This is a genomic window from Microbacterium jejuense, from assembly GCF_019511665.1.
Classification (GTDB): domain Bacteria; phylum Actinomycetota; class Actinomycetes; order Actinomycetales; family Microbacteriaceae; genus Microbacterium; species Microbacterium jejuense_A.
Window position 1 is genome coordinate 1 of the sequence record NZ_JAEUAW010000020.1, and the last position, 57,671, is coordinate 57,671.

Genomic DNA, 57,671 nt, shown 5'->3' on the forward strand with positions numbered 1-57,671 from the left:
CGCCCGCCAGAAGCCGATCGGGCCGCCGGTGCCCGCGTCCTGCAGCTGCACGTGCACGAGGCGCTGGCCGATCGAGCCGCGTCCGGCCTGCATCGCGGTGTAGACGAGCGCCCACGCGAACAGCACCAGGGCGATCACCGCGTACGCGAGCAGCGCGACGACCGCCAGCGCGGTGGGCGACATGCCCTGGCCGGCCCCGACGACGACACCGACGGCGATGCCGATCAGCACGGCCCCGATCGCATACGCGACCGCCGTGTCGATGGCGTACGCGGCGACGCGGCGCCCGGGCGACGCCGCGGTCTGGACGCCTGACGGGCTGTTGGTCATTCGTTCTCCTGTGCTGGGGGGTCGGTGCGCTCAGGCGTGCGCAGGGCTCCGCTCGCGTGGCGCGGCGGCAACGCGAATCGAGTGCCCTCGAGAAGGGTGCGGATGCTCAGGCGCGCGCGCAGACGGCGCCAGAACGAGCGGCTGCGGCCCATCCCCCCGACGAGCGCATCCACCTCCGACCAGAAAGCGTCGATGTCGGCGGGTGTCGGCTCGGTCGGCCCGAACACCTCGACGTCGGCTCGGTGTGCAAGCACGGCCACGCGGGGCTCGGCGAACGCGGCGGTCAGCACGCCGGCATCCTCCTGACGCGTCGCACCCGGACGCACCGGCGCCCCGAGATCCGACGCGCGGTCGACGAGCTCGTCCCACCCGCCGCTGATGCGGTCGGACGCGCGCTCGGCCTGGCGGCGCTTGCGCCGACGCGCCGCCTTGAGCACGCCGATCACGATGAACGGGGCCAGCAGCACTGCGAGCACGGTCAGCGCACCGGTGCCGATCGACAGGATCATCCACAGCAGCGCGGCGTCGAAGCCGTCCTCGTCCTCGGACCCGCGGTCGTCGGCCGCGGTCGGCGGCAGGTCGACCGGCTCCTGCGGGGGCGGCGGGGGCTGCAGCACCTGCGGCTTGGGGTCGGCCCTGGGCTTCGTGGTCTGATCGCTCGGGACCTGGTCCTCGGGCGGAGTGGGGTCGAAGGGCACCCATCCGGCCTTGTCGAACGCGACCTCGACCCACGCGTGCAGGTTGTCGCCGTTGGCCTCGAAGGCGCCGGCGCCCGCCTGGTCCTCGTCCGGATAGAAGCCCATGACCACGCGCGCCGGGATGCCGAGCTCGCGGGCCATCAGCGCCATGGCAGTCGCGTACTGCTCGTCGTCGCCCACCATCTGCTCCGACCCGAGCAGGGTCGAGATGCGCTCGGCGCCGTGGCCCGCACGGGACAGCGGCTGGCCTTCGAGGCCGTGGCTGAAGAACCCGTCCTGCGACAGGAACTGCTGCAGCGCCCGCACCTGCTCGATCGGCGTCGAGGCCTCGGCCACCGTGGTCGACGCGAGGTCGGCGAGGTCCTTCGGCACGCCCTGCTGCTTGGGCAGCGACACCGGCGCGAACTTCTGCTTCGCGAGCTGCTCGTCGCTGGGCACCTCGGGGATCACGCTGTCGAGCGTGTACGCGTCGCCCTTGCTGAGCCCGGCGGTCACCACTCCGGTGTCGGTCGACTCGTTGTAGTGGGCCGTGCGACGCAGGTCGTCGGCGTTGTCGCCGTCGAACGTGATGCTGCGGACGGCGCCGGCGTCCGGCATCCACACGCCCTCGAGGTCGCCGATCTCGACGCGCACCGTCGCCTCGACGCCCTTCGCGTCGGCCGACATGTTCGTGCGCGCCTGCGAGAACGCGCCCGACGAGCCAGCGCCCTTGTCGGACACGTTGTAGACCATGCCGTTGTACTCGTCCATGGTCGCCAGGCGCACGCGCGCGTCCTTGGGCAGACCGCTGACGGTGAACAGGGCGTCGTCGGAGTGGTCGCGCACGTACGCGCGGTAGGACTGCAGCGGGCTGGCGTACTCGCGGATGTCGAACGGCGGGATCACCACGTCGCGCAGCACGTAGCGGGGCGACTGCGGCGCGGCGAACGCGCTCGTCGCGACGCCCACGACGCCGGCGAGCGCGACGACTCCGGCTCCCATCAGCACGCGCCGCACGGCGGCGCCGCGGGACGGCGCGGCCTCGCCGACCGAGACGGCGGCGGCCTGCGGCTGCCACGCCTGGCGCAGCGCGAGCCACACGATCGAGACGAGGCCGAAGACGACGCCCTGGACGACGGGCGCGAACGGCTGCGAGGTGCCGAGGGCGATCTCGGCCGCGAGGAACGCCCCCGCGGGGATCAGCGCCCACCCCGCGCTGCGCAGCCGCAGCGCGAGCGACGTCGTGAGGACGGCGGCCACCAGGGCGAGCAGGAACGGCACGACCATGTGGCCGTCGTCGGCCGCGACCGGAGCGATGGTCGTCAGCAGCTGCTTGAACGACATGACCGAGCCGAGCGCCAGCAGGCCGAGGGTCTGCACGGTGGGAACGACGCCGGCGACCGTCGTCGCCGGCAGGGCGAGTGCGCCCCCGAAAAGGAAGTAGGCCGCGATCGTCCCGGCAGCCAGGACGAGGACGCCCCAGCGGAACACCCTCCCCAGCACCGCGATCCCCATGCCCAGCGCGAGTCCGCCGAGGCCCGCGACCAGGTAGCGCGGCCCGTCGAACGTCGGCCAGAACCCCACGATCGGGATCAGCAGCAGCACCGCGACGGCCGCGAGGTCGAGCACCCAGCGCCGCAGCGACAGCGGCTCGGGAGCGGGACGCGGGCTCCTGGGCTCTCGAGCGGAGCGAGGGGATGCTTCGTCTCGTCCCTCGCTCAGCACAGGTGCCGGCGGCTGCGGTGCGGGGGCGGTCATGCGAGCACCTTCCGCAGGGCGAGGGGCAGCTGTTCGAGCGCGCCGACGGTGATGACGTCCGCGTCGCCGATGCGACGCAGCGCCGGCGCCGTTCCGGCCGGGGCCACGACGACCGCCAGCACGCGGGCGCCGAACGGGAGCCGACTGCACGCGGTGCGCAGGTCGTTCGCGTCGACCTTGCTGCCGCACACCAGCACGACGACGCTCGCGAGGGCGAGCGTCGCGGCGACGGAGCCGGCGAGCTCGACGATGCCGCCGGCGCGCGCACGGGAGTGCTCCAGGCCCGACAGCGCGTCGAGGAACTGCTTGCCCGTGGCCGCGGGCAGCGCACGCTCCTGCACGCGCACCTCGACGCGCTGCGAGTCCCGCAGCGCGCGCAGGCCGAGCGATCCCGCCACCGAGATGCCGAGCTCGAACTCCTCGTCGTCACGGTAGTCGGCGGGGCTCGTCGACAGGCCGATCACGAAGTGCGAGCGCCGCGTCTCTTCGTACTGGCGCACCATGATGTGCCCGGTGCGGGCGGTGGACTTCCAGTGCACGTGACGCAGATCGTCGCCCGCCTGGTACTCGCGCAGCGCGTGGAACGACACGTCGTCGGGCGACAGGTCGGTCGCCGGAAGACCCTCGAGGTCGCGGAGGAACCCGAGCGACTGCCCGTCGAACAGCACGGTGCGCGGGTGCACGAACAGGTCGACCGGCTCGTCGCGGCGGTGCACGCGCTCGAAGAGGCCGAGCGGATCGCCGCGCACGACGCTCACCGGGCCGACCTTCACGACGGCCCGCCGCGACGTCGGGATGGCGAACAGCTCCTCGGCCTCTTCGCCGGGCGCCAGACGGTGCACGTCGAAGACGCCGCGCCCGTGGCCGACGGGCAGCACGACGCGCGAGGGCAGGATGGCGCGGGTGCCGGTGTTCGACAGGGTCAGCGCGCCGACGGCCCGCTCCCCCACGACCACGCGCGTGCGGTTGAGGTCGAGCGACACGTCGTACGCCGTGCGTCCGATGAGGAACAGCAGGCACAGCAGCAGCGCGGCGCCGATGACGACGGCCGTGACGGTGAGCTCCCACCAGCCGAGCGACTGCCCGGCGATCCACAGCGCGATCGTGGCGACGATGAGCACCCAGGCGACGGGGCGCACGACCCCGAACACGCGGCCGAGCACGCGACCGCCCGCGCGCAGCACCGACAGCGCGAGCTGTCCGTACCCCGCGCTGCGATCGGTCGCCGCGACCTGCGACCCGAGTGCCTCCGTCGCCATCAGGCCGCGGACCTCGCCTGTGGCGCCGCCACCGACTCGAGCACGCGGGCGATGACCGTCTCTGCGGAGGTGCCGCCGAACTCGGCCTCGGGGTCGAGCACGATGCGGTGGGTCCACACCGGGCCGGCCAGCGCCTTGACGTCGTCCGGCAGCACGAAGTGGCGGCCCTGTGCGGCGGCGAACACCTTGGCGATGCGGATCATCGCGAGCGAGCCGCGCACCGAGACGCCCAGGCGCGTCGCCTTGTCGTCACGCGTCGCCTCGGCCAGCTGCGCCGTGTAGCGCAGCACGGCGGGGTCGACGTGCACGGTTCCGGCGAGGTCGGCCATGTCGGCCACCGCGCCCGTGGTGATGATCGCCGGCAGGTGCGCCGACGGGTTGCGGTCGGCCGCGCCCGCCAGGATGCGCTCGGCGACGGCGAGGTCGGGGTAGCCGATCGACGTCTTCACGAGGAAGCGGTCGAGCTGCGCCTCGGGCAGCTTGTACGTGCCGGCCTGCTCGATGGGGTTCTGCGTCGCGATCACGAGGAACGGGCGGCCCACCTCGTGCGCCACGCCGTCGACGGTGACCCGCGACTCCTCCATGACCTCCAGCAGCGCCGACTGCGTCTTCGGCGACGCGCGGTTGATCTCATCGGCCAGCACGATCGACGCGAACACGGGGCCGCGGTGGAACTCGAACCGGCGCGACGTCTGGTCGTAGATCGTGACGCCCGTCACGTCCGACGGCAGCAGGTCGGGGGTGAACTGGATGCGCGTGCTCGTTCCCTGCACCGTGGCCGCGAGAGCCTTCGCGAGGCTCGTCTTGCCGGTGCCCGGCGCGTCCTCCAGCAGCACATGCCCCTCGGCGAGCATCGCCGACAGCACCAGCCCGACGACGTCGCGCTTGCCCATCAGCGCCTGGTCGACGTTGTCGACAAGTCGCGCGAAGGTGCCCTGGAACCAGGCCGCCTGTTCAGGGGTCATCGTCATGTGAGTCTCGTTCTCTCGTTGCGTCGTGTCGTGTTCGTGAAGAGTGGATGCCGCACAGCTACCACGTGATGCTCTTGGCGTTGCCCCAGCCGTCGATGCTGACCCACGCCGTCTCGCCCGGATCGCCGAAGTAGCACCCCAGCTGCACATAGCCGCTGCCGTTGGAAGAGACGTTCAGCGTCTTCGAACCCCAGGTGCCGCCGTTCGATCCCGTGGCGTTGCAGTGGACCGTGTAGCTGCCGGGCGAGAAGTTGTCGACCGAGACCGTCATGTAGGCGCACGAGTAGTTCGAGCAGTTCGGCTGGCCCTGCGCGTTGCCCGCCTTGCCGGTCTGCGCGCTCGGCTGCGGCTTCGCGACGGTGGTCGCGGAGTCCTTCGCGATCGCCGACCACTGCCCCTCGGTGTCCATCGCCTTCACCTGGATCGTCCCGGTGTGCGAGTAGCCGTAGTTGACCGTCCGGCTGCCACTGCGGCCGACGTTCTCCCACCCGTTGCCGATGTTGATCTGCATCACCTGGATGCTGCGGCCGTTGTCGGCCGGCGCCGACCATTCGTAGACGATGCTCTGGCCGCTTGCCGTGGCCTTCGCGCCGGGTGTGTTGACCGGCCCGTACGGCCTGACCGTGTTGGACGCGGCCGACTCCGCACCCGTTTCGCTCGCCCCGCCGACGGTGGCGATGGCACGCACGCGCACGTTGTAGTCCGTGCCGTTCGTCAGGCCGGTGATCACCCGGTTGCCGGGCATCGCCCTCCAGGTACCCGAGCTGTTCAACGAGTACTGGTAGCTGAGCTCGGTCGAGCTTGCACCATTGCCGTCGGCCGCGCCGTACGACACGGTCAGCGAGCGGTCCCCGACGGTGGCGGTCACGTTCGTGGGGGCCCCTGGGGCGCCGAACGCGCGTTCGGCGGACGACGCGGCGCTCCAGTTGCCCCAGCCCGCCTTGTTCTGTGCTCGCACCTTGAACGAATAGTCCGCTGTCGAGTTCGGCACGTTGATGGCTTGGCGAGTCGTGCTCCCGCTGACGTCGAGGGTGTTGGTCACCGCACCACCTCGAATCACCTGAACCTGGTACGCCGAGATCGCCGCCCCGTTGGTTGCCGGAGGAGTCCACAGGACTTCGAGCTGGGACTGGGTGCCCACCGAGTCCAGCCGGTTCGTCGTCGGCGCCGCCGGCGGCTCAGGCGCCTTCGCCGGCACCTCGCCGAGCGACCAGGGGCTCCAGCTCGACGGCTCGGGCGCCAGGTTCACCGCCTGCACCTGCACCTGATACGAGACGCCGTTCTCCAGTCCGGTCCACACCGTGGAGTTGCCCGTCACGCCCTTCTTGAGCGCCACGCCTGACGGCGGAGCCGGCGAGATCTGGAGGTTGAACGACTCGACGGGCGAGCCCGGGGTCGGCGGCGTGACCCACGAGACAGTGAGGCTCGCGTCGCCGAACGCCAGGGTCGGCGCCTGCGGCGTGTCGGGACGCGCGTCGGGGCGCGCCTCGGCCGAGGGGGCCGACGGGTCGGAGTCGCCCACGCGGTTGGTCGCGACCACGGTGAAGTTGTACTTCACGTTGTTCGTCAGGCCGTCGAGCGTGCACGTGGTCGACGTGCACTTCTTCGTGTAGGCCGCCGTGGTCGAGGTCACGGTGTAGCCCGTGATCTCGGCGCCGTTGTCGGCGGGCGGCGTCCACGACAGCACGACGGTGCGGTCCTGCACGCTCGACACGATCGGCGTGCCCGGCGTCGACGGACGCCCCTGCACGGTCAGGCGGATGCGACCCTCGACCTCACGGTCGACGTCGGTGGTGGCATCCTGAATCCGGTACCGGACCACCATCGTCCCGAAGAAGTCCTTGTCGGGCCGGACCTCGACCTTGTCGCCCACGACATCGGCGACACCGCTTCCGGTGTCGACGAGCGCAGCGGTCACCTTGAGCGGCTTGCCCTCCTGCTGGAAGGGGTTGAAGTCGTTGTCGAGCACGGCGACGGACTGCGTCTTGCCCTGGTGCGCCTCGTCGATCACGTCGTCGTTGGCGGTGGCCAGGGGGCGAGTGGATGCCGTCACGTTGACGGTCACCGAGCCCTCGATGGGCGCGGTCACGCCGTCGGTGATCTTCAGCTTGATCGTCGCGGCTGTGCCCTTCTTGGTGTCGGCCGCGGCGCTCACGCGCAGCTCGCCCCGCTCGATCGACGCTGACATCCCCGCCGGCGATCCGCCGACGATCTCGTACTTCATTCCCTCCAGGTCGTCCTTGTCGGGGTCGGTCGTGAGGGACTTCAGGTCGAGGGCCGTCGGCTCCTCGCCCGGCGCCACGTCCATCGCGCCGTTCGCGAACGACGGCTGCTGGTTGTCGGGCGGCAGTACCAGGATGGGCAGGGTCAGCGTCGCCTTGCGGCCCTCGGGGTCGTCAGGACCGGTGCCGTCCGTGACCTCGAACGTGATCGCGTCGTCGCCGAAGTAGCCCTGCGCCGAGGTGTAGACCAGCGTCTTCGCGTCCTTGATGAGGCTCGAGCCGTCGTTGTGGACGGCCGCGACCTTCGCCGCCTCGGTGATGATGACCGCGCTGCCGTCCGCCGCGCGGACGTGGTCGGCCAGCGGGATCTCGATCGTCTCGCCGCTCTTCACCTCGATCGGCTTGACCGTCGTCAGCACGGGAGGAAGGCTCGACAGGCCAGGCACGTGGATGAAGGCGGAGGCCGTGTTGCCGTCCTCGTCGGTCAGCGTGTACTGGATCAGCTGCGGCCCGTCGGTCAGTGTGACGCGGACCTTGCCGTCCGTCACCACGCGGGCCGAGGCATCCTTCACCGCCACGGTGAGCGCCTCGACGGTGCCGTCGGGATCCTCATCGTTCGCGAGCACCTCGACGTCGGTCACGCCCTCTTCGACGTCCGTGGCGCGCACGAAGTCGTCGCGGGCGATCGGCGGCTGCAGCGGCACGTCGTCGGCCACGGTGATCTGCAGCACGGCCGTCGCCTTGGCTCCGCGGGCGTCCTTGATCGAGTACTGCAGCGAGGTCTCGACGGGCTTGCCGGGCGCCGTGACCACGACGCGGTCGCCCTGCACCTTGGCCTTCAGGCCCACGCCGTCGGGCAGCACCAGGGCGTTCGAGACGAGGCCGAAGCGGTCGCCGTCCGGGTCGGAGTCGTTCGCGAGCACCGGCACCGCGACGGTGCGGCCGGGTCGCATGACGATGGTGTCCTTCACGGCGTACGGCGCCTGGTTCGCGGCCTCCGGCGGCGCGATGCCGACGCTGATCGTCGCGGTCGCCTCGGCACCCAGCCGGTCGCGCACACGATAGGTGAAGCCGTCGACGCCGGACGTGTCGCCGAACGCCTCGTACACGAGGTAGTCCGACCCGGTCTCGACGATGCGGCCCTTCTTGGGCGGCGAGTCGATGCCGACCAGCTCGACGGAGTCGCCGTCGGCGTCGATCCCGTCCAGCGGCACCGCGATGCGCACGCGGCTGCCCGTGAGCACACGCGACGTCAGGTCCTTCGGGCGCGGCGCGGCGTTGGTCTCGGGGTTCACCGGCACGACCTGGATCGTGATGTACCCGGCATCCTTCTGTCCGGTGCTGTCGACGACCTCGTACGTGACGTATGCGGTTCCCGGCTCGTCCGACGCGCGGAAGCGCACGGCGTCCTGCGAGACGAAGGCCTCGCCGCGCTCGGGGTCGGGCAGGGGCTCGACGAGGTCGGGAGCGACGTGGATCGTGTCGCCGTTCGGGTGGTAGTCGTTGTCGAGCACCGGGATCGTCACGACGTCGCCGGCGCGCACGACCGCCTGGTCGTCGTTGGCGACGGGCGGGCGCAGCTGCGCGGGTGCCGGCACCGGGATCACGATGACGTCGGCCTCGGCCTGCTTCGAGCCGTTCGAGATGCGGTACGAGATGCGCACCTGCTCCGACAGCGCGGCCTGGTCGGTGATGCGAAGGGTCTCGTGGTTGAGCACGGCGACGCCGATGCCCGCGTTGGACTCGACCGTCACCGACTGCACGACGAGGATGCCGCCGTTCGGGTCGCTGTCGTTCTGCAGCACGTCCACGAGCACCTCGCCGCCGGCCGGGAGCAGGGCGATGTCGCGCACGGCCACCGGCGGAAGGTCGGTCTCGGTCTCGTCGATGACGTCCACGCGCACGAGGCCGGGCACGGGCTCGACACCCGCTGCCACCAGGTACTGGACGTAGTACGTGCCGGGAGTGTTCGAGCTGAACGTGAAGGTCTTGTTGGGGTAGTCCGGGTTGATGGTCGCACCCGCGACCTCGTCGACGCGGGCCAGGCGCAGCGGCTCGCGCGTCGAGCTCACGTCGTTCTGCAGCGGCGACACCGTGGCCGTCTTGCCGACCCGTACGACGACGTAGTCGGCGTTCGTCACCGGAATGGTCGAGCCGACCGGCTTGACGTCGAAGCGAACGGCGCCCGCGCCGTCGTCGTTGCCGTCCGACACGACGACCGGCACCTCCTTGCGGCCCTGCGTGCCGCCCACCGCCCGGAAGGTGACGCGGCCGTCCGACGTGAAGTCCGACTCGTCGCCGTCGGACGCGTACGCGGACTTCAGGAACACGTCGTCGCCGTCGGGGTCGTACCAGTCCGGCAGCAGGTTGTACGTGACGGTGCCGCCCGCCTCGACCGCGACCGTCGTCGTGCGCTTGGCCTTGGGCGCCTCATTGACGTCCCAGCCGTGCACCGAGAGGCTGACGGTCGCGGAGTCGGTGCCGCCGCGGCCGTCGGTGATCTCGTACGTGAAGCTCGTGGAGCCCGTCGCGTCCTCGGGCACGGCGATCTGCAGCGCGCGGCCGTTGTCGACCTGCTGGATCTCGCCGAACGAGGGGCCGTCGCCGGTCACGCGCGCGGTGAGGATGTCGCCGTCGGGGTCGCTGTCGTTGTCGAGCACCGCCAGCATCGTGGTGCGGCCCGGACGCACGCCGAAGTCGTCATCGGTCGCCGTCGGCGGCGTGTTGATCTCGGACCGCTTGGGGAGCGTCGTCTCGGTCGTGTCTTCGGTCGTCTGCTCGTCGTCCTCCGAGTCGCCCTCGGGCGGGGTGATCTCGTCCCAGTTGTCGACGCGCTGCAGGTCGTCGACCGCCATCCACGTGGCGCCGCTGACGACGTCGTTCAGCACGATGACGTCCCGGTTCACCCGGAAGGTCAACACGGACGTCGGCTCCAGCCCCTTGACGTCGCTCTTCAGGTCGTCGGCGTCGCCCACGCAGTCGCGCACGAACCGGCCAGAGCCGCTCCACGCCGCGTAGGTGCACCCGTCGAGGTAGACGGGTGCCGCCGGGGCTCCCTCGCGCCCGGCATCCGTGGTCTTCGGCTTCGAGCCGTCGAAGGGCACGCGCACGAGCCCGCTGCTGGTCGACACGGCCACCGCGTCGGAGGCTGCGGAGGGCTGCTGCAGCTCGGTCGCCTCGGACACCTTCACCTGCGAGCCGTTCACGTACACGGTGCCGCTGTCGGAGTCGAGCACGACCGGCTGGTCGCCGACCACCGTGATCGAGGCCTTCGCGTCGTCCTTCAGCCCGTCGAGCGTGCGCGACTCGGGGTCGCCGGGCTCGCCCTCGGCGTCCGTGCGCACGACGACGATCTCGCCCTTCTCGGGCGACACGGCGTACACCGTCCCGTCGAGGCCGACCGCGACGTCCGCGCCCTTTCCGAGCTCGACGAGTGGGTCGGCGCCCTTAACCTTCAGCGTGCCGCCGGCCGGGGCGACCCACAGGCCGCCCTTCGCGGGATCGAGCACCGCGACCGTCTGGCCGCCGAGTGCGACGACGGCGGCGCCCGGCAGGTCCGCCGGCTCGGCGAGGGCGACGTTGGCGGGGTCGACGGTCGAGATCGTCGAGTTCTCGGCGTCGACCATCAGCACGGTCGCACCGGACTGCAGGATGTCGTAGTCCTGGCTCGGCGTGCGCAGCGCGCCGTCGAGCACCTCGGACTCGTGGTTGAAGTGGCCGACGAGGAGGCTCGACTGCTTCGTCACCCAGACGCCGCCGTCGTGGAGGTCGACCTCGGTCGTGGGCAGGCCGTCGTAGACGAACGCGAGGGTGGTGATGGCGACGGCGGCCGCACTGACCACGCCGGCGGACGCCAGCGTGCGCGGGCGCGCGCGCAACCACGCGAAGGACCTCATGGAACGTCAGCCTCCTGGGGACGGCGGCATCGTCGTCCGTGCGGCGAAGACCGGCGTGGGGCACCGGAATCGCACACCGAAGACGGGGATCCGGTACAGAATAGCCGGTCCACCTGGGAACCTCTGAGTCAGCTGATGGGGAGAATCACCCATCCGCCGACGAGCCGGTCACGCCCCTACGTACTCCCGCAGATGCTTCGCAGTGAGGGTGTCGGCACCGGCGACGAGGTCGGCCGGAGGTCCCTGGAACACGATCGCACCGCCGTCGTGACCGGCCCCCGGACCGATGTCGATGATCCAGTCGGCGTGCGCCATGACGGCCTGGTGGTGCTCGATCACGATGACGCTGTTGCCCGCGTCGACGAGGCGGTCGAGCAGCGCGAGCAGGTTGTCGACGTCGGCGAGGTGCAGGCCCGTCGTCGGCTCGTCGAGCACGTAGATCGCCCCCTTCTTGGCCATCGAGATGGCGAGCTTGAGGCGCTGCCGCTCACCGCCCGACAGCGTGTTGAGCGCCTGCCCGAGCGTCAGATAGCCCAGCCCGACGTCGATCATGCGGGTGAGGGTCGTGTGCGCGGGACCCTTCGTGAAGAACGTGGATGCCTCGTCGGCCGACATCGCCAGCACCTGGGCGATGTTCTTGCCGTCCAGCGTGTACTCCAGCACCTCGTCGCTGAACCCCGTCCCCTCGCACAGCTCGCACAGGGTCTCGACGCTCTGCGTGAAGCCGAGGTTGGTGATGATGACGCCGAGGCCGCGGCAGGCGGGGCACGCGCCCTCGGAGTTGGCGCTGAACAGGGCCGGCTTGACGCCGTTGGCCTTCGCGAACGCCGAGCGGATGGTGTCGAGCATGCCCGTGTAGGTGGCGGGACTCGAGCGGCGGTTGCCCTTGATCGGCGACTGGTCGACCACCACGACGTCGTCGAACGCGGGCACGTTGCCGTGGATGAGCGAGGACTTGCCGGAGCCCGCGACGCCGGTGACGACCGTGAGGATGCCGAGCGGGATGTCGACGTCGACGTTCTTGAGGTTGTGCTGCGTGGCGCCGCGGATCTCGAGGGCGCCCTTCGCTGCGCGCGTCGCGTCCTTGAGCTTCGCGCGGTCGTCGAGGTGTCGGCCCGTCAGGGTGCCCGAGGCGCGCAGACCGGCGACGTCGCCCTCGTACTGGACCTCGCCGCCGGCCCGGCCTGCACCGGGGCCGAGATCGACGATGTGGTCGGCGATCTCGATCACCTCGGGCTTGTGCTCGACGACGAGCACCGTGTTGCCCTTGTCGCGCAGCTGCCGCAGCAGATCGTTCATCCGCTGGATGTCGTGCGGGTGCAGGCCCGCGGTGGGCTCGTCGAAGACGTAGGTGATGTCGGTCAGCGCCGAGCCGAGGTGGCGGATCATCTTGGTGCGCTGCGCCTCGCCGCCCGACAGCGTGCCCGACGCCCGGTCCAGCGACAGGTAGCCGAGGCCGACGTCGACGAACGAGGCGATCGTCTGCCGCAGGCCGACCATGAGCGGCGCGACCGCGGGGTCGTCCACCGTGTCGAGCCACTCCGCGAGGTCCGAGATCTGCATGCTGGCGGCATCCGCGATGCTGATCCCGTTGATCTTCGACGACCGGGCGCCCTCGTTCAGTCGCGTGCCGCCGCAGTCGGGGCACGGCATGAACTTCACCGCGCGCTCCACGAAGGCCCGCACGTGCGGCTGGAGCGCGTCGCGATCCTTCTGCAGCATCGACTTCGTGATCTTGGGGACGAGCCCCTCGTACGTCATGTTGATGTTCTGGATCTTGACCTTGGTCGGCTCCTTGTAGAGGAAGTCGGCCAGCTCCTGCTCGGTGTAGTCCTGGATGGGCTTGGCCGGGTCGACGAAGCCGGACTCGGTGAAGCCGCGCACCATCCAGCCGTCGGCGTTGTAGCCGGGCACCTGGATCGCGCCTTCGGCGAGGGACTTGGTCTTGTCGTACAGCTCGTCGAGGTCGATGTCGCTGACCTCGCCCAGCCCCTCGCAGCGCGAGCACATGCCGCCGGTGATCTCGAACGAGCGGCGCTCCTTGACCTTCTTGCCGCCCTTGTCGAGCGTCACGGCGCCCGCGCCCGACACCGACGGGATGTTGAACGAGAACGCCTGCGGCGAGCCCACGTGCGGTTGGCCGATGCGGCTGAACAGCAGCCGCAGCATGGCGTGCGCGTCCGTCGCGGTGCCGACCGTCGAGCGGGCGTTCGCGCCCATGCGCTCCTGGTCGACGATGATCGCCGGGCTCACGTTCTCGAGCGCGTCCACATCGGGACGGCTGAGCTGCCCCATGAACTGCTGCACGAACGTCGGGTAGGTCTCGTTGATGAGGCGCTGCGACTCGTTCGCGATCGTCGCGAACACGAGGGACGACTTGCCCGAGCCGCTCACCCCGGTGAACACCGTCAGCCGGCGCTTGGGGATCTCGACAGAGACGTCCTTGAGGTTGTTCTCTCGTGCGCCGACGACGCGGATGACCTCGTGGGAGTCGGCGATGTGGGGCGCGGCGCTGCTCTCCCCGCCCGGTTGATGAGCCTGTCGAATCATGCGCACCATCCTGCCTGGCGACCCGGACATCCCGCTTCCTCAATCCTGCTCGATGCGGTCGCGTCCCATCCCGGAGCCGGCCACCCGCCCGTTGAGCGAGCGCCGGCGAGACGAGACGCCGCACGCCGCACGTCGGACCCGGCCGGCCCCGCGACGGTTGCGGGGCGCGGCGTTCTCGAGAGCGGCCCACGACGTTTCGTCTCGCTCGCTCAACGGCCGGGAGAAGGATGCCGCGGCGCGAGGCGACCGGGAGCAGGGACGCCGGGGGTCAGACGGCGCCGGCAGCCGACGGCTCGACCGCGAAGTTGTCGCGGAACACCGAGTCCGGGTCGTACGTCGCCTTGACGGCGCGCAGGCGCTCCAGCGTCGCGGGCGGGAACGCCTCGGCGATGCGCTCGGGGCGCTCCGACGAGTCGAAGCTCAGGTACATGCCCCGCGTGTGCGCGGCGAGCGATCGCCACGCGGCATCCAGCCGGTCGGGGTTTCCGCCGAGCGCGGCCACCGAGAAGTTCGCCGACCGGTGCGCGTACGCGGTGGCATCCTCCGCGACGTCGGCGACGGCACCGCCGACCGCCCGCAGCTGGAAGAACGGGACGGCGCCGGTGCGCAGCATCCCGTCGACCGCCTCGGCGAACGCGGGCGTCACGTGCTCGACGAGCGCCGAGCGCGAATGCGGCTCGCCGGCGCCGTGCTGCGGGCCGAGGTCGGCGTTCGCCATCACCTGCGCGTACGTCGTGAGCTGCACCTGCTGCTGCACGAGCGGCGCGAGCTCGGCGAACGGCTGCAGGCGCGCGATGATCGTGTCGGGGTCGTCGGAGTCCACGATGCCGTAGAGCTGGACGATCTGCGGCTGGCCCGGGCGAGGCCCGCCGGTCAGCAGGAACATCGTCATGTCGCGCGGCGACGACTCGACGATGCGCCCGTAGCCCTCGAGGAACGCCGGCACGTCGTCGACCTGGAACGCCAGCTGCGCGTGACCGACCTGCCCGACCTCGTCGACCTCGAACTCGAACGCCGTGACGATGCCGACGTTCGCCCCCGCGCCGCGGATCGCCCAGAAGAGCTCCGGGTGCGACGACGCGTCCGCGCGCACGACCGAGCCGTCGGCGAGCACCACCTCGGCGGCCCGCAGGTGGTCGATGGTGAGCCCGTGCTCACGCGCGAGGAACCCGATGCCGCCGGCGGTCGCGAGTCCGCCGACCCCGACCCCGCCGTAGTCGCCGGACGACAGCGCCCAGCCGTGCTCGCCGAGCGCGGCGGCGACCTGCGCCCAGCGGGCGCCGGGACCGATGCCCACGAGCCGGCGGTCGACGTCGAGCACCTCGATGCCGTTGAGCTGCCGCAGGTCGATGACGATGCCGCCGTCGTTGGTGCTGCGGCCGCTGATGCCGTGGCCGCCGCTGCGCACCGACAGCGGGATGGAGGGATGCCGTCGTGCGAAGCCGACCGCCTCCGCGACTTGCTGCGCTGTGGCCGGCTGCAGCACGATGCCCGGTGCACCGCCGCGCATGTACGTGGAGCGCACGTCGCCGTAGTCGAAATCGCCCGGCTCGACGGCGCGCAGGCCGGCGGGCAGGTCGTCGTACGCGATGCCCTCGCGCCGCGCGGCGAGCGCCGCCGCCGAGCGCACGGGAGCCGCCGTGATGCCGGCGGCGCCGCGCGCGGTCGCGACGAGCTCGCGCACCGCGGGCGCCACCTCCTCGCCGTAGAGCTGCAGCAGGTCGGGGTCGTCGGCGGCGAGGATGAAGGTGCCGATGCCGTCGTCGAGCGCGAGCTGCGCCAGGCGCTCGGCGAACTCCTGCGGGTCGGCGGCGAGCTGCCCGATGTTCAGCAGCCGGCGGATCTCGCGCGGGTCGCGGCCCGCGCCCTCGGCGGCCTCGTCGATCGTCGCGTTGCCGCGTGCGAGGTCGCCGGGCTTCAGGTAGCCGAGCGAGGGCAGCCAGCCGTCGCCCTTGCGCCCCGTGAGCGCGAGCATGCGGGGCTTGTACGCCCCGATGTGGATCGGCAGGTCGTGCGCGGGGCGCGGGCCGCGCTTGGCGCCGTGCACGCGATGGAAGCGGCCGTCGGTGAACACGCCGCCGCGCTCGTCGGTGCGCCACAGCGCGCGGATCACGTCGATGGCCTCGCCGAGCGCGGTGACGGCCTCGCCGGGTGTGAGCCGTCCGCCGCCCATGGCCTCGATGGCGTCCCAGAAGCCGCCGGCGCCGAGCCCGAGCTCGAAGCGCCCGCCCGAGAGCAGGTCGAGGCTCGCGGCCGACCGGGCGACGACCGCCGGCGGCCGCAGCGGCACGTTCAGCACGTTGGGCGAGATGCGGATCGTGTCGGTGCGCGCCGCGACGAACGACATCAGCGTCCACGTGTCGAGGAACGCCGGCTGGTACGGGTGGTCCTGGAAGGTGACGAGATCGAGACCGGATGCCTCGGCCACCTGCGACAGCAGGACCGGCGCCTCGGGGGCCGCGGCCGAAGGGGTGATGAACGCGCCGAACTCGAGCGCGTGTCCGTAGTCCATGTAGAGCCTCCGCGAACGGCAACCGCCGGCATCCACTGTTCATTCCACCGCATGCTTCTTGGCGCCGCGCGGACGGGCGTGCGTAGGCTGGCGCTCGATGGCCACTCTGAGCGTCGTGATCCCGTCGCTGAACGACGCCGAGATGCTGCGTCACGGCCTGGCCGCCCTGGCTGCGCAGACCCGTGCGCCCGACGAGATCATCGTGGTCGACAACGGGTCCGACGACGACACCGCCGACGTCGCCCGCGCAGCGGGCGCCCGGGTGGTGACCGAGCCGGTGCGCGGCGTGCTGCGGGCCACGGCTGCCGGTTTCGACGCCGCGACGGGGGAGGTCATCGGTCGCCTGGACGCCGACTCCCGCCCGGCCCCGGACTGGGCGGCGCGGCTGGACCGCCGCTTCAGCGCCGACCCCACGCTCACCGCGCTGACCGGCACCGGGACGTTCTACGGCGGCAGCCGCTTCTGGCACTTCATCGGGCACCACGTGTACCTGGGTGGGTACCTGTTCGTGTTCCGCGCGGTCATCGGGCACATCCCGCTGTTCGGCTCGAACTTCGCGATCCGGCGCGACGCGTGGCGCGGCATCCGCCCCCGCGTTCACGTGGACGACCCCCGCGCGCACGACGACCTCGACATCAGCCTCGTGCTGCCGCCCGACGCGGGCATCGAGTTCGATCCGTGGCTGCACGTGCAGGTGTCGGCGCGGCCGTTCGACAGTTGGGCCGGCTTCGCGCGGCGCGCGTCGTGGGCGTTCCACATCGTCGGCGTCAACCTGCGCGAGGTGCCGTGGCTGCGCCGCGTGTGGCGGTGCGCGCAGGGCCGGCGGGATCGGCGCCGACGGCAGCGCGAGCTGGGGCTGCGGCATCCCCATCGTCCGGGTCCGCTGCGGCGGCGCGCACGCCGCGCGATCGCCGACGAGGAGGCCAGGCCCGTCAACCCCGCATGAGCTCGAGCATCGCCTCGGTGAGCTGGTGCGGCGCCGTCTCGCACGGGCTGTGACCCGTCGGCAGCACGAACAGGCGCGCGCCGAGCCGCTCGGCGAACGCCCGGTGCGCCGCGGTGTGCCACACGTCGCCCGTCCCGGTCGCGACGAGGATCGGGATGCCGGCGGCCCGGAGCTCGTGCGACAGCTCCGGCGTGCGCTGCATGAGCGCCATGATGTCGGCCACGCTCGACGGGCGGGTCAGCGCGAAGCGCGCCGTCACGAAGACCGCCCGCTCCCGAGGCGCCCGGTGCACGTTGTGGCGCAGGGCCGAGATGAACAGCGGGCCGAGCGCGCGCGGCGGCACGACATGGCTCAGCGGGCCCAGCACCTTGAAGCCCCGCAGCGCCCGGCCCGCGAGCGGCGGCGCCGACAGCAGCGTCAGGCTCGCGAAGAGCTCGGGATTGCGGGATGCCGCCACCTGGGCGACCGTGCCCGCGAACGAGTAGCCCAGCACGTGCGCCGGCAGCGGGCCGCTCTCGAGCACCGCGAGCAGGTCGTCGACGAAGAGCTGCTGCGTGTAGCGGCGCTGCGGAGGGACGAGGTTCTCGGGCCCCGCGGCGGCGGACTCGTACTGCCCGGCCAGGTCGAAGGACTCGACGCGGAACCCCGCTGCCGCGAACAGCGGCATCATGAGCGTGAAGTCCTCCTTCGAACCCGTCATGCCGGGGACGAGGACCACGCGGGGGCCCTCCGTCGGTCCGAGCGTGACGCGCGCGAGGCGTCCGCTCGGCGCGTCGACGGCGTCGCGGACGGCGCCCTGGGGCAGCACGCTCCAGTCGATCGGGGCCAGCGCCGCGTCGAGCGCCACCGCGCGCGCCCTGCGCTCCGCCGGCGCGAGCGGTGCCGTGCCGTCGTCCGGGGCCGCGCTCACGACGGCATCCTAGGCTCGTGCTGCGGGGCCGCCGAACGACGCGGCGAGCGCGATGGAGTCGAAGAAGCTCAGCATCGCGTTGCGCAGCTCGCCCAGCGGGGTGACGAAGCTCGCGAGCACCACGTGCTTGGAGCCCGGCACGGCGAACCAGTAGTCCGCCTCCAACCGGGTGGCGGTCGCCCGGACGCCGTCCTCCTCGACCGTCTCTTCGTACGCGCGCTCGGTGCGCAGCACGCTCACGCGCGGACCGTCGAGGCGGCGGGCCGTGCCTGCGCCGTCGACCGCCGACAGAGCCAGACCCTCGCGCAGCACCGCCAGCACGGCGTCCGCGCTCCTCCCCACAGCGGGGGTCATCCGCAGGCGCTTCGGCGCATGGACGGTGAGGGATGCCGGCGTCCAGACGCCGGGGGCCGCCTCGAGGCACAGGAACAGCGCGTGGGCGTCGGCGGCGGCCGCTGCCGCGATGGCGCGGTCGAAGGCGCTGCGCAGACGGCGCCGGGCGATCGCCGCATCGTCGGCCGCGCCCACGAGATCGCGGACGGTCGTCTCGACGTCCGCGCGCGCCCGCCGTGCGTCACGGGGATCGACGGTCAGCCACCGGCCCGGCAGCTGGAAGGTCAGCCGCGGCGGCGCGCTCTCGGCGCGGCCGTCACTCACTCGCCGTCCGCGATCGCGCGCATCTGCGACGGCGACAGCCGGAGCGAGTGCGGGCCGGCGTCGGGCACGCCGAGGGCTGCGGCGACCTCGGGGGTGACCACCAGCTCCTCGCCCTGCGCGTCGAACTCGCTGTCGTAGTCGCTCTGCTGGCCGGGGACGAAGTAGATGCTCACCTCGTGGCGAGACGCGACGGGGTCCGCCACGAACACGGGTGCGGCCGCGCGCGTGACGTCCACGACCCCGTCGTCGGTGGCGTCCTCGATGAAGAGCGTCACGACGAGCTGGGTCTCCCACGGGAAGTTCGAATGCGTGACGCTGACCGTCGCGTCGTTCACGCCGTCGACCTCCGAGAGCTGCGTCTGGAGGTCGGTGACATCGGGGTCGCCGGCGCAGCCGGCCAGCGCCAGCGAGCCGAGCGCGATCACGGCGATCACCGCCGGGATGCGGAACCCCCGGCCGCGCTCACGAGCCACGCGAATACTGCGCAACGTACACCTCCTCATATCCGCCGTCGCCTTCGCCGGCGAAGAAGATCTCGTCACCCGGCCTGGGCTCGGGCAGGGCCTGCTCAGCCTGCTCACCGTACATGGTGGCGTCGTGCATCGGCCAGACGAGCGGCCGATACTCCTGCCAGTCCGCATCGAAGGCGGCGAGCCGGTCCACCGGGTCCAGTCCGACGAACTCCAGCGTGTGGACCGGGTCGATGCCGTTCTTGATCTGGGTGACACGCACCCCGTCCGGCATGTCGCTGTAGTGCTTGTCGATCGCCGACCCCGCGACGAACACCGACTCCACGCGGTCGGCGACGCGAGGATCCGTCGCGAGCTCGCCGGCCATCATGCCGCCCAGCGACCATCCGGTGAACATGATCGGAGCGTCGCTCTCGAAGACGCCGGCCTCGGTCATCGCCTGCCAGACCGCCTCCTCGTACTGCGTGCGCATCTCGGGGAAGAGCGACAGCATCAGGTCGGTGCGCAGATCGTTCATGGCACCGCCCGTGTTGAACGGCCCCCAGTTCTGGGTGCTCGGCGTCTGCACCCGCCACGACACGATGTTCCCGTCCGCGTCGTGGATGGCCACCACGCGGATCTCGGTGAGCGCATCCTTGCCGTGCTCGTCCTGGAGGGCGAGCTGCTCCATGAGCCCCTGGTAGTCGCGCGCCTCGGCGCCGTCCTTGGTCGTCTCGGTCCTGCTGTTGCGCAGCTGAGGCGATCCGGCCTGCTCTGCCACCGCGAGCGCGACGATCAGGCCCGCGAGCACGAGGCCGAGCACAAGCAGCCCGATGGGGCCGAACGCGGTGAACACGATGCCGATCAGCGCGGCCGCGATCACCACCATGAGCAGCACGACGAGCGACGACACCAGGGCGCTGAGCGCCTGCCCGAGCCAATCCAGCACGGGCGTCAGCACCGTGGCGAGCCAGTCTCCGACGGCCGACAGCACGTCCCCGACGCCGCTCCAGAACTGGTCCCAATTGTCGCCCCACGAGTCGGCCCCGTGCTCGATCGCCGTCTCGATCTCACGGATCGCCCGATCGGCGGCATCCCGGATCCGGTCACGCGCCTCGTACAGTGCCGTGCGCGCGGCATCGACGTGGCTGTTGGCCGACGCGAGGTCGTCGTAGGCGGCCCAGCGCTCCTCCTTGAGCGCGGACGTCGATTCGCCCTTCGCCTCGGCCTGCACGATGGCGTTGTCGAGGTCGTCCATGCCGCCCTCGAGCTGGTAGGCGCGGTCCTGGTAGTAGTCGGCGTCCTCGATCGCTGCGCGCGCCTTGTCTTGGATGGGTCCCAGCTCCACGGCGAACGTCGTGAGGGCGCCCGCCGTGCCGCCGTACCGCTTGTGCGCGCGCCGCAGGCCGCGCGCCGCCTCCTCGGCGCTGTCGCCCAGCGCGTCGGTCGCCTGCGAGACCTGCCCGTCGACGATGTCTCGCAGCGCATCGGCGGCCTTCTCGATGGCGGCCGCGGTCGCCTGCAGGCGCCGCGCCCGCTGCTCCAGTTCGTCGGGCGCGCCCGCGAAGACGTCCTCGAATTCGATCGCCAGTCCCGAACCCACGCCTCACCCCATGTCTTCGTCGAGTTCGGTGAGCGTCTCGCGGATCGCCTCGAGCCAATCGCCGACGGCTTCGAGCTGCTCTTCGAGCTTGCCCCGGTTGTGGTCCCAGTTGCCGGCGAAGTCGCGTACGCGGCCGGCCAGTCGCGGCTCGCCGGTCAGATCCGCCAGGTCGTCGCCGACGCGGTCGGCGCTGCGGAACGCGGCAAGGGCGTCGGCGACGCGCAGCTGCGCCGTCTCGAGCGCGGTCAGGTCGACGTCGATATCGGCCACGATCACCCCTTTCGTCCCGAGCAGAGCCTAGGGGACGACAGGGCTCTCACCCATGGGGACTGTTCCCCATGGGTGTCGTGCGCGGCCTACGGGATGGGGAACACCACGGTCGCCCCCGACGGCACAGCCGACGTCACGATGCGCGTGTCGAAGGTCGCCAGCTGCGCGTCGTTCGACGCGGCCAGGTGCAGCAGGTAGGTGTCGGCCACCTGCGAGCTCGCGAGCAGCCGCTCGATGTGGACCGAACTGTCGAGCAGGCTCACCACATCACGCATCACGCGTCAATGCACGGACTGCTCCGTGCGCCAGCAGCCGTCGACGTGGTCGTCGACCATGCCCGCCGACTGCATGAGTGCGTACATCGTGGTCGGCCCGACGAACCGGAACCCGCGCTTGCGCAGCGCCTTGCTCATCGCGTCCGACGCCGGAGTCGTCGCCGGCACCTCGGCGAACGTCGACGGACGGCGATGGGATGCCGGCGCGAACGACCACATCAGCGCGTCGAGCTCACCGGGCTCGAGGTCCTGCACCAGGCGCGCGTTCGAGATCGTGGCCTCGATCTTGGCCCGGTTGCGGATGATGCCCGGGTCGGCCATCAGCCGCTCCACGTCGTCCGGTCCGAAGGCGGCGACGGCCTCCGGCTCGAACCCCGCGAACACCTCGCGGAACCGCGGGCGCTTGCGCAGGATGGTGATCCACGAGAGGCCCGCCTGGAACCCCTCGAGACTCAGCTTCTCGAACAGCGCACGGTCGCCGTGCAGCGGCACACCCCATTCCTCGTCGTGGTAGCGCGCGTATTCGGGATCGTCGCCGACCCACGCGCAGCGCGCGCGGCCATCGGCGCCGGTGCGGACGTCCATGCTCACCGCGCCAGCCTAGGCGCGGCCTCCGACGCCGGGCTCCACGTCGCCCGGCTCCGGCGTTCAGGCGCACGTCACCGGCCCGATTCCCGGATGCCGCGTACGTCGCTTACCGTGGAATGTCGGGCTGTTCACGCCCGCACAGCTGGGAGGCAGGACCATGAAGATCGTCGCGTCGGCAGATTGGCGGGACGCGGTCCCGTTCGAGAACCCCGTCCTGGTCGCCGACGTGGTGCCGGGCGAGCCGACGCGGTGCTTCGCGTGCGGCCCCGACTCCGAACTGCTCCCCCGCACCGAGCTGTGGGCGTTCAAGCACCGCCACCCCAAGAACCACGACGGCTACGTGCGCTTCTACTGTGCGTTCCACGTGCCGAAGGCGGCGCCCGCGCCGGCGCCGGCGGCCGCCGCATCGGCGTCCCGCGCGAAGGCGTCGCGTCCCGCCGCCGAGCGCCGTGCACCCAAGCCCGTCATCCCCGAGCGCGTCCGCGAGATGTGCCCGAACTGCTTCGTCGAGGTGTCGGCGACCGGCGAGTGCGGCATGTGCGGCTGGTCGGCGAACTGACCTGAGCGGGGTGGATGCCGCGAGCCGCGGCATCCCGGATCGACGATGCCTCAGGGCAGAGAAAAGGGGACCGCGTTCCCGATTCGCGGTCCCCTCGAAGACGCTGCCGACGCACGAAGCCCGTATGCGCAGTCGGTTGAAAGGCTGCCTTCATAGGGGATATGTCCGCCGCGCGACGATCTGGGACACCCCTGCAGTCATCGTTACCTTTTCGTGACATTCGGGGTGTCCCAGACCTTCAGGTCACTTCTTCTTGAGGGACTTCTCCGACACCGGCGCCTCCCCCGATGCGGCGAGCGCACGGTAGTACTCGCGCGCCTCGTCCTGGCGCCGGCGCTCGGCGCCGGACGCGATGGGCGCGCGCACGTGCTCCGGCTCGAAGCCGTACGCGTCGACCAGATCCTGCGCGTGCGGGCGCAGGCGGGCCGCCAGGCGGTCGATGTAGCGCGAGACGGATGCCGCACGCTGCGTCGAGAGACGGCCGTTGATCAGGTACCACGCGAGGTGCTTCTCGATCAGGTGCATGCCGAACAGGTCGCGCAGCCACGTGAGCACCTGCTTGGTGCCCTCGTCCGAGATGCGGTTGACGCCGTCGGTGAACGCCTCCCACTGCAGCAGCTCGCCGTGCGCACGCGCAGCCTCGATGAGCTCGGCCTGGTGGCTGTTGAACAGCGCGGCCGCCTCGGCCGGCGACAGCTTCGACGCCGGGCGCAGCGCGGCGGCGACGTCGGCCACCATCTGCTGCACGCGCCCGGCGAGCAGCTCGTGCTGCTGGTCCTCGCGCAGGCCCAGCTCCACCGAGCGCGCGGTCGAGCCGAAATCGGCGACGGCCTGCCCGAGCTGACGGAGCCCCGCACCGTGGAAGAGCTTGCCCGCGGTCTGCCCGACCGCGAATCGGGCGAGGGCCGCGGCATCCTTCCCCTTGAACTGCTTGGCGTAGTCAGCCAGGAGTCGCTTGCCCACCAGCTGCAGCAGGATGTTGTTGTCGCCCTCGAAGGTGACGTAGACATCGAGGTCCTGGTGCAGGCCGACGAAGCGGTTCTCGGCGATGAAGCCCGAGCCGCCGCACGCCTCGCGCGCCTCCTGGATGGTGCTCAGGGCGTTCCACGTGCTCAGGGGCTTGAGCGATGCCGCGAGGGTCTCGAGGTCCTCCCGCTCGTCGGGGGTGTCGGTGCGGCCCGAGAACACGCCGTCGAACTTCTTGAGCAGCTCGTCGTTGGCGAAGAACTGCGCGTAGTTCTGCGCCAGGAGCGGCAGCAGACGGCGCTGGTGCTTGCCGTAGTCGAGCAGCACGACCTCTTCGGTCCCGGCGCCCGAGTCGAACTGACGGCGCTGGTTCGCGTACGTCAGGGCGATGTACAGCGCGAGGGCGGTGCCGGTGGTCGCCGCACCGTCCAGCGACACGCGGCCCTGCACGAGCGCGCCGAGCATCGTGAAGAAGCGGCGGCCGGGGCTCGCGATGTCGGACGTGTAGGAGCCGTCGGGAGCGACCTGCCCGTAGCGGTCGAGCAGGTTGAAGCGCGGCACGCGTACGTGGTCGAACGCCAGACGGCCGTTGTCGATGCCGTTGAGGCCGCCCTTGACGCCGTCGTCCTCGCTCGTCACGCCGGGCAGCATGCCGCCCTCGTCGTCGCGGATCGGCACGTAGAAGCAGTGCACGCCGTAGTTCACGCCGCCCGTGATGAGCTGCGCGAACACGGTCGCGGCCTTGCCGTGCAGCGCGGCGTTGCCGAGGTAGTCCTTGGTCGCCGCGCGGAACGGCGTGTGGATGACGAACTCCTCGGTGTCGGGGTCGTACGTGGCGGTCGTGCCGATCGCCGCGACGTCCGAGCCATGGCCCATCTCGGTCATCGCGAAGGCGCCGGGGATCGACAGGTCGATCACGCCGGGCAACCACTGGTCGTGGTGCTTCTTCGTGCCGAGCTGGTAGATGGCCGAGCCGAACAGGCCCCACTGCACGCCCGACTTGATCTGCAGGCTGGGGTCGGCCAGCACGAGCTCCATGAAGCCGGCGAGGTTGGCGCCGTTGTCGTTCAGCCCGCCGTACTCCTCGGGGAACGCCCGGCGCGACCCGCCGTGCTCGACCAGCAGGTGCAGCTGGCTCAGCACGCGCTCACGGTGCTCGGGCATCGGCTGCCCGTCGATGCGCCAGAACGCCGGGTCCTTGATCATCTCGCGCGCCTCGCGGCGGGTCGCGGCCCACGTGCCCAGCAGCAGGTCGGTGACCGCGTTCACATCGATGCGGGGTTCGGATGCCTCGGCCGCCGTGTGCGGGGCGGTGGGGGCGCCGCCGGCGGGCGTGCGCTTGTGGACGGCGGGCTTCTTGGAGCGGACGGCGGCGTCAGCCATGTCATCACCTCTCGAGACGAGGGACAGGGGAAGGTCACTACCGACCGTAGGACTCCCACAACGCGGACTCAAAGCGACTGGCGGTTTCGCACAAAGCCGGCCGCCGACGGGTGCGGACCGCGTTGTACGGGGCGCACAGCGGGCGGAATCGAGTGGATGCCGCGGCCCGCTGTCGACGGACCGCCCTAGGCTCATCGCCATGACAAGCACCGCCATCACCACGGCCTTCATCCCCGTCCGCGATCCGCTGGACAGCGCGCGCTGGTACGCCGACGCCTTCGGACTCGACGTCGTCGAGGCGACGGAGTTCTCGAGCGTGCTGGCCGGGTCGGCCGGGCAGGTGACGCTGATGGGTCCGGTGAGCGGCATCCAGGCCGAACCCGGCCTGCCCTGGGCGACCTGCAGCTTCGGCGTCGGCGACGTTGCCTCGGCACGCGAGCGGTTCGCCGAGCTGGGCGCGGCGCCCAGCGAGGTGATGGGCGATCCGGCGCGCGTCGTCTTCTTCACGGCGACCGACCCCGACGGCAACACGCTCCTCGTCACCGACCGCTAGCCCGTCTCGGGTCCCAGACGACGCGCAGCCGCGAGGGGTGTACGCGCGTCCGCGGGGGCGCAAGACTTGTGCGGACCGGGCGGTGTGGCCCGGCGACGGACGGGAGTCAGCCATGGGCACAGTCGGCGCACAGCTCTTTCGGCGCAAGCCCATCGTCGTCCAGCACACGCACCACCGCGGCGAAGAACTCGCGCGCAATCTCAGCACCTTCCAGCTGATGATGTTCGGCGTCGGCGCGACCGTCGGCACCGGCATCTTCTTCGTGCTGAGCGAGTCGATCCCCAAAGCCGGGCCCGCGGTGATCATCTCGTTCGTCGTCGCCGCGATCTGCGCGGGGCTCTCGGCGCTCTGCTACGCGGAGCTCGCCGCGGCGATCCCGGTGAGCGGCTCGACGTACTCGTACACGTACCACGCGCTCGGCGAGGTCTGGGCGATCATCATCGCGGGCTGCGTGCTGCTGGAGTACGGCGTCGCGGTGTCGGCGGTCGCCGTCGGCTGGAGCGGCTACTTCAACGAGCTGCTGCAGAACACGCTGGGCTTCCGGCTGCCGGACGCGCTGTCGGTGACGTTCATCCAGGGATCGGACGGGGCCGCGACGGGCGGCGTCATCAATCTGCCCGCCGTCGTGCTGGTCGGGCTGTGCTGCCTGCTGCTGATCCGCGGAGTGGCGGAGTCGGCGACCGTGAACGCGATCATGGTGCTCATCAAGCTCGGCGTGCTCGCGCTGTTCATCGTGCTCGGCATCACGGCCTTCAACGCCGACCACTTCGAGGATTTCTTCCGGTTCGGCGCCGCGGGCGTGAGCGCGGCGGCGGGCACGATCTTCTTCTCCTTCATCGGCCTGGACGCAGTGGCGACCGCGGGCGAAGAGGTGCGCAATCCGCAGAAGGCCCTGCCGCGCGCCATCATCGGGGCGCTGATCATCGTCTCGACGGTGTACATCCTGGTGGCGATCGCCGGTCTCGCCGCAGAGCCGGTCGAGTTCTTCTCGACCGAGGAGGCCGGCGAAGCGGGCCTGGCGCAGATCCTGGAGAACGTCACCGGCACGCCCGTCTGGAGCACGATCCTCGCCGCGGGCGCCGTCGTCTCGATCTTCTCGGTGACGCTCGTCACCCTGTACGGCCAGACGCGGATCCTGTTCTCGATCTCGCGTGACGGCTTCGTGCCCCGCCGGTTCGTGCGGGTCAACGCCAAGACGCTCACGCCGATCTACAACACGGTCGTCGTGTCGGTCGTCGTCGCGGTGGTCGCGGGGTTCGTGCCGTCGGACTACCTGTGGGACACCGTGTCGATCGGCACGCTGATGGCGTTCATCGTCGTCGCGCTCGCGGTCATCGTGCTGCGCCGGACCCAGCCGGGCCTGGAGCGGCCGTTCCGCGTGCCCCTGTACCCCGTCGTGCCGATCCTCACGATCGCCGCCTGCGTGTACATCCTGTCGGGGCTGGCGGCGGTGACGTGGGTGATCTTCGGCGCGTGGATCGTCATCGTGCTGCTCTACTACTGGTTCTACGGACGTCGGCATGCGACGCTCAACGACTACACCTCGGACGAGCAGATCGCCGAGCCGATCCACCCCGAGGAGGAGCGGTGACCTACGTCGTCGGGTACGGCCCGCGCAATGACGACCGCAGCGCCCTCGAGCTCGCGTTCCAGTTCGCACGTTCGCGTCCCGGGCCGGTCGTCGCGGTCTCGGTGGTCCCTCAGGGCTGGGGGACGCCGGTGGCAGCCGGAGTCGACCGCGAGTACGAGGCGTGGGCCGCGGGCGAGGGGCAGCGCAGCGCAGAACTGGCGATGGCGGACTCCGCGCACCATCGCGATCTGGCCGCAGAGGCGGTGTGGGTCACGGGAAGATCCGTCCCCGCGACGCTCATCGACCAGGCGACGGATCGGGATGCCGTCCTCATCGTGGTGGGCTCGGCAGAAGACGCGGCACCCGGCCGGGTGCGGCTGACGTCGAAGACCGACCGGCTCGTGCATTCGTCGCCGCTGCCCGTGGCCATCGCGCCGCGCGGCTATCGCACGTCGAGCCGGGTCGCGCGCGTGACGGTCGGGTTCCGCGGCGACGACGCCGGCTGGTCGCTCCTGGACCGCGTGGCAGGCATCGCCCGGTCGTCGGCCGCGCACCTGCGACTGGTGACGTTCCTGGTCGACCCCGCGCGTCGCCCGGTCACCACCGACGTGAGCCACGCGCAGGCCCAGGTCATCGACGTGTGGACGAGGCAGGCGGTCGCCGCGCAGGCCGAGGCGGTCGTCCACGTGCGCACCCTGGGGTTCGCCGACGACGAGATCGAGTACGGCATCGCGGCCGCGCCCGACTGGGGCGCGGCCGTGTCGTCCGTGGGCTGGACCGAGGGCGACGTCCTGGTCGTCGGCTCGTCGTCCACGCACCGCCTCGCGCAGGTGTTCCTCGGCTCCAGCGCTTCCAAGATCCTGCGCAACGCCCCCGTTCCGGTCGTGGTGGTGCCGGGCGCCGGCGCCTGAACTCCAGCGCCGGTTCCGCCCTCTCCTTCGCCCCCGCCCGCAGAATCGGATCCGCATCTGCGGATCGCGCCGGCGACACGCCGACCCGCGGCATCCCGAGACGGCGCGCCGCCCCAGATCTCCGCTCCAGCGGATCCGATCCGTGCACAGGAGGGCGCTGAGAGTAGACCGGTGTGGGCAGTCTCCCCCGTCCTCGGCCCGCACAATCGGATCCGCATCTGCGGATCGCGCCGGCGACACGCCGGCCCGCGGCATCCCGAGACGGCGTGTCGCCCCCGATCTCCGCTCCAGCGGATCCGATTCCGTGCAGCGGCGCGCGAGACGGAGGTGGCGGCGCCGGCAACCGGCGACACCGAGAGACGAAGGATGCCGCACCGCGGGTCGCGGTGCGGCATCCGTCCGGCTGGAACGAGGGGGGTTACAGGGTGAGGCCGTGGCCGAAGCGGAACAGCGGGTCCTCGGTGTCGAACGGCACGTCGGGACGCGACGCCTCGACCGCCGCCATCGAGCGCGGGATGTCGAACGGCAGCCGACCCTTGGCCTCGGCCGCGCCCGACAGCACATCGAGCAGGGCCGCCGAGCTGGCGCCCCAGTTGCCGGTCACCGCGTGCGCGGCCTCGACGATCGGCCCGAGGATCGCGGGCCGGTCGAGGAAGACGTCGACCACGGTCGGCACCGCGGCGGCGACCTCGGCCACGTGGGCGATCGTCTCGGGCGCGAAGTCCAGCGAGCCGGCGTGGAAGAACGACTCGAACCCGCTGCCGCGCTGCTCGTACGGCGCCTGCAGGCGCAGCACCGCGAGGTCGGCCTCGGCCGGCGTCGCGACGACGTCGCCGTACGCGGAAGCGGTCTCGGCGTCGATGCCCTCGACGTAGAGCTTCACGCCCGGCGCGAAGGGCAGCACCGCGTCCCTGTTCGAGAGGATCGTCAGCGCGGCACGCTGGGCCGCGTCACCCGCCGCGCGGAACTCGTCCGAGCCCACGATGCGGTCGGCAGCCTCGGCGTCGACATACGGGTTCTCGAACAGACCGAGCGCGAACTTCTCGCGCAGCAGGCGGCGGGCCGAGGCATCCACTCGATCCTCGGTGATGCGGCCGTCCTCGACGAGCGCCACGAGCAGTTCGGGGCACGCCTCGCCGCCGAACTGGTCGGCGCCGGCGTCGAGGATCTTGACCATGCGCTCTTCGCGGGTGAGGTGCTCGACGCCCCATGCGCGCGCCGGGAACGGCTGCCCCATGATCTCGGCGTCGGTCACGAGGCCCCAGTCGGTGCAGACCACGCCGTCGAAGCCGTAGCGCTCACGCAGCAGCCCCGTCAGCACGGACTTGTTGAAGCCGAAGCCGACCTCTTCGTACTCGGTGCCGACCGGCATGCCGTAGTAGGGCATCACCTGGCGGACGCCGGCCGCGAAGGCGTCTTCGAACGGCTTCAGGTGCAGCTCGAACTCACCGCCGGGGTACACCTGCTCGCGGCCGTACTCGAAGTGCGGGTCCTCGCCGTCCTGCTGCGGGCCGCCGCCGGGGAAGTGCTTGACCATCGTCGAGACCGCGCCGGGGCCGAAGGACTCACCGTTCTGGAAGCCGCGGATGTACGCCGCGCCGAGCTTGCCCGACAGCTCCGCGTCCTCGCCGAACGTCTGCAGCTGCCGCGACCAGCGCGGCTCGGTGGCGAGATCGACCTGCGGGTGCAGCGCCACGCGGATGCCGACCGCCGTGTACTCCTGGCGTGCGATGTCGCCGAAGCGCTCGACGAGCCCGGCGTCCCGCGTCGCCGCGAGCCCCAGCGTGTCGGGCCACTGCGAGAACGGGCCCGACAGCATGGCTGCGCCCGGGTTGTCGGTGAACGAGTGCCGCGGGTCGGTCGAGATCGTCACGGGGATGCCGAGACGAGTGGATGCCGCCAGCTCCTGCAGCGCGTTGTGCCAGCGCGCGATCGCACCGGCGGTGGGCGCGACGCCCAGCAGGTTGAAGTGGTTCATCCGCCGGTCGAGCACGTACTCGCGGTTGGACGGCAGGCCGAACATCGGGTCGGCGTCGGCGAGCTCGCCGTCCGGGCCCATCGTGATCATGGTCTGGAAGAACAGCCCGGCCTTCTCTTCCAGCGTCATCTCGGCCAGAAGGAGCTCGACGCGCTGGTCGACCGGCAGGCTCGCGTCGAGCCAAGGGCGATCGGTCACCGGGGCCTCCTCAGCGGGGCCGGGTGCGGCATCCTGAACCGTGGTGTCGGTCATCACTTCACTCCCTTGATGCGGTAGACGAGCACGGCGCCGGCGAGTGCCACGAGCGCGCCGAAGAGGTAGTAGACGGTGTAGCCGCCGAGCGGTGTGGCCGCACCGAGCGCGATGATGCCGGGCGCGATCGCCGGGGCGATCGACTGCGGCAGCGCGTTGGCGATGTTGAGCACACCGAGGTCCTTCGCGGTGTCGTCCGGGTTCGGCAGCACCTGCGTCGCGAGCGCGAGGTCGACCGACATGAACGAGCCCGCGCCGAGGCCGATGATCGCCTGTGCCACGAGCACGACAGGGACGCTGGGCGCGAACGCCAGGACGACGAGACCGACGACCATGATGCCGCCGGCGATGGCGACGAACGGGCGGCGCTTGCCGATCTTGTCGGACAGCACGCCGCCGAGCGGGCCCGAGATCGCCATCGCGACCATCGACGCGAGGTTGGCCGCGAGGATCGTCGAGATCGCGGTCTGCTCGTCGAGGCCGAACTTCTCAGTGAGGTAGAAGGGCAGGAAGGTCGCGATGCCGGCGTAGCCGAACATCACCAGGAACTTGGTGAGCCACGTCCAGCCGAAGTCGGGGTGCTTGGCCGGGTTGAACACGAACGATCCGAAGAACTGGCCGATGGTGAACCGCTGCGCGGGCTTCTCTTCCAGGCGGCGGTCCTTGAGCACGAGCACGAACAGCACGGCGAGGACGGTCGCGATCGCGGCGGGGACGACGAAGCGGGCGAAGTCGTCCGACAGGAAGTTGACGAGGAACGAACCGGCCAGGATGCCGAGAGGGGTCGTCAGGCCCACGATGCCCGAGACCTTGCCGCGGCCCGAGACGGGCACCTGGTCGGGGAGCGTCGCGTTCGCCGCGGCGAGCACGGCGTTCATGGCGGTCTGCACCAGGCACCACGCGATGAGGACGATCCACACCGAGTTCGCGACGCCGATGAGTGCGAAGCCGCCGAGGCCGACGAGCGTGCCACCGAGGATCCAGGGACGACGCATGCCGAAGCGCGACGTGGTGCGGTCCGACAGACGACCGGCGAGCGGGTTGGCGATCAGCGCGAACAGTGCGCCGACGCCCATGATGAGGCCGAGCTGCGCCGTCGCCTCTTCGGTGCTGTCGGTGATGTGCTGCACCTTGAACGCCATCGACACGAGAACCGGGGTGAGCAGAGCCAGATAGACGCCGAAGTTCACTCCGGCGAGGCCGGGCGTGTAGCCGCGCGGGGTCTTGTCGGGCGTCGTGCCCGGCGCCTTGAAGCCGGTCGTGCCGGCGGCCGCGGCCGTCGCGGCGGGAGACAGCTCTGTCATCGGAGTCCTTTCTCGGGTGCGACGCGCGGCGGCTGTGCCCAGCGTCGATTCACGAGAATACATGAAACCCGACCGTTTGGTAACTCAAATCCGACCGGTTGGTAATCGGCCTCGGTAGACTGGCGGCGTGACGACGATCTCCGCGCCGGGAACGGCCCGCAGCGCGCAGGCCGAGCGCACGCGCGCCGCGATCGTGGCGGCCGCTCACGACCTGTTCGTCTCACGCGGATACCGGGCGTCGTCGCTGCGCGATGTCGCCGCCGCCGCCGGCATCAGTCACCCGGGCCTGCTTCGTCACTTCACGACGAAGGACGCGCTCCTCGCCGAGGTGGTCGACTCGTTCGAGCGCGACAACGAGTTCGTGCTGCTGGAGCAGCTCGCCGCCGACGAGCCCGGCACCCTCGGTTACAGCGTGATCGCCGAGCGCAACGCGACTGTGCCCGGATACCTGCCGCTGTTCGCGGCGCTCACGGGCGAGGCATCCAGTCCACGGCATCCCGCCCACGGCATCATGCGCGACCGGTATGCCCGGCTGCGCGACCTGTCGGCGGACGCGATCGAAGAGGCCATGGCGCATGACACGGTGTCGCCGGATCGCGATCCGGCGAGCGAAGCCGTGCGCATCGCCGCCGCATGGGACGGGCTGCAGCTGCTGGCGCAGTACCTGCCCGATCGGGTCGACATCGTGACGGCTCTGGAGACGTACGAAGAGGGCCTCGCGCTGCCGATCGGATGGCGGGATGCCGACGACCCGGGGCCGTCCGTCACCGCCGGGCCGGTGCCGCCGATGCCGTCCTTCGCGTCACCCGACGAGGGCGCCCGGATCGGCTACCGCGTCGGCCGCGAGCGCCGCGCGAAGATCCTCGACGGCGCGACCGCGCTGTTCGCGCAGGAAGGGTACGGCGACACGAGCCTGCGTGACATCGCCGAACGCGTCGGCGTCTCGAAGTCGACTCTGCTGCACCACTACGGCTCGAAGGAGGAGCTGCTGAGCGCGGTGCTCAGCGACCGCGATCATCTCATCGAGTCGCGCGGCTCGTACGTGCGGGCCTCGCGCGCCGCGGACGAGCTGCGCGGCCTCCCCCGGGGCGCCGCCGAGAACGCGGCGTCCGCGCCCGGGCTGATCGAGGTGTACGCCGTGCTGTCGTGCGAGGCCGTGCCCGCCGATCATCCCGCCCATGCCTACTTCGAGGAGCGCTTCCGCGGCGTCATCGACCACTTCGCGGCGCTGTTCCGTGCCGCACAGCAGGACGGCGACCTGCCGTCGCACCGCGACCCCGAGTTCGAGGCCGTGTGGCTCACGGCCCTGTGGGACGGCCTGCAGTACCAGTGGCTGTACGACCGCTCCTCGGTCGACGTGGCCGCGCAGCTGTCGGCCCACCTCGACGACGTGCTGCCGCGGGACTGAGCTGACCGGGATATCCGAGTCCGCGCGCCCCGCTTCGTCTCGCTGGCGCTCGCTCAGCGACCGGGACCGGGCGACTCGGACGGCAGAGGGCCGACGTCCCCGGTCGTTGAGCAGCACCTTCCCGGCCGTTGAGCGAGCGAGGAACGAGCGAGACGAAACGCCTCCGGGTGCACGAACAACACGTTCCCGGCCGTTGAGCGAGCGAGGAACGAGCGAGACGAAACGCCCCGACCGCACGAACAACACGTTCCCGGCCGTTGAGCGAGCGAGGCACGAGCGAGACGAAACGCCCCGACCACGCGGAAAGCCCCGTCAGGCGGCGGCGATGACCTGCAGCACGGCTTCGCCGTAGGCCTCGCGCTTCTTGGCGCCGATGCCCGAGACGCCATCGAGGTCGGCGAGGCTCTCGGGGCGGCGCTCGGCGAGGGCGCGCAGCGTCGCGTCGCCGAACACGATGTACGCCGGAACGCCGAGCTCCTTCGCGACGCCGGCGCGCCACGCGCGCAGCGCCTCGAACACGCCGACGTTCGCCGGATCGAGGTTCTCCGGTGCCGTCGACTTGCGCACGCGCGCGACGCCGCCCGACCGTCCCATGACGTCGCGCCGCAGCGGAACGGGGTTCTCGCCGCGCAGCACACCGGCCGCGGGCTCGCCGAGGGCCAGCGTGCCGTACTCGCCGCGGGCGACGAGGATGCCGCGGGCCAGCAGCTGCCGGATGACGCTGCGCCAGTCCTGCTCGCTGAGGTCGGCGCCGAGGCCGTAGGTCGACAGCTTGTCGTGCCCTTGCTGCCGGATGCGATCGGTCGACGAGCCGCGCAGGATGTCGATGAGGTGCCCCGCGCCGAACGCCTGTCCGCGCTCGCGCTGCAGGCGCACGATCGTCGACAGCAGCTTCTGCGCGGGGATGAGCCCGTCCCATGTCTCTGGCGCTTCGAGGCATGTGTCGCAGTTGCCGCACGGCTCGGACGCCTCGCCGAAGTAGGCGAGCAGGTTCTGGCGGCGGCATCCCACCGTCTCGCACAGGGCGAGCATCGCATCGAGGTGCTGGCCGAGCCGGGTCTTGAACGACCGATCGCCGGGCGACTGGTCGATGAGGCGGCGCTGCTGCACGACATCGCCCAGGCCGTACGCCATCCACGCGACCGAGGCCTCGCCGTCACGCCCGGCGCGCCCGGTCTCTTGGTAGTAGCCCTCGACGGACTTGGGCAGGTCGATGTGGGCGACGAAGCGCACGTCGGGCTTGTCGATGCCCATGCCGAACGCGATCGTGGCGACCATGACGACGCCGTCCTCGCGCAGGAAGCGCGACTGGTTCGCCGCCCGCGTCTCAGCGGGCAGGCCCGCGTGGTACGGCAGGGCATCCACGCCCTGCGCCGAGAGGAACTCGGCCGTCTGCTCGACCGACTTGCGGCTGAGCGCGTAGACGATGCCGGCCGCGCCGGAGCCCTGCGACCGGATGAACGCGACGAGCTGCCGGCGCGGGTCGGACTTGGCCTCGATGCGGTACTGGATGTTGGGCCGGTCGAAGCTCGACACGAAGTGCCGCGCGTTCGGCAGGTGGAGCCGCTCGGTCATCTCGCGATGCGTCGCCGGGGTGGCGGTGGCGGTCAGCGCCAGGCGCGGCACGCCGGGGAAGCGCTCGGCGAGCGCGCCGAGCGCGAGGTAGTCGGGCCGGAAGTCGTGGCCCCACTGCGACACGCAGTGCGCCTCGTCGATCGCGATGACGCTGAGCCTGCCGCGGCCGAGGAACCGCAGCGTCGCCTCGGTGTTGAGCCGCTCGGGCGCGACGTACAGCAGGTCGAGCTCGCCGGCGAGGTACGCCCGCTCGACGGCGGCGCGCTCGGGCGGCGCCTGCGTCGAGTTGAGGTACGCCGCCCGCACGCCGTTCGCGACCAGCGCGTCGACCTGGTCGTGCATGAGGGCGATGAGCGGGCTCACGACGAGCCCCGTGCCGGGACGCACCAGCGCCGGCACCTGGTAGCAGACGCTCTTGCCACCGCCGGTCGGCATCAGCACGACGGCATCCCCACCGCCGATGACGTGCTCGACGATCGCACCCTGCTCACCGCGGAAGGCGTCGTACCCGTACACCTCGCGCAGGACCGAGCGCGGGTCGGCCCCTGTGAAGTCACGGCGCGGACCGGCTCCGGCGAACGGGTCGAACCCGGCGTCGGCCCCGGCGTCGGACCAGCCGCCCGGATCGGCCGGTGGCACCCAGCCCTCCTCGGGCGGCGCCCACGAATCGTCGGGCGGGGGCGCGAACTCGGGCTCCCACGCGAGGTCGGCGTACGGGTCGCCCTGCGGAATGGTCACCCGTCCCAGGGTAGCCGCGGCATCCGACGCCCACCCCGGCGCCGCAGCGCCGGTGCACAACCCCGCCCGCACCCGCTCCGCATCGACCCTGGGGAGGAACCGCTCAGCACCACTTCTCGGCGATCGCGTCGATCACGGTGCGGTTGCGGTTGGTCGCGACGCCCAGCAGCTTCGCGGCGCCCAGCGGATCGACCTGCCCCGCCTGATACGCCGGCCCGAGCAGCGCATGCGCGACGCGCCCGCGCACCACCATCCCGCCCGCCTCCGACGCGAGGCCCTCGACCTTCGCCGCGGTGGCGGCGGGCAGCTCGTCCTTCAGGAGGTAGATGTAGTGCCGTGCGAGCTCCGGATGCTCCTGCGCGAGCGAAGCAGCCTCGGCGGCGATCGCTCTCACCTCGGCGGTCGTGAAGACGATCGTCGGCACGTCGAACCCGCGATCCTCGGCGAAGGCGGCTTCGAGCAGCGCCTCGATCTTCGCGCGCGAGCGCATCGGCGTCGTGAAGCGCACGTTGCCGGTGTTGATGTGCGTCTCGACATCGGTGAACCCGACGCCCTCGACGACCCGCGCGATGTCGGCCTTGGCGAACTTGCGGTTCGCCCCGAGGTTGATCGCACGCAGAAAGGCCACGTAGGTCGGCATACCGCCATCATCCGCTATGGTCGTGCTCATGCAATGCCTGTGACTTCGTCCTCACCGAAACGAAGAAGGTGGATGCCGCACGCCGGCGTCCTCGAAAGGCACACGCATGCACTCCCACACCTCCCTGCCGCTGCGCGGCAAGACCGCCCTCGTCACCGGCGTCTCGCGCCGGAAGGGCATCGGCTTCGCCGTCGCGGCGGAGTTCGCCCGTCTCGGCGCCGACGTCTTCTTCCACCATTACTCGCCGCACGACGCCGACCAGCCGTGGGGCACGGACTCCCTCGACGCCGTCCGCGACGCGCTGCGCGCGGAGCTCACGCCGGGTGCGCGTCTCGGCGACCTGGCCGCGGACCTGCGGGACGCGGCATCCATCCCGCCCCTCATCGAGGCCGCACGGGCGCTGACGGGACGCCTCGACATCCTGGTCTGCAACCATGCGCTGTCGGGCGCCGACGGGTCGATCCTCGACATGACCGCCGAGCGCCTGGACGCGCACTGGCAGACCAACACGCGGTCGACGCTGCTGCTGACACGGGAGTTCGCGGCGCTGCATGCGCCGGCGCTGGACCCGGAGCGTCGGCCCGGCGAGCGCCTCGGCCGTTCCGGGCCCTTCGCCGAGCCGACCGGCCGCGTGTTCTGGATGACGTCGGGGCAGATCCACGGGCCGATGCGCGGGGAGGTGGCCTACGCGTCCAGCAAGGCCGCGCTCGCCGGTGCCACCCCGACCGTGGCCGCCGACCTGCTCGACCTCGGGATCATCCTCAACACCGTCGACCCCGGTCCGGTGAACACCGGCTACCTCGACCCCGACACGACCGACCGCCCCCTGGAGGAGGTCGGGGCGTGGATGCGGTCGACCCCGTTCGGACGCTACGGCGAGCCCGCCGACCCGGCGCGGCTCATCGCGTGGCTGTCGACGGATGCCGGCGCCTGGGTCGTCGGCCAGGTGCTGTCGACCGACGGCGGCATGCGGCTGGCCTGAGCCCGATGTCCGCGGGCGCTCGCTGCCCGTCCCCAGATCAGGAGAACTCGCGCACGCAGGCCGATTCGCCGCGAAACGTCCGGTGCCGGCGAGATCTCCTGATCTGGGCAAGCGGCGCGCGGGACGGGCGGAGAGTGGATGCCGGCGGCCGGCGCCGACCGTGCGCTCGGGGCGTTTCGTCTCGCTCGTGCCTCGCTCGCTCAACGGCCGGGTGGCGGCAGGCCGCGCCGAAGCCGACAGCTCGTGCCTCGCTCGCTCAACGGCCGGGTGTCGGCCTACAGCCGCACGACCTCGGTCACCCGCAGCACGGCGGTGCCGGCCTCTTCCGAGGCGGCGAGGTCGATGACCCCGCGGATGCGCCAGTCGTGGTCGCCCGCGGGGTCGTCGATGGTCTGCTCGACGCGCCACACGCCGGAGGCGGCATCCGATTCGTCGACCGTCACCAGGCGCGGCGAGCGCGCGGCGCCGCCCGTCAGGATCTCGTCGTGGTCGTCGAAGTACGCGTCGAGCGCCGCGGCCCAGTCCACGTCGGGGTCGAGTTCGATGAGCTCGTCGTCGCGCTGCAGCGCCGCGAGCTGCACGCGGCGGAACAGCTCGTTGCGCACCAGCACGCCGAACGCCCGGCGGTTGGTGAGCACCGACGGGGGCGCGGGCGGAACGACGGGCGTCGACGGGTCGGCGGCGGGGTTGACGAGGGCCTCCCACTCGTCGACGAGGCTCGAGTCGACCTGCCGCACGACTTCGCCCAGCCACTCCACCAGGTCGACCACGTCGGACGTCTGCGCCTCGGCCGGTACGGTCTGGCGGATCGCGCGGTACGCGTCCGACAGATAGCGCAGCACGAGCCCCTCGCTGCGGGCGAGCTGGTACAGCGAGATCAGCTCCGAGAACGACAGCGCCCGCTCGAACATGTCGCGCACGACGGACTTCGGCGACAGCTCGAAGTCGCGGATCCACGGCTGGCTCGACGCGAACACCTCGTACGCTTGCGTCAGCAGCTCCTCCAGCGGCTTCGGGTACGTCACCTGCTCGAGCAGCGCCATGCGCTCGTCGTACTCGATGCCGTCCTGCTTCATGGCCGCGACCGCCTCGCCGCGCGCCTTGAACTCCTGCTGCGACAGGATCGGCCGCGGGTCGTCGAGGGTCGCCTCGATGACGCTCACGACGTCGAGCGCGTAGTGCCCCGTCCCCACCGCTCCCGAAGCGTCGTCGGGGTCGAGCAGCTCGATCGCGGCGAGGGCGAACGGCGACAGCGGCTGGTTGAGGGCGAAGTTGGGCTGCAGATCGACGGTCAAGTGGATGCCGGGGGCCGCGGCATCCCGTCGGTCGATCTCGACCACCTGAGCGGTGACCAGCGTGCGGAAGATCGCGATCGCGCGACGCGCGAGCTCGTAGCGGCGGGCGCGGGGCTCGTGGTTGTCGAAGACGAGGCTGCGGACGTTCTCGAAGACGTCGCCGCCGCGCGCGATGACGTTGATGAGCATCGCGGCGGTCAGCTGCAGCTGCGGCACGAGCGGCTCGGGCTCGGCCTCGACCAGGCGCTCGAACGATCCGAGGCCCCAGTTGACGACACCGGTCGGCGCCTTCTTGCGCACGATCTTCTTGCGCTTGGCGGGGTCGTCGCCGGCCTTGCGCAGCGCCGCCTCGTTCTCGATCTCCCACTCCGGTGCCATCACCACGACGGTGCCGGACGTGTCGTAGCCGGCGCGGCCGGCACGGCCCGAGATCTGGTGGAACTCGCGGGCCGTCAGCTGGCGCATCTTCGTGCCGTCGAACTTCGACAGCGCCGTGATCAGCACGGTGCGGATCGGGACGTTGATGCCGACCCCGAGGGTGTCTGTGCCGCAGATGACCCGCAGCAGACCGCGCTGCGCCAGCGTCTCGACGAGCCGGCGGTACCGCGGCAGCATGCCGGCGTGGTGCACGCCGATGCCCGCCCGCACATAGCGCGACAGCGTCTTGCCGAACGCGGTGGTGAACCGGAACCCGCCGATGGCCTCGGCGATGGCGTCGCGCTGCTCGCGGCTCACGATGCGGATCGACGACAGCGCCTGCGCCCGCTCCATCGCGGCGGCCTGCGAGAAGTGCACGATGTACACCGGCGCCTCGCCGGTCTGCAGCAGCTCCTCGACCGTCTCGTGCACGGGCGTGCGCGCGTACGAGAAGTGCAGCGGCACGGGGCGCTCGACGCCGGTGATGCGCGACACGGTGCGTCCGGTGCGGCGCTCGAGGTCCTCGGCGATCGTGGTGACGTCGCCGAGCGTCGCCGACATCAGGACGAACTGCGCGCGCGGCAGCAGCAGGAGCGGCACCTGCCAGGCCCAGCCGCGCTCGGGGTCTCCGTAGTAGTGGAACTCGTCCATCACCACCTGGTCGACCGCGGCATCGGCGCCCTGGCGCAGCGCGAGGTTGGCGAGGATCTCGGCGGTGCAGCACACGATCGGCGCATCGGGGTTCACCGACGAGTCCCCCGTGACCATGCCCACGCTGGCGGCGCCGAAGATGTCGACGAGCGCGAAGAACTTCTCGCTCACGAGCGCTTTGATCGGCGCGGTGTAGTAAGTGCGTCCGCCTCTGGCGACGGCCGCCGCGTGCGCCGCGACGGCGACGAGCGACTTGCCGGTGCCGGTCGGCGTCGACAGGATCACGTGCGAGCCCGAGACGATCTCGATGACCGCCTCGTCCTGCGCAGGGTAGAGCGCGAAGCCCTCGCCGCCCGCCCACTCCACGAACGCGTCGTACAGCTCGTCCGCGCCGGGAGTGCCGCCGGGCGCGCCGGACGCCTCCGCCGCGGCGGCGATGGTCTGCAGAAGCGTCACCGTCCGAGTCTGCCAGGTTGCGGCATCCACCCCTCCCTCGCACCGGCGGACCACCCAGAGCGCTCCGAAAATCGGACGATCGCGCCGTTTCCGGACCTGCGAGCGCGGATGCTCCGGAAAGGCGGTGAAACTCCGAATTCCGGAGCGGACGGGAGAGCACGCGGGCGCACGGGCACGAGGTGCGCACGCGGCGCGCCCCGTGCGCACCTGCGGCGCGCACGCGGCGCGCCTGAGCACGGCGTGGGCTCAGCGCCCGAGGACCGCCAGGATCACCTCGGCGTAGGCGGTGTAGCCGGCGTAGGTCGGGTGCAGGAATCCGGAGGGGTCGTTCACCGGGTCGACGCCGAACCACCGGTCGCTCCACTGGGTGGGCAGGAGCTGCACGCCGTGCCCGAGGAACGGGGGCACGACGTCGGCGTAGGCGGCCTGCGCACCGTGCGCCGCCAGCGACACAGCCGTCTGGATCGCGGCGTTCAGTGCGTCCGCTGCACCGTTGACGGCGAAGGCGAGGCTGCTGAGCGCCAGGCACTGCTGGAGCGGGGCCACCTCGACGCACGAAGCGAGGTCCACGGGCTCGAGGAGGTGCGGGTAGCCCGTGACGACGATGGCGGCGTTCGGCGCGCGCTGCGCGATCTGGCCGATCAGCGACGCGAGAGGCGCCACGAGGGCGGGCGTGGCGTCGGCGACCGCCTGCACCGCAGTCAGGCACGCCGCGGGGTCTCCGCCGGTGCGCACCGCGGCGCATTGCGCGTAGAGCGCGTCCAGCCCGATGTCGTTGGCTCCGACAGTCAGCGTCACGACCGTCGTGCCGCGGTTCACCTGCGGCAGCTGCGTCTGCACGTCGGCGATCGTCGCCCCGCTGCACCCCGCGTTGCGGAGCAGGTTGACCTTCGGCGACGCATCCAGCTGGGTGGCATAGCCGCCGTCCGTGCGGGCGCACGCGTCCAGCGGCGCTCCGCCGCCCTGGCCCGCGGCGATCGAGTCGCCCAGGGCGACGTACCTCGCGACGGGGAGAGTGGATGCCGCCGACGCGGGACTCGCCGTGCCGATGAGCATTCCGATTCCGAGTGCCAGCGCCGTCAGCGCGGCCAGGACGCGTCGTCTCATGATTCCCCCTCGAATCCGTGAGCGGATCGAACGACTCCCCCGTGAATCGGCCGACGGAGCGGATGCCGCCGACGAGGCCGACGATAGACCCGTCGACGCGGCCGCGCCAGGGGTGTCGTCGCTGGCGGAATCCATGCGGGCGAAAGTACGTTGGAGCAGACGTCGAAAGGAACGCCATGCCTGCCACCGATCACGAGGTCACCGTCCGCCGCAACGACGACGCGGGGCGCTACGAGGTCTGGGTCGGCGACGTCCTCGCCGGTTTCACCGAGTTCACTCCGGACGCCCGCGGGCGCCAGCGGTTCCCCCACACCGAGGTCGACCCGGCATTCCGCGGCCGCGGGCTCGCGCAGACCGTGGTCGCCGAGGCGATGGCCGATGAGGCCCGCCGCGGCGAGACCGTCGTGCCGCTGTGCCCGGTGGTCGTGAAGTACCTGGAGCAGAACGACGTGCCGGGGCTCGACGTCCACTGGCCCTCGCGCACCGCCGGATCGCGGTAGCGTTCCGCACATGACCCGGCTCGGCAGCTCCGACACCGTCGACCTCGAGACGGCCGTCGACTGCGACGGCCCCCGCACGCTGCTGCTCGAGGCCCGCGAGGTTCCGCTCGGCGGCGTGCGCGCGATGTCCGTGCACCGGTCGCTGCCGCAGCGCGAGCTGCCGCTCGTCGGGGCGTGGTGCTTCCTCGACCGCTTCGGACCGCAAGAGACCCGCATGCGCGTCGAGCCGCATCCGCACATCGGCCTGCAGACGGTGACGTGGCCCTACCTCGGCGAGGTGCGGCATCGCGACACCGTCGGCAGCGACGTCGTCGTGCGCCGCGGCGCGCTGAACCTGATGACGAGCGGCGCGGGCATCGCCCACTCCGAGTACTCGGTGGGCGACGACGCGACACCGCTCGACGCGCTGCAGTTGTGGGTCGCGCTCCCCGAGTCGCGTCGCCACGGCGTCCCCGCGTTCGAGCAGCACGCGGTGCTGCCCGAGGTCGCCCTGCCGGCGATCGCCGGCGACCCCGGTGCCGCGACCGTCGTGCTGGGCGAGCTCGCCGGCGTGACGTCGCCCGCGAGCGTGTACACGCCGATCGTCGGCGCAGAGCTGCGGATCCCCGCGGGCTCGAGCGTCCGCGTGCCGCTGAACGCGGACTGGGAGCACGCCCTGGTGGCCGTGCACGGCGAGCTCACCGTGCCGGGACCGGCCGGCGAGGACGCCGTCGCGCTCGACACGACGCACCTGCTGTACCTGGGACTGCGCCGCACTTCCGTGGAGCTCGCGACCGCGACCGGAGCCACGGTGTTCCTCCTGGGCGGCGAGCCCTTCGAGGACGACATCGTCATGTGGTGGAACTTCGTCGGCCGCACCCACGAAGAGATCGTCGAGGCCCGTGACGCATGGGAGTCCGACAGCCCCCGCTTCGGCCACGTCGTCGACCACGGCGACGAGCGCATCCCCGCGCCGCCGCTGCCGGCCGTGCGCCTCACCCGTCGCCGCCGGCGCCTATAGCGAAGTGGATGCCGGGGCTCTCGGCATCCAGCGGTCCACGGCTCTGCGCACCGCGCTTCGTCTCGCCGGCGCTCGCTCAGCGACCGGGTGGTTGCGAGAGCGAGCGAGGAACGAGCCCGGACGCTGAGCGAGCGAGGAACGAGCGAGACGAAGCGCAACCCGGGCCGTCCTGAGACAGAGCGGGTGGCACCCACCCCGGACGCTGAGCGAGCAGGCGCGCTTCGTCTCGTCGCCGGCGCTCCTCGCTCAGGGACCGACTCCCGAGGCAGAACGAGCCGCCGCCCAGAAACGCGAAGGGGCGCCCGGGCCGAAGCCCGGACGCCCCTTCTGTGCTGGAACGAACCTTACGGAACGTCGACCGAGACGACGGTGCGCACGTCGGAGTCGCCGTAGCGGACGACGCCGAGGTAGCTGCCGGCCTCGAGTCCCGACCACGACAGCTGGAAGTCCGTGGGCACGGACTGCTGCGCGGCAAGGGTGTCGGGCGTCGCGGCGAAGCCGCCGAGACCGCCGTCAGGGGTGACGGAGGCGACCGTCGCCGTCCACGTGAACGGACCGGTGAAGGCGTAGACGTCCGCCCGCACCTCGTACCATCCGGCCTCGGGCTCGACGAGCTGCACGGCCTCGTCCGCCGATCCGGTCGCCGACTGCCACACCGCGGTGCGCTGGCCGCCCTCGCTCTTGACCTTGTAGACGGTCAGGTCGAGGTCGGTGCCGGCCGTGTCGACCGACGAGTTGAGCGCGAACCGCACGACGTCGGTGCCCGCGGGCACCTCGACGAACTTGACCGTCGTGCCGTCAGTCTCGGCGCCGGTGGTCTCGTCACCGTCGATGAGCACATCGGCCTTGGCGAGTCCGAGCACGTTCAGCGGCAGGTCGCCGGTGAAGCCCGGGGTGACCGTGACGTCGAGGGTGCCGTCGGCACCCGTGCCGGACGCCGACTTGGGAGCATCCACCACGACCGGCTGGATCGCGATGGGCGAGCGCACCGTGTTGGTGGCGCTCGTCCACGTGAGCGAACCGCTGGTCCACTCGCCGATGGGCGCGTCGGTCGTCGTGAACGTCACGGTGAACTCCTGCGTGGCGCCCGCGGCGATCGTGAACGACGACGGCGAGACGACGGCATCCACACCCGGCACGTCGATCGACGCGGTGTACGTGCCGGCCTCGGAGGCCGTCACGGTGCGCGTGATCGTCTGGGTGCCGGCGAGGGCGCCGATGCCGATCGAGGCGATGTTCAGGTCGCTCGGGTCGATCGGGTCGATGCCGTCGAACATGTCCTGCGACAGCGCGCCCTCGATGTACGCCGCCCAGTCGGCCGGACCGTTGAGGTACGACAGGCCCGGGTTGAAGTACCGCGTCGGGTCGACGTGGCCGGCGCCCTGCGTGAACGGGTCGGTGACGGGGTTGCCGGCCGCGTCGACCAGGTCGTACGCGGTCGTCATGAGCGCCGACTTGATCTCGGACGGCTCCGCCAGCGGGCGCTCACCGAGGTAGAGCGCACCGAGGCCGGCCACGTGCGGCGACGACATCGACGTGCCCGACATGATGCCGAACGTGGGCTTCTCTTTCGAGCCGTTGTCGGTGGCCGCGAGGATCGCGACACCCGGACCCGAGACGTCGGGCTTGATGACGTCGCTGCCGTCCGCGAGGATCGGGCCGCGGCTCGAGAAGCCCGCGATCTGCGGGGTCGGGGTCTCGACGCCGGTCACGTTCTCGCCAACGAGGGTGACCGTCGGGGTCTCGGTGTTCTGCACGTAGTCGAGCAGCGCGGCGCGGTACGTGTTCTGCAGGTGCACGGTCGGCACCGAGTGGAAGTCGTTGTCGAGCGAACCCGGCGTGACGTTCACGAGCACCATGCCGATGCCACCCGCCTCGGCGACGGTCTGCGACTTCTCGACGCGTGCGTTCGAGCCGCGGTCGCAGACGACGATCTTGCCGGCTGCCTGCGCGGGGTCGACCGTGCCGAGGAAGCACAGCGCCGCCTCCGCCGGGTCGGCGCCGGCCAGCGGGATGTCACCCGCGTAGACGACCGGGCCCGAGATCGACTGGCCGAACGGCACCGACACCGACGCGCCGGCCGCCTGCTGGCCGTCCCACTGGACCGTGCCCTCCCACGTGGGGACGGTGGATGCCGCGACCGTCGTGTACCACGGCGAGGCGTGGTCGGCCGTCGAGGCGTCCGGGCCGTCGTTGCCGGCGCTCACCGACACGAAGACCCCCGCGACGGCGGCGTTGAAGAACGCGATGTCGTCCCAGCTGAGCACGGACGTCGCCGCGCCGCCGCCGATCGAGTAGTTGATGACGTCGACGCCGTCGGCGACAGCCTGGTCGATCGCCGACAGCAGGTCGCTGCCCGCGCAGATGTCGTCGGTGGTCACGAGCTCGTCGGGGCCGTCGTAGCACGCCTTGTAGGCGGCGACCTTCGCGGCCGGAGCGACGCCCGAGATCTTGCCGAAGTCGATGCCCTCGACCGTCGCGTCGACGCCGAAGTTGCCGGCGGCCGTGCTGGCGGTGTGCGAGCCGTGACCGGCCTTGTCACGCGGCGAGAGGAAGTCGTAGCTGAAGTCGAAGCCCGCTGCCTGCGCGCCGGCGGAGAAGTACTGCGCGCCGATCAGCTTCGTGTTGTAGGCCGACTTGTCCCACTCCTGCGCGCTGTTGACCATCTTGCTGCGGAACTGGCCGCCGTCCGCCTTGTCGAAGACGACGGTGTTGCCGCCCGACTTGTACGGCACGCCCGCGACCTTCTTCGAGGTGAGCTTGTCGCCCGCGAAGGAGGGGTTCTCGGGCGCGATGCCGGTGTCGACGACGCCCACGACGATGCCCTTGCCGGCTTCTGCGACGCCGCCCACGGCATCCCACACCCCGCCGGTGCCGGTGTCGACCGAGCCGAGGCCCAGGAACTCCGTCGACGGGGTCGCGGTCGGGTGGTAGATCTCGTCGGGGAACACGCCCAGCACGTTCTTGTCGCCCGCGAGCTTCGTCGCCTGTGCGGCCGTCAGCTGCGCCGAGAAGCCGTTGGCCACGACGCCGTACGTGGCGTCGGCGGTGACGCCCGTGTCAGCCGCCACCTTGTCCTGCTGCTTCTTGAGGTGCGCGAGGTAGGCCTTGGAGTTCGCCGACTCGGTGTCGAGCTGCTTGCCCTTGTCGGGCTTCGTGCGCTGCAGGCCGTTCGTGCCGCCCTCATACGTGGCGAGGGGCGCCTCCTTCAGCATGACGATGTAGTGGCCGTCGGCGGCGTCGGTGAGAACCGGGGTGTTCACCTCCTCGGGGACCGCGCCGAAGCTGGCTGATGCAGTGCCCGTGAACAGGGCGGCGAGTGTGACGACCGCGGCTGTCCTCAGGGAGGTTCGACCCATTGTGGTCCTCCAGATTTGTCGTGCAGGAAGTGGCTGCGCCACATCGTTGGGGCGCAGCTCGCTCAAACGTAACTCCCAGCGGAAACTCAGTAAATGAGAAGGACGTGAGAATCGCAAGACCTCAGGCCAGTACGCTGGGCAGGTGGCCCCCCGAACCCGACTTTCGACGAGCGTTCTGCTCACCTGCGCGGCGATCGGCGTCGCGACGGGTGTGCTGCAGGCCGCCGCCGGCGCGCTGAGCGCGCCCGTCTCGGCAGCGGCCCCCATCCTGTACGGACTGGTCCTGGGCGTCCACGTGCTGCCCGGCGTCATCGCGCAGGAGCTGCTGCGCCGACCGTGGGTCGCCCTCATCACACACCTGATAGCGGCACTCGTGGCGAGCGCCGTCGTCCCGCTGTGGATCGGCCGGTACATCGGCACCGCCCTCCTCATCGGCGGCCTGCAGGAGCTCATCGCGGCGACCTCCCGCTACCGGCGCTGGGACGCATGGCGCTTCTTCCTGTCGGCGGTGATCGTCGGCGCGGTGATCGCGGTCGCGATCTGGTTCGCCGCCGACGTGACGCGGTTCCCGCTGTGGGGCCAGATCGTCTACGTCGCGCTGTTCGTCGTGGGCCCGGTCGCCTGGACGGCCGTCGGCCTCGCGATCGGCAGCGCTCTGCGCCGGGCGGGGATCGCCCGACGCAGCCGCGGCTGAGGGGCGCGGCATCCACTCTCCGGCGGTTGGTCCGGCGAGAGCGGTGCGGGTAAGTTAGGGAAGGCTAAGTTTCCTTCGACGATCGGATGCCCGTGGCCCCTGCCGTGCCGCTGCTGCGGGTTCGCGAGCTCGGCGTCATCCACGACGGCGAACAGACGCCCGCCCCCGCGTCGGTGTCGTTCGACATCGCCCCGGGCGAGGTGGTGCTGCTGCTGGGCCCCAGCGGATCCGGCAAGTCCACGCTCACGCTCACCCTCAACGGCCTGCTGCCGCAGTCGGTGCCCGCCACAGTGAGCGGCAGCGTCGAGGTCGACGGACACGACACGCAGACCACGCCGGTCGCCGAGCTCAGCACGCGCGTGGGCATGGTCTTCCAAGACCCCGACGCCCAGCTCGTGACGGGCACCCTCCTCGACGAGGTGGCCTTCGGCCCCGAGAATCTGCGGATGCCGGTGGCAGAGGTGCTCGCTCGCACCGAGGCCGCGCTGCGCCGCGTGGGGCTGTGGGAGCGTCGCGCCGAGAACCCGGACCGCCTGTCGGGTGGCGGGCGGCAGCGCCTCGCCATCGCCTGCGCGCTGGCCATGGGCTCGCCGCTGCTCGTGCTCGACGAGCCGACCGCCAACCTCGACCCGGCGGGCATCGAGGACGTCTACGCGGCCCTGGCCGAGCTCGTCGCCGCCCGCGACCGCGCGATCCTGCTCGTGGAGCACAACCTCGACGCCGCCGTCGGGTTCGTCGACCGCGTCGTGGTGCTCGACCACGACGGGCGGCTCGCCTTCGACGGCGGGGTCGACGACGTGCTGCGCGGCCGCGCGGCCGAGCTGCACGTCATGGGCGTGTGGCTGCCGGTGTCGGCGATCGCGGCCCTGCGACTGCGCCACGCGGGCTTCGCGCTCGACCCGCTGCCGCTGACCCCCGACGAGCTGCATGAGGCGCTGGAGGCGGAGTCCCCCCGCTCGTCGAGCGACCTCGACGGCACGGGCATTTCGTCTTCGGGCGCTGGAGCGCCCTCCGCTCAACGCCCGGAGGCCGCAGACACCCGGTCGTTGAGCGAGCGAGGAACGAGCGAGACGAAACGCCCCGGGCTCACGAGCGACCTCGACGGCACAAACGTTTCGTCTTCGGGCGCTGGAGCGCCCTCCGCTCAACGACCGGAGGCCGCCGACACCCGGTCGTTGAGCGAGCGAGGACGCTTCGTCTCGTCGCTGGCGCTCCTCGCTCAGCGACCGACTCCCGAGACGAAACGCCCCGAGCTCACGAGCGACCTCGATGGCACCGACGTTTCGTCTTCGGGCGCTGGAGCGCCCTCCGCTCAACGACCGGAGGCCGCAGACGCCCTCATCACGGTGCGAGGCCTCACGCTGCGCCGTGGGCGCACCGAGGTTCTGCACGGCATCGACCTCGACGTGCCGCGCGGGGCGTTCGTCGCCGTCGTCGGCGCCAACGGCGCGGGCAAGACGTCGCTGATCCAGGCGCTGGCCGGCGTCGTCCGGCCGCCGAAGGGCGCCGTGCACGTCGACGGTCTCGACGTCGGGCGCGCCGACGCCCGCACGCTGAGCGCCCGGATCGGGTTCGTCTTCCAGAACCCCGAGCACCAGTTCATCGCGCACACGGTCTTCGACGAGATCGCCCACGGGCTGCGCCTGCAGCACCTGCCCGACGACGAGGTGCGCACGCGCACCGAGGCGCTGCTGCAGCGGTTCGGGCTGACCGACAAGGCCGACAGCCACCCGTTCCTGCTGTCGGGCGGGCAGAAGCGCCGGCTGTCGGTGGGCACCGCGCTGGTCGCGGGCGCTCCGGTGCTCGTGCTCGACGAGCCGACGTTCGGGCAGGACCGCGCCCGCGCGGACGAGCTGCTGTCGCTGCTGTCGGAGCTCAACGCCGAGGGCACGACGATCGTCGTCGTGACGCATGACATGCAGCTGGTCACCGACCACGCCGACCGCACCGTGGTGCTCGCCGACGGCCGCGTGGTCGCCGACGGGGCGACGGGCGACGTGTTCGTCGACGACGACCTCATCCGGCGCGCCGGCCTGCGCCCGCCCCCGTTGCGTCGCGCCCTACGCGGCCTGGTGCGGCATCCCGGGCTCTCGCACGTCGCGCGCCTCGCCGACCTGCCCGGCGCCGTCGGGGCGCCCGCGGGAGGGGCGGCATGACCGACGCCGGACCCCTCACCGCTACGACGGCCGCGCACAGCACCGTCGATCCGTACGCGCGGCGGGTGGCGGCATCCCCCGTCCGCTTCCTGTATGCGCTGAACCCGCTGGCGAAGCTGGCCGCGCCGGTCCCGGCGATGGTGCTGCTGGTGTTCGTGAGGGATGCCGCCACGCCGGCCGCGTTCCTGCTGCTGGCGTACGCGGTGCTGCTCGTGGGCGTGAACTTCACGCGGCGGCTGGCGGCGGTGCTGCTGCTGGCGGTGCCGGTCAGCGCCGTCGTCATCGGATTCGGGTTCGCCCTGTGGACCGACGCGTCGCGCGTGGACCAGTCCGTGGTCGTGTGGCAGCTCGGCGGCTGGACGATGTACGGCGGGGCGCTCGCCGTGGGCTTCGCGACGGGGCTGCGACTGGCGGCCATCGTCGCCCTGACGCTCATCGCCGGGCTGTCGACCACGGGGCCCGACCTGGTGCGGGCGGGCGTGCAGCAGCTGCGGGTGCCGTACCGGATCGGCTACACGGCGCTGGCGGCGTTCCGGTTCGTGCCGCGGTTCGGGCACGAGCTCGACGTCATCCGCCAGGCCCACCGCGTGCGCGGCGCGCACGGCGGCCGCGGCCCGTTCGCGGCGATCGCGCGCTGGTTCGGGTACATCGTGCCGCTGCTGGCCGGTGCGATCCGGCACGCGGAGCGCGTCGCGCTCGCGATGGACTCACGGGCCTTCGGCGCCCACCCCGACCGCACCGAGCGGCACCTGGTGCCCTGGCGCGCTCGCGACACCGTGTTCGTCCTGGCGTTCTGGGCGGTCTCGGCCGTGCTGTTCGCCGTGTTCTTCCCGTGGGGGCTCTCGTGACGGCCACCCACCCGCACCCCGATCGAAACGGAGCAGCCTGATGGCCCCGGCCCCACGACTGGTCAAGCCCGAGACCGCCGGTCTCGTGCACCTCACGGTGCTGCGCACCGCTCAGCTGTCGCCGCACTGGATGCGGGTCACCCTCGGCGGGGGCGAGATCGACAGCTTCCGCCCGATGGGCTACGACCAGTGGTTCCGCATCTTCCTGCCGCTCGGCGGCGACGAGGGTCTGGAGCGCATCCCCCCAAAGGCCAACAAGCTGTTCGGGTACCTGAAGTACCTCCGCATCCCCGACGGCGTGCGGCCCGTCATGCGCAACTACACCGTGCGGGCGTTCCGCCCCGCCACCGCGACGACCGGCGCCGAGCTCGACGTCGACTTCGTCGTGCACGGGTCGGCCGAGGACGGCACGGCCGGTCCGGCGTCGCGCTGGGCGCAGTCGTGCCGCGCGGGCGAGAGCGTCGTGGTCATCGACGAGGGCCTGTCGTTCAACCCCGAGCGCGGCACCGACCGCGTCGTGCTCGTGACCGACGAGACCGGTATGCCGGCGGTCGCGGGCATCTGCGCGTCGCTGCCGTCCGACGCGCAGGGTCTGGCGATCGTCGAGGTCCCCTCCGCCGAGGACGCCCTCGACTTCCCGCACCCGGCGGGCGTCACCGTGCGCTTCATCGTCCGCGAGGACGACGTCAAGCCTGGCACGCTCGCACTGAGGGCGCTGCAGGATGCCGCGCTGCCGGCATCCCCGTTCCACGCTTACATCGCGGGCGAGCAGGCGCTCGCGACCGACGGCCGCCGCCACCTCGTCGGCGAGCGCGGCGTCTCGAAGGACCACGTGAGCTTCATCGGCTACTGGCGCGTGGGCGCCGCCTCGCCCGCCCCCAAGTCGCAGCGCGCGACGGCCGAGGCGCACTCGTGAGCCGCGCGACCACGGCGTACCTGCTCACGTGCGCGGCGATCGGCGTCGCGGGCGGCGTCATGCTGTGGGGCGCCACCGCCCTGTCGACGGTGCTGTTCGCCGTCGTGCCCTTCGTGTCGGTCGCCCTCGCGGGCCTGTGGCTGCTGCCGGCCGTCGTCGCGCTGCGCCTCATCGAGCGTCCGCTCGCCGGACTGCTCGTCGGACTCATCTCGGGCCTCGTGGTGTTCCCGTACCTGGCGACGAACCTGTGGTGGGCGTTCTTCGCCGAGCTGCCCTTCCTGCTCGCCCTCTACCGCAGCTGGCGCACGTGGCAGTACTACGCCGGCGCCGCCGTCGTGGGCGTGCTGTACCCGGTCCTCGCCGCGGTGTCGTTCGACCTCGCGTCGATGACGGTGGGCGCCCAGGTCGGCTTCTTCGCGCTGTCGGTCGCGAGCTGCGTCGGCGGCACCGCTCTCGGCATCGTCATCGCCGACCGCCTGCGGCGCGCCGGCGTGGCCAAGCTCGCCCGTCGCCGGGGCCTCGCCGGCCGCGGTCTCGGTCGCGGCAGCGGCCCCGCCGGTCAGCACTGACCGCAACGACGGATGCCGCCACCCGGGCCTTCGCGGCGCCCGGGGTGGCGGCATCCGCGCTCCCATCCCGGCGAGTCGCCAGGAACCGCGAGCCGAGGTCGCCGATCGTGGCGACTCGCCAAGAAGCGCTGGTCGGCCGCCCCTGATCGGCGACGGCGGCGTTCTTGGCGACTCGCCAGAAACCGCGCCCTCGCTTCCTCGTTCGTGGCGACTCGCCAGAAACGCTGGTCGGCCGCCCTTCATCGACGACCCCGGCGTTCTTGGCGACTCGCCAGAAACCGCGCCCTCGCTTCCTCGTTCTTGGCGACTCACCAGAAACGCTGGTCGGGGCGACTCGCCACAAACGCGAGACGAAAGAGGGATGCCGCCACCCGGGCCCTTGCGGGGCGCCGGGTGGCGGCATCCACCCTTCGACGGGCTCAGGGACCGACGGGCTCAGGGACCGACAGGCTCAGCGGCCCGCCGGGGTCAGCGCTTGCCGACGATCTGGCGCGAGACGATGTCGCGCATGATCTCGTTCGTGCCGCCGTAGATGCGGTGCACGCGGGCGTCGAGGTAGGCGCGGGCGATCGGGTACTCGGTGATGTAGCCGTAGCCGCCGTGCAGCTGCACGCCGATGTCGAGCACCTCGGCCTCGCGGTCGGTCGACCAGAACTTGACCTTGGCGGCCTCTTCGGCGGTCAGCTTCTGGTCCTTGTAGAGCATCATGGCGCGGTCGTTGTACACCCACGTGACGTCGACGGTCGTGGCCATGTCGGCGAGCTTGAAGCGCGTGTTCTGGAAGTCCGCGATCCGCTCGCCGAACGCCTCGCGGCTGAGCACGTAGTCGCGCGTCCAGTGGAAAGCCGCCTCGCACGCGGCGGCCGCCGCGACGCCGATCGACAGCCGCTCCAGCGGGAGGTTCATCATGAGCTGGATGAAGCCCATGCCCTCCTTGCCGCCGATGAGGTTCGCGTCGGGCACGAACACGTCGGTGAACGACAGCTCCGCGGTGTCCCAGCCGTGGAAGCCCATCTTCTCGAGCTTCTTGCCGTGCTCGAAGCCCTCCATGCCGTCCTCGAGGATCAGCAGGCTGAACGCGTCGGGGCGGTTGCCCTCGCCCGTCTTGACGAACGTCACGACGATGTCGGCGGTCTTGCCCGACGAGATGAACGTCTTGGCGCCGTTGACGATGTAGCCGCCGTCGACCTTCTTGGCGGTCGTCTTGATGCCGCGCAGGTCGGAACCCGCGCCCGGCTCGGTCATCGCGAGGGCGCCGAGGATCTCGCCCGTCGCCATGCCGGGGAGCCACTTCTCCTTCTGCTCCTGCGTGCCCATGTGGACGATGTAGGGCACCGCCAGGTCGTCCTGGATGCCGAGCGCGCCGGCGAGCGAGCCGAGGCCCGCGCCGATGGTCTCTTCGAGCACGATCGCGCGGAAGCGGTAGTCCTGCAGCATGCCGGCGCCGCCGAACTCCTCGGGCACGCTCAGGCCGATGATGCCGGCCTCGCCCGCCGCGAGCATGGTCGCGCGGTCGATCTCACCCGCGGCATCCCATTCCTTGCGCTTCTCTTCGGTCGCGTAGCGCTTGATGAACTCCTTGACGACGTCGCGGAACGCCTCGTGGTCCTCGTCGTAGATGTCGCGCTCCATGTGCGCCTTCCTCTCGTGTTGCCGTCTGCGCTGAGGCGGTAGAGATTGAATCCCAAGAGGAATGGTACTCAGTTTCACTGAGAGAGGATGCCGCATCCGCGGCGGATCGGCTCAGTCGAGGTAGTCGGGCGCAGCCTCGAGCCCGAAGAACTCCTCGAGCGAGGTCCAGCCGCCGTCGTGGTACGCCTTCGCGAGCTCGGGTCCGACGTAGCGCAGGTGCCACGGCTCCGGCGTGTAGCCGGTGACCGCTGTCGCACCGTCGACGTACCGCACGATCCAGCCGTGCTCCCACGCGTGGGCGGCGACCCACTGCCCCTGAGGGGATGCCGCAAGCTCGTCCAGCCCCGAGCACCCGCCCGCACACGCCACGACGTCGGCGCTGAGGCCCAGCTGGTGCTCGCTGTACCCCGGCCGGGCGCTCACGAGGTCGGCGCGCTCGCCGCGCTCGGCGAAGTGCCGGCCGTACGTCGTCTGCTGCGTCTGGTACGAGCGGAACCCGCTCTCCAGCGCGAGCTCGCCCGCGCCCGCGTCGCGCGCGGCGGCGACCATCGCAGAGAGCGCGGCGGCGGCATCCGCCCGCAGCGCCCCGCCTTCGATGTTGCGCACGCCGCCGGGCAGCACGAGGTTGCCCGGACGGTAGTCGATCGGGTTGGCCGGGCGGTGCTTGTCGAGCACGGTCCAGATGCGCGACGAGTCGCCGAGGTCGACGCACGGGGCGCGCCCCTCGACGACGGCCGCGCGGAACGCCTCACCTCCGCCGGCAGCGACCACGGCGCCTTCGTCGTCGCCGGCCTGCAGGGCGGTCGTGAACGTCGAGAGCGTGCACAGATCGGCAGCCGGCGGCGACTCCTGCACGTCGGGGACAGGCAGCTGCTCGATCGTCGGCGGCGCCACCGTGAGCGCGGCCGTGGTCGCGCTGTCGTGCTGCTGGGTGTCGGCGATCATCGCGGTCACGGCGGCGGACGATCCCAGCAGCAGTGCCGCTCCGGTCGCCAGTCCCGCGACCAGCGCGATGCGCCGTGCCATCCGCCGCGGACGCACGTGACGCGCCGGCGTCGCGTCCTCGGTCACGAGGTCGCCGAGCGGCTGAGGCCCCGCGGCGACGCGCGCGACGGCCCGTGTCGCGGGCGTCTTCGGCGGATCGATGGATGCCGTCGGCCCGGTGCCGACCGTCAGCACGGGCGCCGTGTCGACGGTGAAGAGGGGCACGGTGTCGGTCGCCGGGACGTCGCGCGCGGCCGCGTCCGAAGCATCGAGGGACGTGCGGAGGACGGGTTCGGCCTCGACCCCCTGGGCCGCCGCGCGGGCACGCCGCTCCGCCTCTTCGCGCATCGCTCGGGCGGCACGACGAGTCTCGGGGGCGGCTCGGGGGGTAACGAGCCCGCCAGGCTCCGTCACGTCAGCCATTCTCGCCGCGACCGTCGGATTTGGCCAGGCGGGCGGCATCCCTTCGCGTGGTGTTCGATCGAGACAGCGTTCCACCTTGACTTAAGTTCGAAGCTTTGTTCTTATGGAGACATGCGGTGGCAGGGGCAGGAACTGGGAGTGGCGGATGCCGCGGCCCTGCCCGGCATGGAACAGCTCAACGGACTGGTGCGCTCGGTGACCACACCCGAATTCGCCGGGGTGACGTTCCACGAGGTGCTCTGCAAGTCCGCGCTGAACCACGTGCCGAGCGCCTCCGCGATGCCCTTCGACTGGACCGTGAACCCCTATCGGGGGTGCAGTCATGCATGCGTTTACTGCTTCGCTCGGGGGACGCACGAGTACCTGGAGCTCGACGCCGGGCGTGACTTCGACACGCAGGTCGTGGTCAAAGTCAACGTGGCGGACGTGCTGCAGAAGGAGCTGCGGCGGGGCACCTGGCACCGCGACCCGGTCATGCTCGGCACCAACACCGATCCGTACCAGCGGGCCGAGGGGCGATACAAGCTGATGCCCGGGATCGTCTCGGCCCTCACCGAGTCGGGGACCCCGTTCTCGATCCTCACCAAGGGCACGCTGCTGCGCCGGGATCTTCCGCTGCTGACGGCCGCGGCGCAGGACGTGCACGTGACGCTCGCGATGTCGATCGCGGTGTTCGACGACGAGCTGCAGCACCTCATCGAGCCCGGTACACCGAACGCGACCGCACGCCTCGAGACGGTGCGGGCGGCGACCGAGGCCGGGTTCCGGGTCACCGTGTTCCTGATGCCGATCATCCCCCACCTGACCGACTCGATCGCCGCCATCGACCACGCCCTCGCACGCATCAAGGCCGCCGGCGCGGTGCGCGTGGTCTACGGCGCCCTGCACCTGCGCCCGGGGGCGAAGCAGTGGTTCCTGCAGTGGCTGGCGGAGCGGCATCCCGAACTCGTCTCGTCGTATCGCGGGCTGTATCCGGGTGCGACGGCGAACGCCCCCAAGGCCTACCGGGCCTGGCTGGCCAAGCGGGTGCGGCCGCTGCTGCGCGTGCACGGTCTCGACGGGCGCGCCGAAGAAGAGAACGAGCGCGGCGCGCCGGTCGCCGGCCTCGCCTCCCGAGCAGATGCACGTGCGGCGCCCCCGATCATGGTCACCTCGCGCGGACGTGCCGCCGCCACCTCGCGTGCGACGACGAGGGGTGCCGCGAGCGCGGCGGCCGAGGCATCCACCCGTCTCTTCTGAGGCGCTACTCGGCGGCGCGCCGCCGGCGGGCCTCGGCGGAGCGGGCCCATACCTGCCGCTGGTGCCGCGACGCCTTGCGGGCGGCGTGCTCACGCCGGGCACGCAGGTCGCCGGCCGGGCGCGGGAGCTCGCCGCGTACGGCGCGGACGAGATAGCCGGCGCTGTCGACGATGAAGGCCACACCGGCGTACGAGAGCAGGCAGAGCGCGACGATCGCCATCCACAGGGGTGTCGGACGCGCGATGCCGACCATGTCGAAGAGTCCTGTGCCGTCCTGCACGGTCTGCACCACCATCGCCCCCACGAGCCACAGCATGCCGATACCGGCGAGCAGCGCGACCACCGATACGACCACGCCACCGGTGGTCAGCACTTCTCTGCGCGGCCGGATCAACACTCTCCGATTCTGCGGCATCCGTCGCGAGACGCCCGTCGTCAGCCCAGGCGGTACGCCGCTCCGGCCGACTCGCCGTTCACAGCACGAGCGGGACGGGCGACAGCGACCCCGGCGTCATCCGGCGACGACCGCCTCCGCCACACGTGCGGGCGCGGCGACCGTCGGAGGAACGGGCGCCCTCGAGGGGGCCGGGGACGAGGCATCCGTCGTCACGAACTCCACGACCGCGTCGAGCACCGCATCGGCGGCGAGGATGCGGTTGTGCCCGAGCCCCGTCGTCGGCATGACGTGCGCCGCCGGGTTGGCCGCAGCGATGCGCACCGACTCGCCGAAGGGCACGAACCGGTCGCCCCGGTCGTGGACGACCAGGAGCGGGATGCCGTCGGGCAGGGGCCGCCGGACGGCCGAGAGCCACGCGAACGGGTCGGGGTCGCCGGGGAAGTAGCGGGCCGCGAAGCGCTCGCGCAGCCGCGCGATGACCGCGTCCGAGCAGCCCATCATGCGCTGGAACCCGCGCAGGATCTCGTCGGCGTCGGCCAGTGCCGAGATCGTCACGACGCGGTCCGCCTCGACGCCGCCGGCGACGCCGACGAGCGCCGCGAGGCCGCCGAACGAGTGGCCGACGACCGCATCGAACCGTCCGTGCCGCTGCTGCAGGTCGGCGAAGACGTCGAGCCAGTCGACGAGATACATGCGCCGGCCGGCGGAATCGCCGTGGGCGGGGCCGTCGAACGCCACGACGCGGTACCCCTCTGCCGTGAACTCGCGCACGAGGGCCGAGAGCTGGCTCGCGCGACCGAGCCACCCGTGCGACAGGACGATCGTGCGCGGCCCGCGTCCCCATTCGTACACGGCCACGTCAACGCCCCGGCGATCGATACCCGGGATGCGCAGGGTGCGCCGACGCGCGAGCGACATCGTGGGCGCATCGTCCGTGTGCACCGGCCGGGGCTTCGCGACGTGCGCGAAGAAGGGCATCGCGACCGCGGCGCCCGCTCGGGGCGAGATCGTCGCGGCCGCGCGGATGGCGGCGCCGGGCAGGCTGCGTGCGGTGCTCATGATGCTCCGATCAGAAGAATACGAACGATCGTACTTATGAATACGAACGATCGTACGGTAACCTCGGAGCGTGCCACAAGCCCCGACCGACAGACGCCGCGTCCGCGGCGACGAGTCGCGGCGCGCCATCCTCACCCACGCGGTCGACACCGCGACCGTCGACGGCCTCGACGGCCTCACGATCGGCCGGCTCGCCGACGCCTCAGGTCACAGCAAGAGCGGCATCGCGACCCTCTTCGGCTCGAAGGAGCAGCTGCAGCTGGCCGTCGTCGCCGCTGCCCGCGAGGTGTTCATCGACGCGGTCATCGCACCCGCGCGCGCCACGACTCCGCGCGGCCTCGTGCGCGTGTGCACGCTCCTCTCGGCGTGGCTGGCGTACTCGCGCGACCGCGTCTTCCGCGGCGGCTGCTTCTTCGCCGCCACCTCGGTCGAGTTCGACGCCAAGCCGGGTGCGGTGCGCGACGCCGTCGTGGCCGCCTCCAGCGAATGGGAGGACTACCTCGCGGGCAGCCTCCAGCACGCCATGGACGCCGGCGAGCTGCCGCTCCTCGACGACGCCCGGCAGCTGACGTTCGAGATGGTGGCGTTCCTCGAGGCTGCCAACACCCGCTCTCTGCTCCACGAGAGCGCCGAGCCGTACGAGCGCGCCGAGGTCGCCCTGCGCTCGCGCCTCATCGGACTCGGCGGCGACCCCGCGCTCGTCGCCACGATCGGCACAGCCGCCTGACCGCTGCGGAGAGTGGATGCCGGGCGCCCGGCATCCACTCGCCCCTGACCGTCAGCGGCCGGGGAGCTCGTCTCCCGGACGCGTCTCGGTGAACGGCGCCTCGATGTCGGCCCGGTGCAGCAGCTCTTCGAGCCGCGCACGGCGAGACCGCGTCACGAGCGTGACGACCGTGCCCGACGCCCCCGCCCGGCCGGTGCGACCGGCGCGGTGCAGGTACGTCTTGTATTCGTCGGGCGGGTCGGCCTGCACCACGAGGTCGATGTCGTCGACGTGGATGCCGCGCGCGGCGACGTCCGTGGCCACCAGCACATCGATCCGGCCCGAGGTCAGCTTCTCGAGGTTGCGGGTGCGCCGCGCCTGATCGAGGTCGCCGTGCAGCGCCAGCGCGCGGATGCCGGCGTCGCCGAACTGCTCGGCGAGCATCTCGGCGTACGCGCGGGTGCGTGTGAACACGAGCGTCTTGCCGTCGCGGTCGACGAGCGCGCGCAGCAGCTCCGCCTTGTCGCGGTGGTCGACGACGAGCACGCGGTGGTCGATGGTGCCCGAGCGC

At 71.5% G+C, this 57,671-nt stretch carries 43 protein-coding genes (1 of these 43 running past the window's edge); 16 read left to right on the forward strand and 27 right to left on the reverse strand.

Going from position 1 to position 57,671, the window contains the following annotated elements:
- The 7 genes from JNB62_RS17655 to JNB62_RS17685 form a co-directional block, all read right to left on the reverse strand.
- The coding region (locus JNB62_RS17655) for an RDD family protein (protein ID WP_220302213.1) at positions 1–330 on the reverse strand (330 nt) is incomplete at its 3' end.
- Positions 327–2,765, reverse strand: a complete 2,439-nt coding sequence (locus JNB62_RS17660; RefSeq protein ID WP_223231243.1) for a transglutaminase-like domain-containing protein — start codon at positions 2,763–2,765, stop codon at positions 327–329. The genes JNB62_RS17660 and JNB62_RS17655, both read right to left, overlap by 4 nt.
- Entirely contained in the window at positions 2,762–4,024 is a 1,263-nt protein-coding gene (locus JNB62_RS17665; RefSeq protein WP_220302214.1) for a DUF58 domain-containing protein, read from the reverse strand. The genes JNB62_RS17660 and JNB62_RS17665 overlap by 4 nt, the downstream gene beginning before the upstream one ends.
- Entirely contained in the window at positions 4,024–4,995 is a 972-nt protein-coding gene (locus JNB62_RS17670) for an AAA family ATPase (protein WP_220302215.1), read from the reverse strand. The genes JNB62_RS17665 and JNB62_RS17670 overlap by 1 nt, the downstream gene beginning before the upstream one ends.
- Positions 4,996–5,053: 58 nt before the next feature.
- Complete coding sequence (locus tag JNB62_RS17675; protein ID WP_220302216.1) at positions 5,054–11,113, reverse strand: Ig-like domain-containing protein; 6,060 nt, start codon at positions 11,111–11,113, stop codon at positions 5,054–5,056.
- Positions 11,114–11,281: 168 nt separating this feature from the next.
- On the reverse strand, positions 11,282–13,663 hold the full coding sequence (locus JNB62_RS17680; RefSeq protein WP_220302217.1) for an ATP-binding cassette domain-containing protein: 2,382 nt from the start codon (positions 13,661–13,663) through the stop codon (positions 11,282–11,284).
- A 268-nt stretch (positions 13,664–13,931) separates the two neighbouring features.
- A complete protein-coding gene (locus tag JNB62_RS17685; protein WP_220302218.1) occupies positions 13,932–16,175 on the reverse strand; it encodes an LLM class flavin-dependent oxidoreductase in 2,244 nt (747 codons plus the stop codon).
- Positions 16,176–16,272: 97 nt separating this feature from the next.
- Between JNB62_RS17685 and JNB62_RS17690 the strand changes: the two genes are divergently transcribed.
- Positions 16,273–17,121 carry a glycosyltransferase family 2 protein gene (locus tag JNB62_RS17690; RefSeq protein ID WP_220302219.1) on the forward strand — a complete coding sequence of 283 codons (849 nt, stop codon included), beginning with the start codon at positions 16,273–16,275 and terminating at the stop codon, positions 17,119–17,121.
- Here JNB62_RS17690 and JNB62_RS17695 read toward each other — a convergent pair.
- The 7 genes from JNB62_RS17695 to JNB62_RS17725 all read right to left on the reverse strand — a co-directional run bounded on the left by JNB62_RS17695 (position 17,108) and on the right by JNB62_RS17725 (position 21,870).
- Entirely contained in the window at positions 17,108–18,031 is a 924-nt protein-coding gene (locus JNB62_RS17695) for an alpha/beta fold hydrolase (RefSeq protein WP_308291843.1), read from the reverse strand. The genes JNB62_RS17690 and JNB62_RS17695 overlap by 14 nt on opposite strands.
- A gap of 9 nt (positions 18,032–18,040) precedes the next feature.
- Positions 18,041–18,688, reverse strand: coding sequence for a hypothetical protein (locus tag JNB62_RS17700; RefSeq protein WP_220302220.1), 648 nt, complete (start codon positions 18,686–18,688; stop codon positions 18,041–18,043).
- On the reverse strand, positions 18,685–19,161 hold the full coding sequence (locus JNB62_RS17705) for a hypothetical protein (protein ID WP_220302221.1): 477 nt from the start codon (positions 19,159–19,161) through the stop codon (positions 18,685–18,687). The genes JNB62_RS17700 and JNB62_RS17705 overlap by 4 nt, the downstream gene beginning before the upstream one ends.
- Positions 19,151–20,740, reverse strand: coding sequence for a hypothetical protein (locus JNB62_RS17710; RefSeq protein WP_220302222.1), 1,590 nt, complete (start codon positions 20,738–20,740; stop codon positions 19,151–19,153). Before JNB62_RS17710 ends, JNB62_RS17705 begins: the two co-directional genes overlap by 11 nt.
- A 3-nt stretch (positions 20,741–20,743) precedes the next feature.
- The gene (locus JNB62_RS17715; RefSeq protein ID WP_308291844.1) at positions 20,744–21,010 is read right to left on the reverse strand and encodes a hypothetical protein; all 267 of its coding nucleotides are present in this window, start codon (positions 21,008–21,010) and stop codon (positions 20,744–20,746) included.
- An 86-nt stretch (positions 21,011–21,096) separates the two neighbouring features.
- Positions 21,097–21,288, reverse strand: a complete 192-nt coding sequence (locus tag JNB62_RS17720; protein WP_220302224.1) for a hypothetical protein — start codon at positions 21,286–21,288, stop codon at positions 21,097–21,099.
- Between the two features lie 3 nt (positions 21,289–21,291).
- Positions 21,292–21,870: a DNA-3-methyladenine glycosylase I gene (locus JNB62_RS17725; RefSeq protein WP_220302253.1), complete on the reverse strand. Its 579-nt coding sequence runs from the start codon at positions 21,868–21,870 to the stop codon at positions 21,292–21,294.
- 160 nt (positions 21,871–22,030) lie between these two features.
- Between JNB62_RS17725 and JNB62_RS17730 the strand changes: the two genes are divergently transcribed.
- Positions 22,031–22,432 (forward strand): glucose-6-phosphate dehydrogenase, encoded by a 402-nt coding sequence (locus tag JNB62_RS17730; protein ID WP_220302225.1) that lies wholly within the window; start codon positions 22,031–22,033, stop codon positions 22,430–22,432.
- Between the two features lie 243 nt (positions 22,433–22,675).
- Here JNB62_RS17730 and JNB62_RS17735 read toward each other — a convergent pair whose 3' ends face one another.
- Complete coding sequence (locus JNB62_RS17735; protein WP_220302226.1) at positions 22,676–24,781, reverse strand: acyl-CoA dehydrogenase family protein; 2,106 nt, start codon at positions 24,779–24,781, stop codon at positions 22,676–22,678.
- Positions 24,782–24,980: 199 nt separating this feature from the next.
- On the opposite strand from JNB62_RS17735, the gene JNB62_RS17740 reads away from it, so the two are divergent.
- The 3 genes from JNB62_RS17740 (at position 24,981) to JNB62_RS17750 (ending at position 27,815) form a co-directional block, all read left to right on the forward strand.
- The gene (locus tag JNB62_RS17740; RefSeq protein ID WP_220302227.1) at positions 24,981–25,334 is read left to right on the forward strand and encodes a VOC family protein; all 354 of its coding nucleotides are present in this window, start codon (positions 24,981–24,983) and stop codon (positions 25,332–25,334) included.
- A 112-nt stretch (positions 25,335–25,446) separates the two neighbouring features.
- A complete protein-coding gene (locus JNB62_RS17745; RefSeq protein ID WP_220302228.1) occupies positions 25,447–26,925 on the forward strand; it encodes an APC family permease in 1,479 nt (492 codons plus the stop codon).
- On the forward strand, positions 26,922–27,815 hold the full coding sequence (locus JNB62_RS17750) for a universal stress protein (protein ID WP_220302229.1): 894 nt from the start codon (positions 26,922–26,924) through the stop codon (positions 27,813–27,815). Before JNB62_RS17745 ends, JNB62_RS17750 begins: the two co-directional genes overlap by 4 nt.
- A gap of 418 nt (positions 27,816–28,233) precedes the next feature.
- On the opposite strand, the gene JNB62_RS17755 is transcribed toward JNB62_RS17750, so the two are convergent.
- Both JNB62_RS17755 and JNB62_RS17760 read right to left on the reverse strand, forming a co-directional pair.
- Entirely contained in the window at positions 28,234–30,045 is a 1,812-nt protein-coding gene (locus tag JNB62_RS17755) for a glycoside hydrolase family 3 protein (RefSeq protein WP_222856212.1), read from the reverse strand.
- A complete protein-coding gene (locus tag JNB62_RS17760; RefSeq protein ID WP_220302231.1) occupies positions 30,045–31,349 on the reverse strand; it encodes an MFS transporter in 1,305 nt (434 codons plus the stop codon). Before JNB62_RS17760 ends, JNB62_RS17755 begins: the two co-directional genes overlap by 1 nt.
- A gap of 127 nt (positions 31,350–31,476) precedes the next feature.
- Here JNB62_RS17760 and JNB62_RS17765 point away from each other — a divergent pair, with 127 nt between their 5' ends.
- Entirely contained in the window at positions 31,477–32,757 is a 1,281-nt protein-coding gene (locus tag JNB62_RS17765; protein WP_220302232.1) for a TetR/AcrR family transcriptional regulator, read from the forward strand.
- A 312-nt stretch (positions 32,758–33,069) separates the two neighbouring features.
- Here JNB62_RS17765 and recQ read toward each other — a convergent pair whose 3' ends face one another.
- The gene (recQ, locus tag JNB62_RS17770; RefSeq protein WP_220302233.1) at positions 33,070–35,070 is read right to left on the reverse strand and encodes a DNA helicase RecQ; all 2,001 of its coding nucleotides are present in this window, start codon (positions 35,068–35,070) and stop codon (positions 33,070–33,072) included.
- Positions 35,071–35,173: 103 nt separating this feature from the next.
- Positions 35,174–35,710: a DUF1697 domain-containing protein gene (locus JNB62_RS17775; protein WP_220302234.1), complete on the reverse strand. Its 537-nt coding sequence runs from the start codon at positions 35,708–35,710 to the stop codon at positions 35,174–35,176.
- A gap of 106 nt (positions 35,711–35,816) precedes the next feature.
- Here JNB62_RS17775 and JNB62_RS17780 point away from each other — a divergent pair, with 106 nt between their 5' ends.
- Positions 35,817–36,692 (forward strand): SDR family oxidoreductase, encoded by an 876-nt coding sequence (locus JNB62_RS17780; RefSeq protein ID WP_220302235.1) that lies wholly within the window; start codon positions 35,817–35,819, stop codon positions 36,690–36,692.
- A 275-nt stretch (positions 36,693–36,967) separates the two neighbouring features.
- Here JNB62_RS17780 and JNB62_RS17785 read toward each other — a convergent pair whose 3' ends face one another.
- Together JNB62_RS17785 and JNB62_RS17790 are read right to left on the reverse strand one after the other, a co-directional pair.
- Entirely contained in the window at positions 36,968–39,511 is a 2,544-nt protein-coding gene (locus JNB62_RS17785; protein WP_374451197.1) for a DEAD/DEAH box helicase, read from the reverse strand.
- Positions 39,512–39,757: 246 nt separating this feature from the next.
- On the reverse strand, positions 39,758–40,618 hold the full coding sequence (locus tag JNB62_RS17790; protein WP_220302236.1) for an SGNH/GDSL hydrolase family protein: 861 nt from the start codon (positions 40,616–40,618) through the stop codon (positions 39,758–39,760).
- A gap of 176 nt (positions 40,619–40,794) precedes the next feature.
- Between JNB62_RS17790 and JNB62_RS17795 the strand changes: the two genes are divergently transcribed.
- Both JNB62_RS17795 and JNB62_RS17800 read left to right on the forward strand, forming a co-directional pair.
- Positions 40,795–41,118, forward strand: coding sequence for a GNAT family N-acetyltransferase (locus JNB62_RS17795; protein WP_220302237.1), 324 nt, complete (start codon positions 40,795–40,797; stop codon positions 41,116–41,118).
- A 10-nt stretch (positions 41,119–41,128) separates the two neighbouring features.
- Positions 41,129–42,118: a pirin family protein gene (locus JNB62_RS17800; RefSeq protein ID WP_220302238.1), complete on the forward strand. Its 990-nt coding sequence runs from the start codon at positions 41,129–41,131 to the stop codon at positions 42,116–42,118.
- Positions 42,119–42,462: 344 nt separating this feature from the next.
- Here JNB62_RS17800 and JNB62_RS17805 read toward each other — a convergent pair whose 3' ends face one another.
- Positions 42,463–45,477, reverse strand: coding sequence for a S8 family peptidase (locus JNB62_RS17805; RefSeq protein WP_220302239.1), 3,015 nt, complete (start codon positions 45,475–45,477; stop codon positions 42,463–42,465).
- Positions 45,478–45,619: 142 nt separating this feature from the next.
- On the opposite strand from JNB62_RS17805, the gene JNB62_RS17810 reads away from it, so the two are divergent.
- From JNB62_RS17810 to JNB62_RS17835, 5 genes are all read left to right on the forward strand, one after another.
- The gene (locus tag JNB62_RS17810; RefSeq protein WP_220302240.1) at positions 45,620–46,171 is read left to right on the forward strand and encodes an ECF transporter S component; all 552 of its coding nucleotides are present in this window, start codon (positions 45,620–45,622) and stop codon (positions 46,169–46,171) included.
- 86 nt (positions 46,172–46,257) lie between these two features.
- On the forward strand, positions 46,258–48,327 hold the full coding sequence (locus JNB62_RS19315; RefSeq protein ID WP_223231244.1) for an ABC transporter ATP-binding protein: 2,070 nt from the start codon (positions 46,258–46,260) through the stop codon (positions 48,325–48,327).
- On the forward strand, positions 48,324–49,175 hold the full coding sequence (locus JNB62_RS17825; protein ID WP_220302241.1) for an energy-coupling factor transporter transmembrane component T: 852 nt from the start codon (positions 48,324–48,326) through the stop codon (positions 49,173–49,175). Before JNB62_RS19315 ends, JNB62_RS17825 begins: the two co-directional genes overlap by 4 nt.
- A gap of 40 nt (positions 49,176–49,215) precedes the next feature.
- Complete coding sequence (locus JNB62_RS17830; RefSeq protein ID WP_220302242.1) at positions 49,216–50,091, forward strand: siderophore-interacting protein; 876 nt, start codon at positions 49,216–49,218, stop codon at positions 50,089–50,091.
- Positions 50,088–50,660: an ECF transporter S component gene (locus tag JNB62_RS17835; RefSeq protein ID WP_220302243.1), complete on the forward strand. Its 573-nt coding sequence runs from the start codon at positions 50,088–50,090 to the stop codon at positions 50,658–50,660. The genes JNB62_RS17830 and JNB62_RS17835 overlap by 4 nt, the downstream gene beginning before the upstream one ends.
- A gap of 468 nt (positions 50,661–51,128) precedes the next feature.
- On the opposite strand, the gene JNB62_RS17840 is transcribed toward JNB62_RS17835, so the two are convergent.
- On the reverse strand, positions 51,129–52,292 hold the full coding sequence (locus tag JNB62_RS17840) for an acyl-CoA dehydrogenase family protein (protein ID WP_220302244.1): 1,164 nt from the start codon (positions 52,290–52,292) through the stop codon (positions 51,129–51,131).
- A 111-nt stretch (positions 52,293–52,403) separates the two neighbouring features.
- Positions 52,404–53,690, reverse strand: coding sequence for a M15 family metallopeptidase (locus JNB62_RS19650; protein WP_220302245.1), 1,287 nt, complete (start codon positions 53,688–53,690; stop codon positions 52,404–52,406).
- A gap of 120 nt (positions 53,691–53,810) precedes the next feature.
- Here JNB62_RS19650 and JNB62_RS17850 point away from each other — a divergent pair, with 120 nt between their 5' ends.
- Positions 53,811–54,938 (forward strand): Rv2578c family radical SAM protein, encoded by a 1,128-nt coding sequence (locus JNB62_RS17850; RefSeq protein ID WP_220302246.1) that lies wholly within the window; start codon positions 53,811–53,813, stop codon positions 54,936–54,938.
- Between the two features lie 4 nt (positions 54,939–54,942).
- Here the strand turns inward: JNB62_RS17850 and JNB62_RS17855 are convergent, their stop codons facing one another.
- Positions 54,943–55,335, reverse strand: coding sequence for a hypothetical protein (locus tag JNB62_RS17855; RefSeq protein ID WP_220302247.1), 393 nt, complete (start codon positions 55,333–55,335; stop codon positions 54,943–54,945).
- Between the two features lie 114 nt (positions 55,336–55,449).
- Positions 55,450–56,394 (reverse strand): alpha/beta fold hydrolase, encoded by a 945-nt coding sequence (locus tag JNB62_RS17860; RefSeq protein ID WP_220302248.1) that lies wholly within the window; start codon positions 56,392–56,394, stop codon positions 55,450–55,452.
- A 70-nt stretch (positions 56,395–56,464) separates the two neighbouring features.
- On the opposite strand from JNB62_RS17860, the gene JNB62_RS17865 reads away from it, so the two are divergent.
- Complete coding sequence (locus tag JNB62_RS17865) at positions 56,465–57,121, forward strand: TetR/AcrR family transcriptional regulator (protein ID WP_220302249.1); 657 nt, start codon at positions 56,465–56,467, stop codon at positions 57,119–57,121.
- Between the two features lie 51 nt (positions 57,122–57,172).
- Here JNB62_RS17865 and JNB62_RS17870 read toward each other — a convergent pair whose 3' ends face one another.
- Positions 57,173–57,671 carry the final stretch of a DEAD/DEAH box helicase gene (locus JNB62_RS17870; protein ID WP_220302250.1) on the reverse strand. 1,187 nt of this gene lie beyond the right edge of the window, so only the last 499 of its 1,686 coding nucleotides appear in the window; its start codon lies beyond the right edge, outside the window — the gene reads right to left on this strand; it ends in the stop codon at positions 57,173–57,175.

What these genes read in the sequence shown, in the direction of transcription:
- JNB62_RS17850 (WP_220302246.1), top strand. Translation starts at nt 53,811, where the DNA reads ATGCGGTGGCAGGGGCAGGAACTGGGAGTGGCGGATGCCGCGGCCCTG.
- JNB62_RS17670 (WP_220302215.1), bottom strand. Translation starts at nt 4,995, where the DNA reads ATGACGATGACCCCTGAACAGGCGGCCTGGTTCCAGGGCACCTTCGCG.
- JNB62_RS17725 (WP_220302253.1), bottom strand. Translation starts at nt 21,870, where the DNA reads ATGGACGTCCGCACCGGCGCCGATGGCCGCGCGCGCTGCGCGTGGGTC.
- JNB62_RS17830 (WP_220302242.1), top strand. Translation starts at nt 49,216, where the DNA reads ATGGCCCCGGCCCCACGACTGGTCAAGCCCGAGACCGCCGGTCTCGTG.
- JNB62_RS17660 (WP_223231243.1), bottom strand. Translation starts at nt 2,765, where the DNA reads ATGACCGCCCCCGCACCGCAGCCGCCGGCACCTGTGCTGAGCGAGGGA.
- JNB62_RS17840 (WP_220302244.1), bottom strand. Translation starts at nt 52,292, where the DNA reads ATGGAGCGCGACATCTACGACGAGGACCACGAGGCGTTCCGCGACGTC.
- JNB62_RS17800 (WP_220302238.1), top strand. Translation starts at nt 41,129, where the DNA reads ATGACCCGGCTCGGCAGCTCCGACACCGTCGACCTCGAGACGGCCGTC.
- JNB62_RS17755 (WP_222856212.1), bottom strand. Translation starts at nt 30,045, where the DNA reads ATGACCGACACCACGGTTCAGGATGCCGCACCCGGCCCCGCTGAGGAG.
- JNB62_RS17675 (WP_220302216.1), bottom strand. Translation starts at nt 11,113, where the DNA reads ATGAGGTCCTTCGCGTGGTTGCGCGCGCGCCCGCGCACGCTGGCGTCC.
- JNB62_RS17780 (WP_220302235.1), top strand. Translation starts at nt 35,817, where the DNA reads ATGCACTCCCACACCTCCCTGCCGCTGCGCGGCAAGACCGCCCTCGTC.
- JNB62_RS17760 (WP_220302231.1), bottom strand. Translation starts at nt 31,349, where the DNA reads ATGACAGAGCTGTCTCCCGCCGCGACGGCCGCGGCCGCCGGCACGACC.
- JNB62_RS17685 (WP_220302218.1), bottom strand. Translation starts at nt 16,175, where the DNA reads ATGGACTACGGACACGCGCTCGAGTTCGGCGCGTTCATCACCCCTTCG.
- JNB62_RS17665 (WP_220302214.1), bottom strand. Translation starts at nt 4,024, where the DNA reads ATGGCGACGGAGGCACTCGGGTCGCAGGTCGCGGCGACCGATCGCAGC.
- JNB62_RS17730 (WP_220302225.1), top strand. Translation starts at nt 22,031, where the DNA reads ATGAAGATCGTCGCGTCGGCAGATTGGCGGGACGCGGTCCCGTTCGAG.
- JNB62_RS17775 (WP_220302234.1), bottom strand. Translation starts at nt 35,710, where the DNA reads ATGCCGACCTACGTGGCCTTTCTGCGTGCGATCAACCTCGGGGCGAAC.
- JNB62_RS19315 (WP_223231244.1), top strand. Translation starts at nt 46,258, where the DNA reads ATGCCCGTGGCCCCTGCCGTGCCGCTGCTGCGGGTTCGCGAGCTCGGC.
- JNB62_RS17680 (WP_220302217.1), bottom strand. Translation starts at nt 13,663, where the DNA reads ATGATTCGACAGGCTCATCAACCGGGCGGGGAGAGCAGCGCCGCGCCC.
- JNB62_RS17805 (WP_220302239.1), bottom strand. Translation starts at nt 45,477, where the DNA reads ATGGGTCGAACCTCCCTGAGGACAGCCGCGGTCGTCACACTCGCCGCC.
- JNB62_RS17740 (WP_220302227.1), top strand. Translation starts at nt 24,981, where the DNA reads ATGACAAGCACCGCCATCACCACGGCCTTCATCCCCGTCCGCGATCCG.
- JNB62_RS17795 (WP_220302237.1), top strand. Translation starts at nt 40,795, where the DNA reads ATGCCTGCCACCGATCACGAGGTCACCGTCCGCCGCAACGACGACGCG.
- JNB62_RS17860 (WP_220302248.1), bottom strand. Translation starts at nt 56,394, where the DNA reads ATGAGCACCGCACGCAGCCTGCCCGGCGCCGCCATCCGCGCGGCCGCG.
- JNB62_RS17735 (WP_220302226.1), bottom strand. Translation starts at nt 24,781, where the DNA reads ATGGCTGACGCCGCCGTCCGCTCCAAGAAGCCCGCCGTCCACAAGCGC.
- JNB62_RS17745 (WP_220302228.1), top strand. Translation starts at nt 25,447, where the DNA reads ATGGGCACAGTCGGCGCACAGCTCTTTCGGCGCAAGCCCATCGTCGTC.
- JNB62_RS17825 (WP_220302241.1), top strand. Translation starts at nt 48,324, where the DNA reads ATGACCGACGCCGGACCCCTCACCGCTACGACGGCCGCGCACAGCACC.
- JNB62_RS17690 (WP_220302219.1), top strand. Translation starts at nt 16,273, where the DNA reads ATGGCCACTCTGAGCGTCGTGATCCCGTCGCTGAACGACGCCGAGATG.
- JNB62_RS17790 (WP_220302236.1), bottom strand. Translation starts at nt 40,618, where the DNA reads ATGAGACGACGCGTCCTGGCCGCGCTGACGGCGCTGGCACTCGGAATC.